This is a genomic window from Olsenella sp. HMSC062G07 (genome assembly GCF_001811895.1).
GTDB lineage: Bacteria > Actinomycetota > Coriobacteriia > Coriobacteriales > Atopobiaceae > Olsenella_F > Olsenella_F massiliensis.
Window position 1 is genome coordinate 1 of record NZ_KV806947.1, and the last position, 57,671, is coordinate 57,671.

Below are 57,671 nucleotides of genomic sequence, written 5' to 3' on the forward strand. Positions count from 1 at the left end.
ATCCCACGGGTTCGTACTGAATTGCAATGGTGCGGCGTACAGGATTCGAACCTGTGACGTTCTGATTCGTAGTCAGACCCTCTATCCAGCTGAGGTAACGCCGCGTGCAAGAAGTAGGATGCCATCCTGGAGGGAGGATGTCAAGCATAAACAAAAAATAAATGACCCACATCGACCCGCTCCCGTCACAGGGCGCCTGTGGTTGGTCGGGCGCGGCGCACAGCGCCCGCAAGACGGTTACCTTGCGGGCGCCTAAGCTGTCTGGCGGAGAGCTGGGGATTCGAACCCCAGATAGTCTTGAGGACTATACTCGCTTAGCAGGCGAGCACCTTCGGCCTCTCGGTCAGCTCTCCAACGTGATGCTTGTGCATGATACCCCACAACGAAGTGGGCCACAACACCCACATAGCAGCGGGGCAAAAAGTCCCTCAGGCCATCAGGGTCTCGCGCACCGTCACCTGGGGCGGGCAACGCCGCACGACATCCCAGTCAAAGCGACTCACGAGGTCGGCCGGCGCAAGCTCCTCGCCCGGCGAGGCCAGGCCGACAAGGGACGCCAGCGCGCCCGTGACGCGACGAGGGCTGACGCCCGCCGCGCGCAGCGAGTCCAGGCCCAGGGCGCGGTCTCGCTTGGAGAGCCTCCGACCGTCAGGGGCGACGAGCAGGGGCACGTGCGCGTAGCGCGGCGGCTCAAGCCCCAGAAGACGGGCTATGTACATCTGGCGAGCGGTTGATCCTAGCAGGTCATGCCCGCGCACGACCTCGCTGACGCCCATCAGGCCGTCATCCACCGTGACGGCCAGCTGATAGGCCACGACGCCGTCGCTGCGCCGCACGAGCACGTCGCCGCAGTCGCGGGAGAGCAGCTCATGGCGTGCGCCGCAGCAGAGGTCAATGAATTCGACCCTGTCGTCGGGGCTCCCCTCGTCAGGAACGCGCAGTCGCAGGGCAGGGGGCCTTTGTGCCTGCCTGCGCGCCACCTCCTGCGCGCTCAGGTGTCGGCAGGTTCCACGATAGACGTATGTGCCGTCGGAGGCGTGCGGCGCGCTTGCCGCATGGAGCTCGCTGCGGCTGCAGAAGCAGGGGTAGGTCAGGCCGTCCCTCTCGAGCCTGTCGAGGGCGTCTCGGTAGAGCTCGCCCCTCTCGCTCTGATAGAAGGGGCCCTCGTCCCAGCACAGCCCCAGCCAGTCAAGGTCGCGCATGAGGAGCTCGGCGGCGTCGGCCTGACGGGTGCGCGGGTCAAGGTCCTCGATGCGCAGGACGAGGGTGCCTCCCTGGGAGCGGACGGAAAGCCAGGACAGGAGCGCCACGAAGGCGTTTCCCAGATGCATCCTCCCCGAGGGGGTGGGGGCAAAGCGCCCTCGGCAGGGACCGCCCGCGGGCGCCTTGGCGTCGGCCGGGGCGCTCGTGCGCGGTGACCTTTTGCGTCTGCTCGCATCCATGCGTCCATGGTAGCGCGCCCCCGGCGACGCCCGTTGTGGCGCAAGATATGCAAATGACGCGCAAAATGCAGCATAATATTGGAAATTAATTTAAATATATACAGTAAACTATCAATTTACCTTTGGAAACGCGAAACGTGCCGTTTAGAGAATCCAATAAAATCACGAATACAAACGTCTACTTTGGCGCTACTGTCAATCCGTATCGATACCGTCTATGTGGCCCGGCCGGGGTCACGGCACATGAAGGAGCGCCCTATGTCAAAGCCCTATGGCAAGCCCAACCGCGTCGTCATCGCCCTGGGGGGCAACGCTCTCGGCAACACGCCCGAGGAGCAGATCGAGAAGGTCCGCGCGGCTGCCCCCACGCTGCTCCGCGTCATCGAGCAGGGCAACGAGATCATCATCACCCACGGCAACGGCCCCCAGGTCGGCATGATTCAGAACGCCTTCGCCGCCGCCCACAAGGACGAGCCCGGCAAGATCCCGGCCATGGACCTTCCCGAGTGCGGCGCCATGTCCCAGGGCTACATCGGCTATCACCTCCAGCAGGCAATCGGCGCTGCCATGCACAAGGAGTACAAGCGCTGGCACGTGGCGACCGTCGTGACGCAGATCGAGGTCGACCCCGACGACGAGGCGTTCAAGAGCCCCACCAAGCCCATCGGCGCCTTCATGTCACGCGAGGAGGCCGACGCCGAGCTCGCCAAGCACCCCGACTGGAGCGTCGTCGAGGACTCCGGTCGCGGTTGGAGGCGCGTCGTGGCCTCTCCCGAGCCCAAGAAGATCGTCGAGGCCACGAGCATCCTGAACCTCCTCGACAACGAGTTCATCGTCATCGCCTGCGGCGGCGGCGGCATCCCCGTCGTGCGCGACTACGCGGACAAGGGCGCCTATAAGGGCGTCGCCGCCGTCATCGACAAGGACATGGGCGGCGAGCTCCTCGCCGAGGACTGCTCCGCCGACACCCTCGTCCTGCTCACGGCCGTCGATCACGTAGCCGTCAACTTTGGCAAGCCCGACCAGAGGGACCTCGAGGACCTCACGGTCGAGGAGGCCAAGGCCTACGTCGCCGAGGGCCAGTTTGGCAAGGGGTCCATGGAGCCCAAGGTGAAGGCGGGCATCAAGTTCGCCGAGAGCCGCCCCGGCCGCGTCTGCATCATCGGCTCGCTTGAGAAGGCCGCGGAGGCCATGGCGGGCATCTCGGGCACGCGCATTCACGACTAGGCGTTTACACGCGCATGCGCGACTAGGCGTCTGCGCACAGGCATGGGGGACGTCCGCGCGGCGACTCGGACTGGGTCGTGCGGAGCGTCTCGGGGACGGGGCCCGCTAGGCGGGCCCCGTCTTGCGCCTGCGGTCCGTCCTTGAGCGGGCGTGTGGGGCGTGGCAGCTGCTACCATACGGTTCACGGACACCACGACCCCAGGAGGCCCGGATGGTCGATGACATGCAGACTGCCGCCTCGTTTGAGCTGGGCGAGCCCGCGCTCGTGTGCCGCTGGCGCCTTGCCGGCGGCCGCCTTCCGCTGGAGAACCGCCACCTGCGCGCCCTGCGCCGTCGAGAGGTCGGCGGCGAGCCCGTTGACGTCGCCCTCGTCGCCTGGGCCAAGCAGCATGTGGAATGGACGCTCCCCGCAGGCGCGGCGCGCCACCCGGACGGCGTGCTGATGCTCGTCGTTGACACGAACGGCCAGGCCGCCATGACCGTGGGCCCCTACGAGGGGCTCCCTGACGTGACGCTTCGCGCGCTCGGGCGCCGGGCGCGCCGCGCGGAGCTCGAGGGGGTCGAGACGGGCATCAGCCCCGAGAGCCTCTGGGTCGTCTTTGAGGGGACCCTGCTCTGGAACGTGGCGTCCGGCGCCATGCCCTCGGGCGCCACGTCCCTCGTCGAGGACCTGGCGCACTCGGTCGGGCTTGTCGTCCGTCGCCGCGAGGGCCTGCTCGCCGACCTCCATGACGGGGAGGTCGTGCCCTCGGAGGCCTTTCTCGTCTCGGACGAGCACGGCGTGGTCGTGGCGAGCGACTGCGCGGGGTCTGAGGGGCGACGCTTCAGGGAGGGTCTCGAAAGGCTGTGGGAGCAGACGCGCAAGGAGTGACGGCGCCGCGGCGCGCGGCGAGGGCGTCCGTCCGTGCGGCGACGGGAGGGGGCAGAGTCCCCCGCAGGTGCCCGCGGCCCCCTTCTCACACGCCCCGGAATCCCCGTCCCACGATCTCGGAGCTGTTGACCATGGTGAGAAACGCCTCGCGGTCGTAGTCCTGCAGGAAGAGCCGCAGCTTCGTCGCCTCGCGTCGCGTGAGCACCGTGACCACCACCTCGTAGCGTTGGCCCTTGAAGGCGCCGGTCTCGGTGCGCAGGGTCGCGGTGCGGTGCAGCCCGTGCACGATGAAGCGGACGAGCCTGCGGGGGTCCCTGCACAGGACGGTGCATACCTTACGCTGGTTGATGCTCTCGATGGCCTCGTCAATGAAGAGCGTCTTGCAGACGAGGCCCAGCACGCAGTACAGGCCGGTGCGCGGCCCATAGAGCCCAAACGCCGCGAGGACGATGAGGGCGTCCGACACCATGAGGGCCTTGCCGATCTCTAGCGACGTGTGACGCCTGAGAATCATGGCGAGGATGTCGGTCCCGCCCGTCGAGGCGCCTATGTTGAACACGATGGCGCTGCCTACGGCAGGAAGGAGCACGGCAAAGATCAGCTCGAGCATGGTGTCGCCGGTCAGGGGGGCCGCCAGGGGCAGGGCCCATTCCACGGCGGAGACGTAGGCCGAGAGGGCAAAGGACGAGAAGACGGTCCACCCCATGGTCGTGCGGTCGAGGAAGACGAGGCCCAAGAGGACGAGGCCGGCGTTGACGATCCACATGAACGACCCCACGTGCAGCGCCGGGAAGAGCGTCGAGAGGATGATCGAGATGCCCGAGGTGCCGCCGAGCGCAAAGTGGTTGGGCGCCTTGAACAGGGCGATACCGATCGCGGTGATGGCCAGCCCAAGGTTGATCTCGGCAAAGAACACGATGCCCCGGGGGCGCTCCCGTCGCTGCGACAGGCGCAGGGCCTCGGCTCGCTCTGCGGGTGTCGTCTCATTCTCCAGGCGTTCCACGAGGCAGTCCCTCTCTCTCATTGAAGGCGAACCCCCACCGCGGCAGGGGGCATCGCTCGTGACGTCACCATGCGACCATACAGGCTAGAATACAGAGGGCTGTCCCGCAACTTGTCAAGGGGTGTCACGGCGGGCGGTGGCGCTCGCCGGTCGCTTGTTCAACAAGGAGGTGGCAAGACGTGAATCGTTCCGTTGAAGCCAGACGGGAGGTGGGCTGCGCCCCTGACGCGGCCGCTGCCGACGCGCTCGCGCGCCACATGACGCGCATCGCCGCGATTGCGGCGCTCTACGCGGCGCTCACCCTGGTGTGCCTGCTCTTCTTGGGGGGGCTCGCCTGGGGTCCCGTGCAGTTTCGCCTCTCGGAGGCCGTCTGCGCCCTCGCCCTGCTCACGGCGGATGCCGTGCCGGGCCTGACGTTGGGCTGCGCCCTTGCCAACCTCATCAACATCGCGCTGTCGGGCACGGGCATGCTCGGCATGTTGGACGTGGTCTTTGGTTCGGCGGCAACCCTCGCAGGCGCCTGGGCGAGCTGGCGCCTGCGACGCAGGCCACGCCTCGCGCTGGCGGGCCCCGTCCTCGCCAACGCCCTTATCGTGCCGGCCTATCTGCCCCTGCTCCTTCAGGGCGTGGGCTTCTACACCATTCCCTTCACGTCCATCCCGCTCGACGGCAGCTACCCGCTGATGTACCTCTTTGGCCTTGTCGCCACGGGAATCGGCGAGGCCGTCGTGGTCTATGCCCTGGGACTGCCGCTCGCCCGCGCCCTGCGCGAGTCCCCGCTCTTTGCACGGCGACACGACGACGGTCACGGTGATGAGACGGGTGCGGCCGCGTGAACCCTGCGATCGTCATACCGTCGTACTGGACCGAGAGGGACGCCCCTCCCGTCATCGGGCAGGTGGTGTCATATGATCACGCCACGCCCATCGACAAGCCCCTGCCCGAGCTCGAGCTCTGCCTTGACTCGCTCGACGCGGTCCGCGGCGTCCTGCGCGTCATCGTCCTGCTCGTGTCCCCGCCTGAGTGCGCCGCGGCGGCCCGTGCCCGCGTCGAGGGCATCTGTCGCATGCATCCCGCGCTGAACCCGCTCATCGTCGGTCCCGACGAGGGCAAGGAGATTCTGCGCGTGGTGGCGCGCGCCGCGCCGCGCCTTTCGGGCGAGCCCGTCGCCCTCAGGGGATATGGCGCCATCAGGAACATGGGAATCGCGGCGTGCGCGGCACTCGGGCACGACGTCGCGGTGTTTTTGGATGACGACGAGGTGGCGGCAGACGAGAACTTCCTGATCGACGCGGTCCACGGTCTGGGCATGGAGACCCGCCAGAGGCTCTCCATCTATGCAAAGAGCGGCTTCTTCCTGCGCAAGGGCGAGTCGCCGTTCGCCCCGGTGGACACCGTCGCGTCCCGCACTCGCTTCTGGCCGAAGAACGCCGAGTTCAACCTGTGGATGCGCCGCGCGCTCACGGCCACGCGCATCTCTCGCTCAAACACGCTCTGCGGCAGCTGCTTCGCCCTGTCGGCGCAGGCGTTCGGGCGCGTTGCCTTTGACCCCTTCATCACGCGCGGCGAGGACCTCGACTACCTCCTCAACCTGCGTATGCGGGGCATGGACGTCTGGTTTGACAACGCCTGGCGCGTGCGCCACACGGCGGCGAGGCAGCCGTCCTGCGCGGCTTCCTTCCTGCAGGACGTCCATCGTTGGGAGTACGAGCTTGCCAAGCTCGCCGCGGGCAACGCCACCATCGGGTTGCGTCAGGTCCGCCCCGAGTCGCTCGAGCCCTATCCGTCGGCGTGGCTGTCGCCCACCGTGCAGAGGCGCATATTCCTCACGGCGCTGCTGAGGGTCGTGCGCGGCCCCGAACGTCGCGCTTACCTGGGCATCCTGCTCATGGGACAGCTGCGCGCCCGCCGTTGGGCGCGTCGCGCGGTCGAGCGCTACTTTGAGCTTCAGACCTATTGGCCGCGCATCGTGGCCGAGCTGTGGGACAATCGCCCCCTCGCGCTGCGGCTTCAGCGACTCGGCCAGCCCGCCGAGTCGCCCTTTGCCCCCTCGTTGACGGATGACGACGATGAGTAGCGTTCGCAGGTGGTCCGTCGCACAGGCCTCCCTCGCGCTCCTGGCGCTCCTGATGGTGGGAAGCGTCCTGCTGTTGGGGCTGTTGTCCTGGGGCATCATGACGGGCAGCATCCTTGCCACCGTCATGGCCGGCGCCGGGTTCGCCGCGATCATCGTCTTGGCCGGGGCGGCCTTCCTTGCCCCCGAGGACCTCAGGTCTCAGTCCGCCGAGCGGACCCTGGGCGTCGCCTCGGCCACCCTGCGCCACATGTCGGGCGGCCTCACCAAGGAAAACGCCGCCGCCGTGTGCCAGCTCCTCCTCTCCGAGACCAACGCCGCCGCCATCGCCCTGACCGACACCGAGCAGACGCTCGCCTACGTGGGCGACGGTGTCCTGGGGTATCAGAGCGACACGCCCAACTCGGCGGCGACGAGGGAGGTCTTGGTCTCAAAGCGGGTCCAGACCTTCTCGGACCTGGGGCAGTCGGAGTGGGTGGGCGTCGCGCCCGACGAGAGCGGACGGGGGCTTCCGGCGGGCATCTTTGCCCCTCTCACGGTGGCCGACCGAAGCGTGGGAACGCTGAAGCTCTTCTATCGGCGCGGCGGCGAGGTTGACCGCACGCAGCTCGCCATCGTGCGCGGCCTCGCCGAGCTGCTCTCCACCCAGCTTTCGACCCATGAGCTTGAGGTGCAGGCGGAGTTGACGGCGCGTGCCGAGGTCAAGGCCCTGCAGGCGCAGATCAACCCCCACTTCCTCTTCAACGCGCTCAACACGATGGCGGCGCTGACGCGCACCGATCCCGTGCGCGCCCGCGACCTCCTGCGCGAGTTCTCGGTGTACTACCGCCGCACGCTCGAGAGCTCGGAGGCGCCCTTCTCGCTGAGGGAGGAGCTCGCCCAGACGCGACGCTACCTCAAGATTGAGCGCGCGCGCTTTGGCGAGGAGCGCATCGTCGAGGCGGAGGTGGTGGAGCCCGGTCTCGAGCGCGTCCTGGTTCCGGGCTTCATCGTGCAGCCCCTCGTGGAGAACGCCGTCCGTCACGGGCTGCGCGACGAGGGCACCCTGCACATTGACGTGCAGGCGACCACCGACGGCGACGACGTCCTCATCGCCGTGGCCGACGACGGCGTCGGCATGAGCGAGGAGTCCGCCCGGCGGCTCCTCTCCGACGCGCCGCAGGACCGTGGGGCGCGCGGCCGCGGGAGGGGGGCGGGCATCGCCATTCGCAACGTCGCCGAGCGCATCGAGCGCCGCTACGGCACCGGATCGGGCGTCGAGGTCATGTCAAAGGTGGGCACGGGCACCGTCGTCACGCTCAGGCTGGTGGGGGCGGTTCCTGACGTGACCGAAGTCAAGGAGTAGAATAGATGGTCGTGGTCCGCCGGCCTGGCCCCAGGCACACGCGGCGTCCGGTCAGTGGTCTTCCGCCCAAGGCGGAGAAGGTTGGTGAAAACGGCATGTTGAACGCGCTAATCGTGGATGACGAGGCACCCGCCCGCTCCGAGCTGAGGTTCCTGCTCGAGGAGACGGGGCGCATCGGGCTCATCGAGGAGGCATCCAACGCCCGCGAGGCCGTCGAGACGCTGGTCCGCCACAAGGAGGGCGGCAGCGGGCACAAGGGGACCGACGTCCTGTTCCTGGACATCTCCATGCCCAAGACCTCGGGCATGCAGCTCGCCGAGGCGCTCCATCAGCTCAAGAATCCCCCCGCCGTCGTCTTCGTGACGGCCTATAGCGAGTACGCCCTCGACGCCTTCAACGTCGACGCGATCGACTACCTCATGAAGCCCGTCGAGACGGACCGCCTGCTTCATGCGCTTGACAAGGTCGAGGCGCGCAGCAAGCCCGTGCAGCCCGTTCGCACGTCGGTGGAGCGCATCCCCGTCGAGAAGGGTGGGCGCAAGGTGCTCGTGCCGGTTGACCAGATTCGCTACATCGAGGCGAAGGACGACTATTCCTGCATCTACACCGACGTCGACCGCTTCCTCTCCACGATCTCGCTCGCCAAGCTCGAGCAGAAGCTCACGCCGCACGGCTTCTTCCGCGTGCATCGGGGCTACATCGTCAACCTCGAGCACGTGGAGGACGTCGAGGTCATCTCCAGCGGCATCCTCCAGCTGGGCATCAAGGACGTCGCGGAAAAGAAGATCCCGGTCTCGCGCCGGCGCGTCGTCTCACTCAAGCGCGCCCTGGGCATCTGACGGGCCGCTCATGCGCTACGACGTCGTCTCGGACACCCACGGGTTCCTCTCCGACGAGCTGCTTTGCGCCCTTGAGGGGGCGGACGTCATCATCCATGCGGGCGACATCTGCTCGACGCACGACCTGCGGCGCCTGGAACGGATAGCCCCCGTCAAGCTGTGTCTGGGCAACAACGACTACGGGTATGACTTTGGCCCCTTCGTGACGTGCACCTGCCGCTTCTTCTCGGATGAGCTGCGTTGGCAGGTCAACCACTATCGCGAGCGTCTTGATCTGGACGTCTGCGACGTCGCCGTCTGCGGCCACACGCACAGGCCCCTTATCGAGACGGACCGTCGGACGGGCGTGCTGGTCATGAATCCTGGCAGCCCCACCTATCCGCGGGCCGTGGGGCCCAGCATGGGAAGGATCGTCGTCAAGGACCGCCGGATCGTCTCGGCCGACATCGTGCGGCTGGGGTAGGCTTGCACGAGGCGGCAGCAGCGCCACGACCACATGCGCCGGACGAGGCATCTCTGGGCGGGTGAGGACTGCGTCGGCTGCGGCTTGTGCGCAAGAACGTGCCCGGTCGAGGCCATGCGCATTGAGCGGGGCCGATCTCGGTGGGTCGCAGACTGCTGCGCCATGTGCCCGGTCTGCCTCCGTCGTTGCCCGACCCTCTCGATCCAACATGGATTGCACACCAAGGCGCATGGGCAAAACCGGCATCACACGCCCTGGCGAGGGGGGAGGCCCGAGTCGGTGGGGGTCTCGCCCATGAAGACGGGCACGAAGACCTTGGTATAGAGGCCCAGCCAGGCCAGCGACACGCAGAATCCGGCGATGACGTCCGTGGCGTAATGGACCCCCAGGTACACCCTGCTCAACCCTATCGCGACGACCACGAGCGAGAAGCCGAGGCAGCAGACCCACCTGACGACGCGATCCTTCTCGTAGTGCCAGACCATCCAGGCCAGCAGCCCGTAGAACGCCATGGCGACCATGGAATGTCCCGAGGGAAAGCTGTAGCCGGACTCGGCGATGAGCCTGAAGCCTTCGGGGCGCGGACGATGCACGATCTGCTTGAGCACCTGGTTGAGGGCGAGTACCAGCGTCAGGTTGACAGCGGCGCAGACGCCCGGGCGCCGTCCGGGGGCAAAGGCCTCCACGGCAAGGAGCAGCACCACCAGAACGACCGGAAGCGCCAGCTCCGAGATCGACTGCATGACGGGCGTGAGCCAGGCGCTCCTCATGCGAACGACCACCAGCTGATAGGCCATGGCGTCCAGGCGAATCGCCTCCCCCTCGAGGACCTCCTGGAGCAGCCCGACGAAGACGACGACGGCCACGAGGATGACGACGGTCCAGGCGTTGTGCCTGACGAGGCCGGCAAGGCTTCGGCCGGCGTGACGCATGTGCGAGGCGGTGCGTGAGTGATCCAATCCTGCTCCTTACGAAGGCGGGCGCATGAGGCGCCCAGGCCGGGCGGGCGCGCCCTGGGTGCGTCGGAACGCCGCGCCAGACGGGCGCGCCCCCAGCATAGCAAAGGGGACGCCCCGAAGGCCGTCCCCTGGGCGTGCGCACGACTCCCCGCGCGGGGCCATCATGAGGCCGCCGCCGCCCACCGCATGCGTCACGAGCCTGGCCGGCGCCTTTCCTAGATGTTGGCCTCGATCTCCTTGACGAGGTCCGCCTTGGGCATGTTGCCCACCATCACATGGACGGGCTTGCCGCCCTTGAACAGGATGAGCGTGGGAATCGACACGATCTGGAACTTCTGGGCGAGCTCCGACTCGTCATCGACGTTGCACTTGTAGACGGCGAGCTTGTCGGCCATCTGCTCGGCGACCTCCTCCACCACGGGGCCCAGGGCGCGGCAGGGGCCGCACCAGGAGGCCCAGAAGTCCACGAGCACGGGCTTGTCAGCCTGGACGACGAGTTGGTCAAAGTCAGAAGCGGTCAGTGCGTTTGCCATTGGTCTCTCCTCCTTGCGACGCCACAGGGTCCTGTGCGTCAGTTGCAGTTGCTGCGTATATACCCACAACGCGCGGGCACCTCAGCGGTAGAATCAAGAACGTGGCAGGGGAGTCGGCAGGATGGGAGCGACACATGGCGCCAAGCAGCCCTCAGGAGAGGCAGGCCTACGTCAACAAGGTCGCTGCGGAAGTCGCCGGCCTCGAGCGAGAGGGCGTCGTCCTCGCGGGCAACGCCTTCTCGGGCGCATGCCTGCTCAAAGGCTCCCTCTCGCCAGAGGAGCGAGCCGGCGGCCCCCTTCTGGGCGGGCCCGACGGGACGGCCCTGCGCGCCTCGCTCACCGCCCTGGGCTATGACCCCGCAAACTGGTGCGCCGCAGCGAGCTGCCGGCGCGACGGGACGCCCCTGGGGCCGGACGAGCTACGCCTGACGCTGGCCGTGCTTGACCCCGACACCCTCATCATCTGCGACGACGACGCCGCTGCGGCGGTGCGGGGGGCATACGGCGCGGAGCTTGCCGGGCAGGACGACCCTCACCAGGCACGTCTGGACCCCGGCTGGGTCGCTCACGTCCTGGGCGTGCGCGTCATGAGTCTTGGGGGCTTCGCGGAGGCCCTGGGAGACGACCGCGCCAAGCAGCGCATGTGGGCCTATCTCAAGCAGCTGCCCCCGTTGGGCGAGCCGTACTGATCTCGCCCGCAGGTCGGCGCCCCGGCGCCGCACCCGCGCCATAACGTCGCCCGCCGAACCCCGTCACGACGGCCGTGAGCGTTCCCGCTGCGCTACTATGTGGGTGTCAGGGCGCATCCGCCCGGGGGCGTGCGCCAGGTCCCAACTTGGAGGAGCAAACATGGAAGCTGTTCCCGCACCGATCGATGCGACGATGACGACGACGTGGGGCGAGCTCGAGCGTCACTACGCCAAGCAGGAGACCCAGTTCACGCTCAAGAAGGCGTTCGCCAACGACCCCCAGCGCGTCAGGAAGCTGAGCTTTGACGCGGCGGGGCTGCACATTGACCTCTCCAAGAACCTCGTGACCGACGAGACCATCGGACTTCTCGTGAACCTTGCCCGCGAGCTGGGCGTCGAGGAGCGTCGTGACGCCATGTACGCCGGCGCCCACATCAACACCACCGAGGACCGCGCCGTGCTGCACACGGCCCTGCGCCGTCCCGCCGCCGACGCCGGCACCCTGTTTGACGGCGACCAGGATTGCGTGAGGGACGTGCACGAGGTCCTCGCCCGCATGTACGCGTTTGCCGAGAAGGTGCGCTCGGGCGCGTGGACGGGCGTCACGGGCAAGAAGATACGGACGGTCGTGTCCATCGGCATCGGCGGCTCCGACCTTGGCCCGGTCATGGTCTACGAGGCGCTCAGGCCCCTCGCCGACGCCGGCATCACCGCCCGCTTCGTCTCGAACATAGATCCCAACGACATAGCCGAGAAGACGCGCGGCCTTGACCCCGAGACGACGCTGGTCATCGTCGTGTCAAAGACGTTCACCACCCTCGAGACGCTGACGAACGCCCGCACGGCGCGCACCTGGCTCCTCGAGGCGCTCCAGGAGCAGGGCGCCATCGACGGCAGCGACGCCCAGGCGGCCGACGCCATCAAGCGGCACTTTGCCGCTGTGTCGACCAACGCCGAGCTGGTCAAGGCGTTTGGCATCGACCCCCACAACATGTTCGGCTTCTGGAACTGGGTCGGCGGCCGCTACTCGGTTGACGCGGCCGTGGGCCTCTCGCTCATCATCGCCTTTGGCCCAAAGGTCTTTGCCGAGCTGCTCGAGGGCTTCCATGCCATGGACGTCTACTTTCGCGACACCCCGCTCGAGCAGAACGTCGTGGCGCTCATGGGCCTCGTCAACGTCTGGTACGTCAACTTCTACGGGGCCGAGAGCCATGCCGTCCTGCCGTACAACCAGTACCTGCATCGCTTCCCCGCCTACCTTCAGCAGCTGACGATGGAGTCAAACGGCAAGTCGACGCGCTGGGACGGGACCCCCGTCACCACGAAGACGGGCGAGATCTTCTGGGGCGAGGCCGGCACCAACGGCCAGCACTCGTTCTACCAGCTCATCCATCAGGGCACGCACCTCATCCCCGCGGACTTCATCGCCTTCGTCAACACGCCCCATCCCGCCAAGGACGGCGATCAGGATGTCCACGAGCTCTTCCTGGCCAACTTCCTGGCGCAGACCAAGGCGCTCGCCTTTGGCAAGACGGCCGACGAGGTCCGCGCGGAGGGCACGCAGGAGTGGATGGTTCCCGCGCGCGTGTTTGAGGGCAACCGCCCGACGACGTCCATCTTTGCCGACGAGCTCAACGCCCGCACCCTCGGGGCGCTCATCGCCCTCTACGAGCACGTCACCTTCGTCGAGGGGACGGTGTGGGGCGTCGACTCCTATGACCAGTGGGGCGTCGAGCTGGGCAAGCAGCTCGCCAAGCAGATCACGCCCGCCTTCCATGACGACGAGGTCCTCGCCACCCAGGACGAGAGCACCAAGGCGCTCATCGTGTACTATCGCGAGCACCGCCGCTAGGAAGTCCCGCCCGTTGTCCCGGCAGCACCCCCCGCCCCCCGCCCGACGTCGTCAGGTGGGGGGCGTCGCCATCTGGCGGGGGCCTCGACGCGCCGGCGCCGGCGCGTCTGCCGCCGGCACGCTCGCCCGCGCACCCTGACGGCTAGCAGTTTCCCACGAACACGCGCCTCAGCCACCGGCGGGCGACCCGTGCGAGGGCGCGGACCTCGTCTGTGGGGGTGGGCTCGCAATTCGTCATGCGCCAGCGCGGAAAGAAGCGCGACAGGTGATAGGGGATCTGGTCATCCAGGCTCGCGAGCCATCGGGCCATGGCCTCGATCTCGCGGGGGTCGTCGTTCTCGCCCGGGACCACCAGGGTCGTCACCTCAAGGTGGCAGTCGGGCGCGGCGGCGAGCCGCTCTATGGTCGCCCGCACGGCGTCCAGGCTCCCCGCGCCCCCATAGCGCTCGTACACGGTCGGCAAGAGGGACTTGAGGTCAATGTTGGCGGCGTCCACGAGGCCGTCGAGCCGACCCATGACCCAGGGGCTCGCGCAGCCGTTTGACACCAGGACGTTGGAGAGCCCCCGCTCGTGAGCGAGCCTCCCGACGTCGCGCACGAACTCCCATCCCACCAGCGGCTCGTTGTAGGTGTGGGCGACGCCCACGACGCGGCGGTCATGAAGGCGCTCCCGGCATGCGGCCCCGACCAGCTCGTCGGCGTCCAGGCCGTGCCAGCGGACGTCCTGCTCGCCCGCCTGCGAGATCTGCCAGTTCTGGCAGAAGGGACAGCGAAAGTTGCAGCCATAGCTGCCGTAGGACAGCAGCAACGATCTCGGCTTCCAGCAGGCGAGGGGCTTCTTCTCCACCGGGTCGAGGGCCAGCGAAGTGGCGCGCCCGTAGTTGGAAGCCACGACGGCGCCGTCCACGTTCTGACGGGCGCGACAGAAGCCGCGGCCTCCCGGGGCGATGCGGCAAAGGCGCGGGCAGCAGGCGCAGGTTCGCACCTCCCTCGCGTCGGCGTCATGGGCGTTCTCGCTCACCTATGGCGCACCACCTCAAAGCGCTGCAGGCGCCAGTCGTCCCGCTCAAGGTCGATGCCGCCCTTGCGCGCGGCGATCCTCACCTGCTCTCCCACGCCGTCCACGCCGTCAAGGTCGGGCAGAAGCAGGCCCCTGCGCCCGTCCTCGCAGCTCACGATGACACCGTAGCGACGCGCGTCCAGCTGGTCCATGTCGCTGACGGCCTCGGGCCTCTGGAGCACGTCAACGTCGTAGACGAGCTCGTCGAGCTCCTCGACGCGCACGGGCTCAAAGCGCGGATCGCGCGCGCAGGCGCTGACAGCGTTGGAGCAGATCTCGTCGGCGAGGGTGGGCTGTGTGGGGGCGATGGTCCCCATGCAGCCCCTCAGCTCCCCGTCGAGGGAGAGCGAGACAAAGCATCCCGCCCGCTCGCCGGAGATCTGCGGAAGAGGCGCCCCGCCGCCGTTCGCGCCGTCCTCGCACGTCAGGCGGCGTCCCTCGCGCACGTACGCCTCCACGGCGCGTCGGGCCAGGCGCACGTAGGGGTCCTCGGTGCCGCGGGCCTCCCGCAGGCGCTCGGCGCGCAGCGACTCGTAGCGGGGCAGGAGGGCGCAGCGCTCGTCCGAGCCCTCCGGGCCCGTCGGCTCCAGGAGCGCCACGCCGTATCCCACGCCAAAGGGCCCCTCGTAGCTCAGAAGCCGGGAGCGCCGGGGCGTTCGGTCGAGCGTCCCCGCCATGATCTGGAAGCTGCGCAGGCCGCACTCCGCCGCCCGCAGGGCCAGACGCCGGTCCATGGCGAGCAGGGGAAGGAGGTCGCCCGACGCAAAGGCGTCGCAGACCCTCCGGTCAAAGACGGGGCCCTCGGGGGCAAAGCCGTACGGCCCGTCAGGCGCCAGCTTGTGCGAGAGGTCGCCCGACGCGACCATCACCACGCCCCTGCCCAGTGCGGCGGCGACGCGCTGCACGAGCCGGCCCAAACGATAGTGCCCCTGGGGGGAGAGGCCCGAGAGGCCCATCCTGACGACGCGAACGTCCTCGTTGCGGCCGGCGTGACGGTAGGCCTCCTCGATGAAGTGCAGGGGGACCATCGTGGCATGGTCCAGCGACGGGTCCCTCTCGCCCGCGCCTCCCGCGTCGATGCCGTCCTTTCTGGCGGCCGCCGCCAGCGCCTGAGCGAACGGCTCGTCATAGCGCACGGAGTAGCGGGCCTCGGGAGCGCCAAACTCGGCGAAGCTTCCCCGCGCCCCCGTGCCGGGCGCAATGTGGACGTAGTCGCGATAGCACGGGGCGTGGGGAGACGAGATGACGATGGTCTGGGGGGCAAGCTCGACGATGCGCGCCGCGACCTCGCGGCAGGCGCTGACGGTGCGGCTGATGTCCCTCTCTCGCCCCCTTCCCACCTGGGGAACGATCAGCGGGGGATGAGGCACGGCGCAGGCTGCGAGGATGGCCATGACGCTCCCTTCGTCGGGACGATGGGCCTATGCCCAGGATATCTCACACCCCCGGCGACCTCGAGGTCGTTTCGAGGAGCCGCGGGCACGCTCCCGCCAAGGGCGGTGCGCGACCGTCAGGACGCCCGCGCGCGCATCCACTCGAACACCATCAGCTGCTGCAGGCCGCCCAGCTCGGGATGCCAGACGATGCCGTGGCGCTCCTCGGCCTTTCGAATCCAGGTGTCACGGGGAACGACCTCCTCGTGCCCCAGCCCGTACAGGCAGATGCAGTTGGCCACCTTGGGGCCGATGCCGTCCACCTCGCACAGGGCGCAAAAGTCGGCCTCATAGCCCTCCCTGCGCCCCAGGCGAAGGGAGAGCGCGGGCCAGCGGCGGCAGAGGTCCATGAGGTACGGCAGGCGGTATCCCAGGCCCAGGCCCGCCCCCTTGCCGCGCACGAGCAGGTCGAGGAGGGCCTCGGAGGAGGGGAGGGGCGAGAGCCCCGACCCACAGACGGCCGCGAGCGAGCGCCTGATGCGCGCTATGTTGTTGTTCTGGCTGATCACGAACGAGACGCAGGTCTCCCACGCGTCCTGGCGCAGCACCCGCAGGCCGCCGTACGTGCGCACGACGCGCGGCATGGGGTCGGGCAGGCGGGCCAGCTCCTCGAGGGCGTCCTCGTGGGCCGCGGCGTCATGCGGGCCCAGAACGAGGTAGTCGAGCCAGCGCCGCGCGTCGCCATGCGGCCCCAAGGGCGCCGCTGCGCCTTTGCCCTCGGCGCCTCGGACGACCCGGGCGTCCGGCGCCCCCAGGTCAACGAGGATCCTGTCGCCGTGCTGGAGCAGCGTGGCGCACCCTCCCAGGGCGGGCACGCGCCACGATCCGGCGCCGGGTCCGCCCCCGACCCGCGCGAGCTGCCGCCAGCGAAACGACTGGCCGCTGCGCGCGATGAGGTCAACGTCGTAGGTTCCTGGACAAAGCTCGATCAAGGGGGGCCTCTCTGACCGTCGGGGCGTCGTGGCTCATGGTGTCCGGTCGGCCAAAATGAGCGACCGGCCGCGTGCCTAAGCGTAGCGCACGCGCGCCGCAGGCGTCCCGCGAGGCCCAAGGCAAAGGGCGGGACTGTCGTCGTGCGCGGACGTCGCCTCCCCGCGCCCCGGCTTGCGCCGCGCGCGTCTGGTGGCCGTTTGGTGAGCCGACGTGACGCCCGTGGCGCGCCAAGGCGCGCTTTGCTACAGTGGGTTGGTCAGTGCGCCCGACGGGGGCGGACGACGCCACACCTCGAACCTGGTCAGGGCCGGAAGGCAGCAGCCATAAGGGGCCTCTGGCGGGCGTCCGTTCCCGTCGAGCGCACTGCGTGCATGTGCATACGCGCCGAGGCCGCCGCAGGCGCGGGGGCCACCCTCAGAAGGGGGCCCCAGCCTCATGGGACTCATCAGCTTTTTGGTCAACCTGCTCAAGGACCCGCGCGGCGCCATCGCCGGCGCCATCGCCGCCGGCCCGCTCGCGGCCTATGGTCTCGTCTTCCTCGTCATCTTCGTCGAGACGGGCGTCGTGTTCTTCCCGTTTTTGCCCGGCGACTCGCTGCTCTTTGCCGCCGGCTTCTTCGCGCATGGCGGGGGCTTTCACATAGGGGTCCTGCTCGGCGTGGCCTGGACGGCCGCCATCGTGGGCGACCAGTGCAACTTCATGATCGGCCACTTCTTTGGCACGCGCATCGTCGCGTCCGGCAGGGTCAAGGCCATGACGCCCGAGCGCATGGCAAAGTCCAAGGCCTTCCTGGACAAGTGGGGCCACCTTGCCATCTTCCTGGGCCGGTTCTTCCCCTTCATCCGCACGTTCGTCCCGTTCATCGCGGGCATGGGGGGCATGCACTGGCGCAACTTCGTCATCTTCAACGTGCTGGGCGGCATCACCTGGTCCACGCTCTTCACGCTTTTGGGCTACTTCTTTGGGGGCATCCCCTTCGTGCAGCGGCACTTCGAGTGGCTGATCGTCGGCATCGTGGCCGTCTCGCTCGTCCCCGCCGTGGCGGGGCTCGTTCGAGGCAGGATGCGCGCCGGCGCACGCGAGGCGCGCTAGTCAGGCTCCCTCAAAGCGGCGCGCCTGTGGTGACGCCTTACCGCCGCCGTGTTCCCTGACGCCCCGCGCCCCATCGCGCCCCCAGTCGCCCCAGCGCTCGAACCTGCCGGTCCCGGAAGGGCTCGCCGGCCCTAGACCTCGAACTTATCGACCGTGCCCGCGTTGTCCGCGCGCAGCTTGACGATCTCGTGGGGAATCTGGTCGAGCTCGTAGGGCGTCATCTGGTAGACCCAGTTGAGCCAGTTGCGGTACAGCAGGTTGGCATGGGCGCGCCAGGTGAAGACGGGCTGCCTCTCGGGATTATCGTCGGGAAAGTAGCTCTCGGGCACGCGGATGGGCAGGCCGCGCCTGAAGTCACGCCAGAACTCGTCTGCCAGCGTGTCGCGTCCGTACTCAAAGTGTCCCGTCACGTAGACCTCGTGAAAGTCGCGTGTGGCGATGAGGGCGGGGCCCGACGAGAAGCCCTCGCTGAGCACGTGGAGCTCGGGATGCTTGGCCAGCTCGCTCGTCTCTATGGCGGCGTGGCGCGAGTGCGGCATGTTGTGAACCTCGTCGAATCCGTTGGTGAGGAAGCTGTACTCGTCGCAGAGTCGCTGGGGAAAGACGCCAAAGAGCTTGGCGGGCAGAACCTTCTTGGGAATGTCATACAGGTGGTACAGGCCGGCCAGCGCCCCCCAGCACAGGTACATCGTGCTGAGGACGCGCCCCTGCGACCAGTCGATGATGTCGCAGAGCTCGTCCCAGTAGTCCACGTCCTCAAAGGCGAGCTGCTCCACGGGGGCGCCCGTGATGACCATGCCGTCGTAGTTCCTGTCGCGGAAGGCGTCAAAGTCGTCGTAGAACTTGACCAGGTGGTCCTTGGACACGTGCGTGCTCTCGTGCGAGGACACCCGCATGAAGTCGCAGTCGATCTGCAGGGGCGACTTTGAGATGAGGCGCAGGATCTGGGTCTCGGTCTCGATCTTCGTGGGCATCAGGTTGAGGATGACCACGCGCAGCGGACGGATCTGCTGGCTGCTCGCCGCCTCCTCCTCGAGGGCAAAGATGCGCTCCTGGCTCAGGGTCTTCTTGGCGGGCAGGCCGTCGGGGATGTTGATGGGCATGTGCGCTCCGTCTCGTGTGCGGGTGCCGGCGATGGCGACGGGCCCTTTGGTCCGGGCCGCGCCCTTGTAGGATAGCTCTCCGCGCGGCCTTGGGGCACCTCGAGCGCCGTCCCGGCGACGCCGGCGTCAAGGGCGCCCGGGCGACGCACGTGCGTCATGCCGTCTACCTGCAAAGGCAACCGCAGGTTGCCCGGGTGTCTCTGCATATTGCAGCCACAGGTTGGTGGAGGGTGCCCATGAGCTACCCTATCGTCGTGGGTGTCGGATGGCAGAAGAGTCAGGGTTCCTCAACAGAAAGGCAGACCCATGAGCTTTCGAGACAACCTCCAGCACCTGCGCGCAACGCGTAACATGACCCAGGAGCAGCTTGCCATGCTCGTTGGGGTGAGCCGCCAGTCCGTCACCAAGTGGGAGGCCGAGCGGGCCTATCCCGAGATGGACAAGCTTCTCAAGCTGTGCGACATCTTTGGCTGCACGATGGACGAGCTCGTGCAGGGAGACCTCACGGGGCGCGAGGCGGAGCCGTCGATGGTCATGCCCGAGGGCCCCGCCCAGGACGTCTTCGGCTACGACGAGCTCATGCGCTCGCACGCCTGGCGCCTTGCGTCGGGGGTGACTCTGATCATCGCGGGGGTGGCCTTCTCGGCCCTGTTGGGCGAGACCAACGGCACGGGCGTCGTGCTCGCTCTCGAGGGGGCGCGCGGCGAGGCGCTTGCGGGCGTCCCGGCCCTGCTGGGGGTGGCCGCAGGGTGCGCCCTCATCATCCCCGCGTCCATCACGCGCTCGGCCTTCGTCAAGGCCCATCCCTACCTCGACGACTTCTACGCAACGGAGGACCGCGCGGCGGCCAGCGCGCTGTTGGGCAAGGGCGTCGCCGCCGGCGTCTCGCTCATGATCCTGGGCTGCGTGGCCGCCTCCGCGCTGGGGGACCTGCCCGTCGCGGGGTTTTCGCTCCTGATGCCCACCGCGATCGGCGTGGGCCTGATCGTGTGGGTCGCGTCGCTGAGCGGGCGCGTCGACATCGCCTCCTATAACAAGGAGGTCCTGCATGACCTGCCCGACGATGAGATCGTGGCGACGCTCGGGCAAGAGCGGGGCCAAAGGGCCATCGTCACCAAGCGCCGCAGCAGGCGACTGGGCGCCCGCTGCGGCATCATCATGCTCGTCGCCACCATCGTGGGGCTGCTCCTGCTCTTCTCGGCTGAGGTCGGTGGCCCGTGGGCGTCGGCGGTCAAGCCCATCTTCTGGGTGCCCTGGCCCGTCGGGGGCATCGCCTGCGGCATCGTCTCCCTGTGGGAGCTTGCCTTTTCGCGCGAGGCGCGCGAGGGGTAGGCGCCACGTCAACAACCAGTCGACGCCATGGTCGTCCGTGACCGGAAGATCGTCGGGCGCCCGTGCGGCCATGTGCCGCGCGGGCATCCCTTATATTGAATGAGGCAATAAATCTCATGTAAAGAGACTTAGATAATGTATAGAATGATACTGCATGGGAACAAGAGAACCGTAAAGAGCGTTCATAGTGCCCCTCAGGCGTGGACATCGCCCGGCAGGCAGAGGAAAGGAACCGCATCATGAGTAAGATTCTCGGCATCGACCTGGGCACCACCAACTCCGCCATGGCGGTCCTGGAAGGCGGCGAGCCCACGATCATCGTCAACGCCGAGGGGGATCGCACCACCCCCTCCGTCGTCGGCTTCCGCACCGACGGCGACCGCATCGTGGGCAAGGCCGCCAAGAACCAGGCCGTCACCAACCCCAAGAACACCGTGTTCTCCATCAAGCGCTTCATGGGCCGTCGCTACGACGAGGTCAGCTCCGAGCTCAAGACCGTGCCCTACACGGTCAAGTCCGGCACCGGCAACCGCGCCGTTGTCGAGATCGAGGGCGAGGACTTCACGCCCGAGCAGGTCAGCGCCATGATCCTGGCAAAGATGAAGGCGGACGCCGAGAAGTACCTTGGCGAGACGGTCACCGACGCCGTCATCACCGTCCCCGCCTACTTCAACGACGCCCAGCGCCAGGCCACCAAGGACGCCGGCAAGATCGCCGGTCTCAACGTCCAGCGCATCGTCAACGAGCCCACGGCGGCGGCCCTCGCCTATGGTCTCGACAAGCAGAACCAGGAGCAGAAGGTCCTCGTCTTCGACCTGGGCGGCGGCACCTTCGACGTCTCGATCCTCGACCTCGCCGACGGCGTCGTCGAGGTGCTGGCCACTAACGGCGACAACCACCTGGGCGGCGACGACTGGGACCAGAAGGTCATCGACTGGATGGCCGACAAGTTCCAGGCCGAGAACGGCATCGACCTGCGCAAGGACCCCATGGCCCTGCAGCGCCTCAAGGAGGCCGCCGAGAACGCCAAGAAGGAGCTCTCCAGCGCCCAGCAGGCCGACATCAACCTGCCCTTCATCGCCATGGACGCCAACGGGCCCAAGAACCTCATGTACAGCCTGTCCCGCGCCGAGTTCGAACGCATCACGCGCGACCTGCTCGAGCGCTGCAAGGGCCCCGTCACCAACGCCCTGCGCGACGCGAGCCTCCAGCTCTCCCAGATCAACGAGGTCATCCTCGTCGGCGGCTCCAGCCGCATGCCGGCCGTCCAGGAGCTCGTCAAGCAGATGACGGGCAAGCAGCCCAACATGTCGGTCAACCCTGACGAGGTCGTCGCCGACGGCGCCGCCGTCCAGGGCGGCGTCCTCACGGGCGACGTCTCGGGCATCCTGCTTCTGGACGTCACGCCGCTCTCGCTCGGCGTCGAGACCATGGGCGGCGTCATGACCAAGATGATCGACCGCAACACCACGATCCCCACGAGCAAGACGGAGGTGTACTCCACCGCTGCCGACAACCAGACCTCCGTCGAGATCAACGTCCTGCAGGGCGAGCGCGAGATGGCGCGCGACAACAAGAGCCTGGGCAAGTTCAACCTCACCGGCATCCCCGCCGCCCGCCGCGGCGTGCCGCAGATCGAGGTCACCTTCGACATCGACGCCAACGGCATCGTCAAGGTCACGGCCAAGGACAAGGGCACGGGCAAGCAGCAGCAGATCACGATCTCGGGGTCCACGGCACTCTCGGACGACGAGGTCGATCGCATGGTCAAGGACGCCGAGTCCCACGCCGAGGAGGACAAGCGTCACAAGGACGAGATCGAGGTCCGCAACCAGACCGACTCCCTGTGCTATTCCACCGAGCAGACGCTCAAGGACCTGGGCGACAAGGCGCCCGCCGACGTCAAGTCCGAGGTGGAGGCTGCTGTGGAGCAGGCCAAGAAGGCCCTTGACGGCACCGACATCGAGGCCATCAAGGCCGCGGGAGAGAAGCTCCAGGAGGCCGGCCACAAGCTCGCCGAGATCGTCTATTCCGACACCAACGCCCAGGCGGGCGCCGCCGGCGCCCAGCCCACGGGCAACCCCGACGAGGTCGTTGACGCCGACTACGAGGTCGTGGACGACGACGCCAAGAACTAGCCGCGACGCGCGTGGCTGCCAGACGACATTCCAGACGCCAGGGCGCCCGGGCCAAGGCCCGGGCAGCCCGGCATGAAGGTCCCGAGGAGGGTGACGTGAAGGTGCCTATCAGCGAGGTGGACGACAGCAGGGACGCCGCTTTCGCATCCGGTCCCGACGCAGCGCCGGCACGGGCGGCGGACGTCCGTGGCGATGACGTGTCGGCCCAGGTGCCCGCCGCCGACGACGCGGACGAGCGAGCGCGCGTCGAGGCCGCCATACGTGCCGGCGAGCAGGCTGCCGAGGAGGAGCTCAAGGTCGATGCCGACCGCATCGCCCAGGAGCGCGACGAGCTGCGACAGAGGCTCGCGCAGGCCGACGACGAGGCGGCGGCGGCACGCAGGCGGGCCGACGATGCCGCCGAGCGTCTGGTTCGCCTCCAGGCGGACTGGGACAACTTCCGGCGTCGCACGGCCCAGGAGCGCCTTGCCGAGAAGAGCCGCGCCGCCGAGAAGCTGGTCCTGAGCCTGCTGCCCGTTCTGGACGACATGGAGCGCGCCTGCGAGCACGCCGAGCAGAACCACGCGGACGACGCCGCGGTCCTGCAGTTCGTCGAGGGCGTCGAGGCCATCCATGACAAGATGTACGCCGCGCTCAACAAGGAGGGCGTCGAGGTCATCGACCCCGTGGGCGAACCCTTTGACCCGACGATGCATCAGGCCATCGGGCGCGAGGAGGACGCGAGCGTCTTTGACGACACCGTCTCGCGCGTCTTCCGGCGCGGCTATCGCATGGGTGGCAAGGTCATCCGCAGCGCTATGGTCACCGTCAGCTTTGGCGGGGGCGTACGGCCCGTGGATGACGCGCGCGAGGGCGACGCCGGCGTCGCCGGCGGCGAAGGGAAGGCTGCGGGCGAGACGACCTAGGCCTCTGCCGCGGTTGCGCACGAAATCACAGCGAAAGGAGGCGTTCGCCTCATGGCAGGGACAAGAAGCTACTATGACGTGCTCGGCGTGAAGCGTGACGCCACTGCCGACGAGATCAAGCGCTCGTTTCGCAAGCTTGCCGCCAAGTATCACCCTGACGCGGGCGGCGACGAGACAAAGTTCAAGGAGCTCAGCGAGGCCTACACCACGCTCTCGGACCCCGAGAAGCGCAAGGAGTACGACCAACTGCTCATGTTTGGCGGCATCCCCGGCCCCGACTTCGGCGGCTCCGGCGGGCGTGGCGCGCGGGGCTACACCTACACCACCACCGCCGGCGGGGCCGACTGGTCCGAGATCTTTGACAACATCCGCAATGGCGACGGCGCCTTTGGCGGCTTTGACTTCTCGTCCATCTTTGGTGGGCAGGCAGGCGGCGCCGGGAGGGCCGGTCGTCCCGTCAAGGGCTCGGACCTCTCCATGACCATCGAGGTGAGCGCCGACGAGGCGTTCAAGGGCACGATGCGCAAGGTGAGCTACACCATCCCCTCGACGGGGGAGCGCCAGTCCATCAACGTCAAGGTGCCTGCCGGCGCCGTGGACGGGGGCAAGCTCCGCTATCGGGGGCGCGGCGAGTACGGCGCGAGCGGTGGCGCGCGGGGCGACCTCGTGGTCCTCACGCGTGTCGCCGAGCATCCCATCTTCAAGCGCGACGGCGCCGACGTGAGGATGGAGCTGCCCGTCAGCGTGTACGAGGCGGCCCTGGGGGCCAGCGTCAAGGTGCCTACGCCCGAGGGGATGGAAGTGCTTCTCAAGGTGCCGGCAGGCACCCAAGACGGCAAGACCTTCCGCTTTCGCGGCATGGGCGCCGCGGACGTCAAGCACAAGGGAAGCAAGGGTGCGCTGTACGTGACCGTCAAGGTTCGGGTCCCCACACGGCTCTCGTCCAAGGAGCGCGAGGCGCTTGAGGCGCTGCGGGCGGCCGACGAGCGGGCCTACAGGAAGGACGTGGAGAGCTATGGCTTGTAGGGACGAGGCGGAGCAGCCCATGGGCGGGCGCGCCGACAGGGACAAGCCCCTCTACATGATCAGCGTCGCTGCCGAGCTCACGGGCATGCACCCCCAGACCCTGCGGGTGTACGAGCAGAAGGGCCTCGTGAACCCGGGTCGGTCGCGCGGCAACACGCGCCTCTACTCCCATCACGACATAGAGCGGCTCAACCTCATCAGCAAGCTCACGGACGAGGGCATCAACCTTGCCGGCGTCGTGCGCATCCTGGACATGCGCGAGCGGGCCGAGGAGCGCAATCGTCAGATCGACGAGCTGCGCGCTCGCGTGCGGGAGCTTGAGGACGACATCCACGAGCTGCGCACGCGCGAGCGGATCACGGCCCTGGCCCGCTACGACGGCTCGGACCCCGAGCAGGTCATGCGCGGGCTGCTCATGCAGGGCAAGGGCGACGAGGTCCGCTAGCCGCCGGCAGCGTCGGCGTCGGTGGCCCGTGCCCTGATGGCGCCCGGCCCCTGCCCCATGCCAGTGCCCGGCGTCTCCGTCGCGCCCCATGCGTCAGCGCCGCTGTTTTCTTGTATGGGACAAGTCATATTATCTACTATAAACACACTTAGATTTTGAATATCCTCCTTCGATCTGGGAAAACTAAGTTCTGAAAGGGACAGTGGGGCCTGGACCACGACATGCGTCAAGGACGCGCTTCCAGGCAGCTACGGGAGGTTGAGGACTTATGAGGTTTGACAAGTGGGCGGTCACGGCCCAAGAGGCGCTGCAGGCGTCGCTCAGCGTCGCGGCGGACGCCGAGGCAGGGCAGGTAAAGCCCATACACCTGCTCAAGGCGCTGCTGTCGTCGGGCGAGCGGAACCTGCGCGCCGTGATCGAACGCGCGGGGGCGGACCCCGCCCAGGTCGAGGCACAAGCGGACGACGTCATCGCCAAGGCGCCGCGCGTCACGGGCGACATGAGCCAGATGAGCATCTCGCAGGAGCTGGCCGCCGTGGGAGACGAGGCGGAGCGCCTGGCGAGCAAGCTCGGCGACAGCTACGTCACGAGCGAGCACCTGCTGTGCGCCCTCGCCGACGAGCGGGGCGAGGCGGGCGCGGCGCTCAAGGCCGCCGGCGTCACCGGCAAGCGCGTCCAGGGGGCGTTCAGCGACCTCAGGGGTGACGAGCGCGTCACCGCGCAGGATACCAAGACGCAGTTCGAGGCCCTGGAGCAGTACGGCAGAAACGTCACGGACCTCGCTCGGCAGGGCAAGCTCGACCCGGTCATCGGGCGCGTGGAGGAGATCCGCCGCACCATCCAGGTCCTCAGCCGCCGCACCAAGAACAACCCCGTGCTCATCGGCGAGCCGGGCGTGGGCAAGACCGCCATCGTCGAAGGCCTCGCGGAGCGCATCGTCGCGGGCGACGTGCCCTCGACCATCAAGGACAAGGACCTCGTGGAGCTCGACATGTCGGCGCTCGTCGCGGGCGCCAAGTATCGAGGCGAGTTTGAGGACCGCCTCAAGTCGGTCCTCAAGGAGGTCGAGAAGGCCAACGGTCGCATCATCCTCTTCATCGACGAGCTGCACACCATCGTGGGCGCCGGCGCCACGGAGGGGTCCATGGACGCGGGCAACATCCTCAAGCCGGCCCTAGCTCGCGGCGAGCTGCATGCCATCGGCGCCACCACCCTTGACGAGTACCGCAAGTACATCGAGAAGGACCAGGCCCTGGCCCGCCGCTTCCAGACCGTCCTGGTGAGCGAGCCCACGGTGGAGGATACCGTATCCATCCTGCGCGGCCTCAAGGAGCGTTACGAGCAGCATCATCGCGTGCGCATCACGGACGCAGCGCTGGTGAGCGCCGCGGACCTCTCCAACCGCTACATCAGCGAGCGCTTCTTGCCCGACAAGGCCATCGACCTCGTGGACGAGGCCGCCTCGCGCCTGCGCATGGAGCTTGACTCCATGCCCGCCGAGATTGACGCCGTGGACCGTCAGCTCACCCAGATGCAGATCGAGGAGCAGGCCCTCCTCAAGGAGGAGGACGCCGCCTCTCGCGAGCGGCTTGACGACCTGCGCAAGGACATCGCCGTCACGCGCGAGCAGCTCGACGGCATGAAGGCGAGCTGGCAGAACGAGAAGCAGGCCGTCGATCGCGTCCAGGACCTCAAGGGGCAGATCGAGGGGGCCAAGGGCGAGGTCGACCGCGCCATACGCGACGGCAACCTGGCTCGTGCCTCCGAGCTGCGCTATGCCACGATTCCCGCGCTGCAGCGCCAGTACGACGAGGCGGAGCGTGTCCTGGCAGCCAAGCACGACGAGGGGGCCATCCTCAAGGAGGAGGTCACCTCCGAGGAGATCGCCGAGGTCGTCTCGGCCTGGACGGGCGTGCCCGTGTCAAAGATGATGCAGGGCGAGATGGAGAAGCTCAAGAGCCTCGAGGAGCATCTGCACAGGCGCGTCATCGGCCAGAACGAGGCCGTCGCCGCCGTGGCGGCCGCGGTGCGGCGCAGCCGCGCGGGGCTGTCGGACCCCAATCGCCCCATCGGCAGCTTCTTCTTCCTGGGACCCACGGGCGTCGGCAAGACCGAGCTCGCCAAGGCTCTCGCGGAGTGCCTGTTTGACGACGAGAAGGCGCTCGTGCGCATTGACATGTCCGAGTACATGGAGAAGTTCTCCGTGCAGCGCCTCATCGGCGCGCCTCCCGGATACGTCGGCTACGACGAAGGCGGCCAGCTCACCGAGGCCGTGCGTCGCAGGCCGTACTCCGTCATCCTCCTGGACGAGATGGAGAAGGCGCATCCCGACGTCTTCAACGTGCTGTTGCAGGTGCTGGACGACGGGCGCCTCACGGACGGCCAGGGGAGGGTCGTGAGCTTCAAGAACACGATCATCATCATGACCAGCAACGTGGGCTCCCAGTTCATCGCCGGCGTAAACGCCGCGAGCGACCCGGACCAGGTGCAGCGTCAGGTCAATGACGCGCTGCGTCAGACCTTCAAGCCCGAGTTCCTCAACCGCATCGACGACGTCGTCGTGTTTCACGCGCTGGGCCTCGAGGACATCGAGCGCATCGTTGACATACAGCTCAAGGACGTGCGCAGCCGCCTTGCCAAGGAGCGCATCACGCTCGAGTTGTCCGACCTGGCCGCCCAGTCCCTGGCCTTTGACGGTCTTGACCCGGTGTACGGGGCGCGTCCGCTCAAGCGCCTCATCCAGCGCCAGGTGGTGGACAACGTGGCCGGGCTCATCATCGACGGCAAGCTCCACGAGGGGGACACCGTCCGGGTTGACGTGGGCACGGGCGGGCTGGTGGCCACGCGGGTGGACGTCGAGGGAGGCGCCGCTGGCGCCGCTACCGACGACGACCTCGATGACCAGCCCGTCGAGGCGGACAGCATCGAATAGGACCTTTCCCTCCGGGGCGGGCGCGCCCGAACCAGAAGGTCGCCTGCAGAAGTCGGGCGGTCGGGGCATCGGTCCCGGCCGCCCGTCACGCTCGCCGTCGCGCGCTCGCCGCCGGCCGTCCGGTCATGTCATGCTACGCTGTGAGCGACCGCGTCCCGCGTTCTCGGGACGCGTGCAGGCGACGACGCAACGTGCGGGCGACGGCCCGGCTCGGCGGTTGGGTAAGGGAGGTTCCAGTGCCACGAGAGCGGTCAGGGCCTCCCGGTCGCAGGGGGGTCACGGAGCGGTGGGGCACGGCCCGCACGGTCCTTGCCGTCCTGCTCGCGAGCACCTTTCTCTGCGGCGCCGTCGTCCTGGCAACCTACGGGCTCGAGCTCTGGGGCGGCAGGACCGTTCCCGACGTGGCGTTCAAAAACCACGACGCCGCCGTGGCGGCGCTTGCGGCAAAGGGCTTCGCGGTGCGCGAGGAGGACGTGCCGGTGGATGACGGCGTAGGAAAGGCCGTCGGCACCGACCCATCGGCCGGCACTCGCCTCGCCGCGGGCAGCGAGGTCCTTCTGCGCGTGGGTGTCGCCCGCATCATGCCCGACGTCCAGGGGGTGCCGCAGGACGAGGCGCGCCGTGCGCTTTGCGACCTGGGGGCGCAGGACGTTCGCCTGAGCTACCGGGCTTCGGACGCGCCTCCCGGAACCGTCATCTCGACGGAGCCCGCGGCGGGCGCAAGCTTCAGGTCCACCGACGCCGTCACTCTGACGGTGGCGCAGGCGCTCACCGTTCCGTACGTCGTCGGCAAGACCGAGCGGGAGGCCCGCTTGCAGCTTGAGTCCGTCGGCCTGTCGCCGCAGGTTCGCTATGTCACGTCGGCCGACAAGGATCAGGGGACCGTCCTGTCCTGCGACCCCGCCCCCGGCTCCGCGCTCGCCGCGGGCACGACCGTCGCGCTGGTCGTCTCGGCTCACTCGCCCACCGACTACCACCACCTGACGGAGTACTTTGCGTATAACCCGCGCATCCTGTCGGGATATCTCTCTGACCAGGGCTTTTCGCTCAAGAGCAACTACGTTGCCGGCGACGGGACGCTCCAGGCGCTCTTTGAGTCCGACGGCAAGGGCACGCTCGTGCTGGGCAGCCGTCCCTACTCGCACACCTTTGCCGTGGGACGAGGCAAGGCCGCCGGCGACCTGCTGAGTCAGGGAACGCCGTTTGACGGAATCCGCCTTGACCTGCCCTCCTCTGAGCTGCCCAAGGGCGCGTCCGACCTCTCTGAGGCGGCCGTCTCGGCCGTCATGGACCTTTGCGGCCTCACGGGACGCCTTCAGACCGTCAACCAGGACACGGTCGCGAGGCCCGAGGGCCCTCAGGCGGAGCCCGCGTCGTTTGTCTGCGCCTATGGCACAATGGGCGACACGTGCTGGACGGTGCTCATCGCAAACGAGCAGGGAGGAACGCGCGCCACGGTGACGGCGGCTCGCACGTCGCTCTACGAGGGCGTCAACCTGAGGCCGTTTGGTGGCAGCGTCTGCTCCTTCGTCGCCTACAGTGACGCGTGCGCCACCTGAGTCACATGAGGAGCCACGATGGAGGGGGTGCGCCCATGGGACTGACAGGAAGCGCTCCGGGCGCAGACTCCCGGGACCGTCGCGCCGTCGCGACGGAAAAGGTCGTCAGGCGCGATGCGCCGGCACCTCGTGGGCCAACGGGGCCGGGGCATGACGGCGGGGCGCGTCCCAAGGAGGACGGTTCCCCGTTCCTGCGCCCGGAGGGGGAGGACGATGACGGCTACGATCCCTTCTCGGACCGCCCGCCGCGTGAGGAGCCTCTGTTTGAGCGAGATCCCTGGGCGTGAAAAATGCGCTGGCGCCGCCGGGCATTGCGAAGGACGCCCGGCCGCCGCGTCGCGCTAGCCCCGCGCGTCAGGAGGGGTCCGCAGGCAGATTGCCTACATGATCGAGCGCACGAGCGCCCCGATGACGAGGGCGGCGAGCGCCAGAAACACGATGAGGGCGACAAACGACTTGATCGACTTGCGCCGACGCGCCTGCTCCTGCGAGACGAAGATGGAGCGCCTGCCCTTGGGTATCTCAAGATACTGGCCATAGCGGCTGCCCCTGACCTGGCCCATGCCGCTACGCGTCCTGCGGTAGGCGCCGCCCGTGAAGGCGCCGGCGCGCATGCCGCCGCGAACGGCCACGTTGGAATCGTGCGCGTACTGGCCTGCCGAGGCGCCATCCTCGGCAAGGTCGTCGATGGCATCCTGCGTCAGGCGCGCCGCGCGCTGGCGCACGAAGCCGGGCTGGACCCTGGACGGTCTGCCCACGCGGTCGTGGGAAGGCCGCGCGTCGCGCGGGGACGCACCCTGGCGCGCCGCGTCATCAAGGTGCGGTTCGGCAGCGTCCCCCGCGTCAGCGACGTGGCCGAAAGCCTCCGCCCGCGCGTCGGTCTTGGAGGCGGGCCTCACGGGGGAATGACGGCACCTGGGCTGGTCTGGCGCGCATGACGCCCCGGCACCCGTCTTGGGGTCGATGTCGTCGTACCTGTCCTCGTCCATGAGCACCTCCGGAGTCGCGGCGGGCCTCCCCCCGCCGCGCGCCACGCCTGGGTCGCGGGCGCACCTAGCAGGCGCGCCTGTCATCTGCACCTATCATAGAGCAGTCGCGTCGGGCGACATAGCCCCGGATGCCGGCGAGCCCATGAGAATCACGGACAAGCCATCGTCCTTGCGCGTCCCGCCCCGTGGCCCTGTGCGCATCTTCAGGAAGCGTCACGGTTCGTCTCGTCCCACGCAATATCTTATATACAGTGACTTAGATTTCATGAGTAACTAATAGTGATAAAACCTTTGCACCAACGTATAAATTTATCGTATGGGGGAACAATAGACATGTGCGACAAGGCGTTCGTCTAAAGAACGCCGCATAGGCAGAAAGGATGGTCATCATGTCTGGATTGATTCCGTACGATCGCTACGACAGGGCTTTGCGCAGGGCGTTCGATCCGTTTGACTCGTTCTTCTCGACGCCGCTCGCAGCGCTTTCGACCGACGACAGCTTCAAGATGAACGTCGAGGACGCGGGCGACGCCTACGTTGTGAGCGCCGAGCTGCCGGGCGTCAAGCGCGAGGAGATTGACGTCGAGCTCAACGAGGGTCGCCTGTCGATCTCGGTCGAAAAGAAGGAGACCGAGGAGGAAAAGGGCAAGAACTACCTGCACAAGGAGACGACGGAGTGGCGCGCCAGCAGGGGCGTGTACCTCAAGGACGCCGCGACGACCGGCCTGACGGCCAAGTTTGAGAACGGCGTGCTGAACGTCAACATTCCCAAGCAGGAGGAGAAGGCCAACGTCACCAAGGTCACCATCGACTAGCCGGGTCACTGCCGGCTGCCGTGCGACCTTACCGGACGGCGAGCGACAACATGCGCCCAAGGCGCCCGACCGCACTGATGCGGCCGGGCGCCTTGCCGTGTCAAGACGTCGCTTTGTGCCTCGCCTGCCGAACCGCCGTCCCCGCCGCTCTGGCGTCGCGTCAGGCGGCGGCGCCAGCCGTGTGTGCCGATGGCGTGCAGCGACGCTCCCTACCACACCACCAGCGGCTCGTCCTGGCCGGCAACGCAGATGGTGAGGCTTCCATCCCGGCCGCGTGCCTCGGCCAGGGAGCCTGCCGAGACCTCCTGCGGACCAAGCGGCTGCGCCCCCAGCGCCTCGGAAAGCTCGCGAATGCAGGCGCCGGGCGTGTTGTTCTTCTGGGACAGGTGAAGCGCCACGACCGTCTCGGTGCCCTCGCCGACGAGCTGGGGAAGGGCAGCCGCGCACTGCGCGTTGGAAAGGTGGCCCGTCTCGCCTCCCACCCGGCTCTTGAGGAAGGAGGGATACGGTCCGTGCGCCAGCATCGACGTGTCATGGTTGGCCTCGATGCCCAGGATGCGACAACCGCGCAGGGCGCCGAGCGCCTCCGCCGTCAAAAAGCCGGTGTCCGTGCACCAGCCCAGGGCGTCTTGGGGCTCGTCCCCCTCGTTTGCCACCGAGAGCCTCAGGCCAACGGGGTCGGACACGTCGTGGGAGGTGGGAAAGAGCTCCACGCGCATGCCGCAGACCTCAAAGGCCTCGTCATGCCTCACCAGTGAGAAGGGCACGTCAAGCAGGCGTCGGCTCGCCGCCGCGGTGCCGGCGGTGGTGATGAGCTCGCAGGACAGGTTGCGGCGGACCACGCCCAGGCCCGAACAGTGGTCGCCGTGCTCGTGGGTGAGGATGGCTGCCGTCACCTTGCGCAGCTCGACGCCCGCGCTCTCGGCGCGCCGCGTGAGCTCGCGCCACGACAGCCCGCAGTCGATGAGCAGCGACCCCCGCGGCCCCTCGACGACGGCGGCGTTGCCCTTGGACCCGCTGGCAAGGACGCTGAGATGAAGCGTGGGCGTCACGGTGTTCCCCTCGTCTTGCGCGGGACGTGCGTCCCAGCGCAAATCTGATAACTGGTCTACTCTAGACCACGGACAAAAACCGCGCGCAGGCGCGCGCCTGCCCTGCGCCTCGTCGTCGCGGGACGCCTTCACGAAGGGAAGTTAACATGAGAGCCTATGAGCGTCTTCTGAGGTATGCGGTCGTGCGCACGCCGAGCGACGCGGACAGGGACACGACTCCCACCACCGCCTGCCAGTTTGATCTTGCCAAGCTCCTGGTCGAGGAGCTCGGCGAGCTGGGGGTGCGGGACGTGACGCTGAGCGACGAGTGCTTCGTGTACGCCAAGATCCCCGCCACGCCCGGTCTTGAGGACAGTCCCAAGCTGGGGCTCATCGCGCACATGGACACGGTGTCGCAGTTCTGCGACCACGACATCGTGCCCGTGCTGCACGAGGGTTATGATGGCGGCGACCTCGTTTTAGGCGCTAGCGGCCGCACCCTGACCGTCAAGGATTTTCCCCACCTGCCCACGCTGGCGGGGCGCACCCTCATCACCACGGATGGCACCACGATTCTGGGCGCGGACGACAAGGCGGGCATCGCCGAGATCATGACCGTGCTCGAGACCCTGCGCGACGAGGGGGTCACCCACGGCCCGCTGCGCGTGGCCTTCACGCCGGACGAGGAGACGGGCACGGGTGCCTCCCACTTTGACCTCGCCGCCTTTGACGCCGACGTGGCCTACACGCTCGACGGCGACGTCGAGGGCCAGATTCAGTACCAGAACTTCAACGCCTGTCGTGCAGAGTTCGTGGTCACGGGCGTGAGCGTGCACCCCGGCGCCGCCAAGGACGTCATGGTCAATGCCGCGATCCTCGCCTGCCACATCAACGCGAGCCTCCCCGCGTTCGAGACGCCGCGCCACACGAGCGGCTACGAGGGCTTCTATCACCTGCTGTCCATCGAGGGCGACGAGGCGACGGCCAAGGTCGAGTACATCGTGCGCGACCACGACGCGGCCTCCTTCGCAGCTCGCAAGGCGACGCTGCGACACGTCGCGGACGTCATGAACGAGCGCTGGGGAGAGGGCACCGTACGCCTTGACATCGATGACGAGTATCAGAACATGGAGTCGGTCATCGCCGAGCGCATGTACATGATCGACGTCGCCAAGGAGGCAGCAGAGCGGGCGGGCGTCAGACCGGACGTCTCGCCCATTCGTGGCGGCACCGACGGCAGCCAGCTGTCGTTCCGGGGGCTGCCCTGTCCCAACCTGGGTACGGGCGGACACGGCTTTCACGGCCCCTACGAGCACATCACCGTGGAGGGCATGGACCTGGCCGCCAAGATGGCCCTTGAGCTCGTCAAGCTCTATGGCACGAGGGGCAGTCGCCCATGACCAGCGTCATGCGCAGGTTCGCCTCGGGCGAGCGCCGCTTTGACCGGCCCTCCCCCAAAGGCGACGAGGAGACCCGCGCCCCTGTGGTGCTCATGGTCTCGGGAGGCGCCGACTCGACGGCGCTACTGCTGTTGGCCGTCGGCTCAAGCCTGGACATTGACGACGGCAGGGGGTGCGTGCGCGTCGCTCGCGAACGCCTGCACGTGCTTCACGTGAATCATGGCCTGCGCGGCGCCGACGCCGACGAGGACGAGGCGTTCGTCCGGAGGCTTGCGGCATCCTGCGGTATTCCCTGCACGGTGCGGCGCGCGGACGTCAGCTCCCTGGCCCGGAGCGCCTCATACGCCGGGTCCAACGTGGAGAACGTCGGGAGGAAGCTGCGCTATGCCGCCGCCAACGAGCTTGCCAACGAGCTTTCCGCGACGTTTGGCACGCCCCGGTCGGCGGCGCGAATCCTGACCGCCCACACGGCCGACGACAGGGCGGAGACCTTCCTCATGAATGCGGTGAGGGGGGCGGGGGCGGCGGGCCTCTCGTCCATCCCCCGACGTCGCAACCGCGTCGTCCGCCCCCTGCTCGATCGCACGCATCAGGAGCTCTGCGACTTTCTGCGCATGCGCGGCGCCACCTGGCGCGAGGACGCCAGCAATGCCGACACGCGCTACCTGCGCTCGTTCGTGAGGCACCGCCTGCTCCCTTTGATGCGCGAGCGCAACCCACGCGTGGTGTCGAGCCTCTCAACCACCTGCGACATCCTCTCGGAGGAGGATGCCTATCTGTCCGGCGTGGCGGCCCGCGCCCTGCGGAGCCTGACGAGAAGGGACGAGGGCGGCGTCGTCGCCCTGGACGCCCGCAAGCTTGCCGCCCTGGACCTGGCCGTGGCGCGACGCGCGGTGCGCGCGGCCATGCTGCGGGCCTCCTGTGACGCGCGACTCGAGGCGCGTCACGTTGACGCGGTGCTGTCCCTTGTCGCCGCAGGTCATGGCTCGCTCTCAACGCCCATGGGCTGCGACGCGCGCGTCGAGTACGGGATGCTGTTCCTGAGGGCCCCGGGAGCCTCGCGGCAGGGCGAGCCCCTGTGGCTGAGGGTGCCGGGCGCGCGGACGCTCGCCGACGGCAGGGTCCTGAGGGCGCGTTTGCTCCCGCTTACGGACGCGCGCGACCCCGTCGCGGTCGCACGGGCGCACGGGATGGAATGGCAAGGCATGTCGGTGCTGCTCGACGCCGACGCCTGCGGTCTCAGCCAGCGTCAGGACTCGCGCCTGTGGGTGGACGCCGCGGCGCCCGGGGACGTCCTCTGCCCGCTGGGCATGCACGGTCAGTCAAAGAAGCTCTCGGACCTGCTCAACGAGGCGCACATACCTGCGGCGGACCGCGCCGGCGTGCCCATCGTGCGCGTCGCGCCCAACAGGGAGATAGTGTGGGTGGCGGGCATTCGCGCCGACGAGCGCTTCCGCTGCACGTCAGACACAAAACTGCTGCTAGTATTAAGCATTGTCCGGCAAGGGTAGGTCCCTTGCCGCCCGGCGTCTCATGAAGGGGGATCATGACATGGAGAGCCTGCATCCCGACGTGCAGAAGCTCCTTTTGAGCGAGGACGACATCGAGCGCATCGTCGAGCGCCTGGGAGACGAGATATCGCGTGACTACGCGGGCAAGAACCCGCTGATCGTGGCCGTGCTGCGGGGCGCCTTCGTCTTCACGGCCGACCTCATCCGCTCCGTCACGGTGCCCTGCGCGGTGGACTTCATGGCCGTGAGCAGCTACGGTGACGGCATCAAGAGCTCGGGCGTGGTGCGCATCGTCAAGGACCTGGACACCAAGATCGAGGGGCGTCACGTGATCATCGCGGAGGACATCCTTGACTCCGGCCTCACGCTGAGCTACCTCATAGACCTTCTCAGGGCCCGCCATCCCGCCTCGGTCGAGGTCGCCACCTTCGCGGTGAAGGACATCGAGGGCAAGACCCCCGCCATCGAGCCGCGCTATGTGGGCACGCACGTTCCCAACGAGTTCATCGTGGGCTACGGCCTCGACTTTGCCGAGAGGTACCGCAACCTTCCCTACGTTGGCGTCCTCAAGCCCGAGGCGTACGCCTAAGATTCCGCCCCGAATCCGCCCCGTCCTGCGGGGGGCGCACGACAGCAAGGAGCACCGTCGGTGTCAGATACGAAGCGCGACAGCAAGTTCCAGCCGGACGGCCGCAGCCGCAACGCAGACGGACCCTCCGGCCCTCCTCGTCCGGGGTCCGGCGGCGGTCCTTCCGGCCCGGGCCTTGGCGGCCCGGGGGGAAGGAAGCTCCCTCTCTGGGGCATCATCCTGGGCATCGCCCTCTCCCTCTACTTGGTGTGGCCTGCGGGTCGGATGCTCATGGACCCCTCCGCCACCGCAGACGACCTTGCCACCAACGACTTCGTCGTCGCGGTCAAGGACGGGCGCGTGAGCGACGTCACGTACAAGACGGACGACGCCAGCCTGAGCGGCAGCTACTGGAAGAGTGCCGACGACAAGGGCGACAAGAGCAAGCTGTCTGGCTTTACGAGCACGTATGTGGGAAGCGACAGCCTTCAGGAGCTCATGGCGGAACACCCCGAAACCACCTTCAAGATCGTGGTCCCGGACGGGCTCTTGAAGATGGTCGTCGAGTCGCTCGTGCCGACGCTGCTCATCCTGGGAGCGTTCATATATTTCATGCGCCAGACCCAGGCGCAGAACGGCAGGGCCATGAACTTTGGCCGTGCCAATAAGGCGCGCACCAACGAGCAGACCCGTCCCAAGGTCAAGTTTGACGACGTCGCGGGTGTGGACGAGGCCGTCGAGGAGCTCAAGGAGGTGCGTGACTTCCTCATGGACCCCGAGCGCTACCAGAGGATGGGCGCAAAGATCCCGCGTGGCGTGCTGCTCGTGGGTCCGCCGGGCACCGGCAAGACCCTGCTTGCCAAGGCGGTCGCCGGCGAGGCGAGCGTCCCGTTCTTCTCGATATCGGGCTCCGACTTCGTGGAGATGTTCGTGGGCGTGGGCGCCAGCCGCGTGCGCGACCTCTTCAAGCAGGCCAAGGAGTCATCCCCGTCCATCATCTTCATCGACGAGATCGATGCCGTCGGGCGGCAGAGGGGCGCCGGTCTCGGCGGCGGTCACGACGAGCGCGAGCAGACGCTTAACCAGCTGCTGGTCGAGATGGACGGCTTTGACGAGAATTCGGCGGTCATCCTCATCGCGGCCACCAACCGTCCCGACATCCTTGACCCCGCGCTGCTGCGTCCCGGGCGCTTTGACCGGCAGATCACCGTGGATCGGCCCGACGTCAAGGGGCGGCAGAAGATACTCACGGTCCACGCCAAGACCAAGCCGCTTGACGCGACGGTCAAGCTGGACCGCATCGCCAAGCTGACCCCGGGATTCACAGGCGCCGAGCTTGCCAACCTCATGAACGAGGCCGCGCTTCTCGCCGCCCGCCGCCGCCGGGACAAGATCTCCATGGCGGAGGTCGAGGAGGCCATGGAGCGCGTCATCGCCGGGCCCGAGAAGAAGGGCCGCGTGATGACCGAGGAGGAGCGCCGCGTCATCGCCTTTCACGAGAGCGGCCACGCCCTGGTTGGTCATATCCTCGAGAACAGCGACCCCGTGCACAAGATCTCGATCATCAGCCGCGGTCGCGCCCTGGGCTACACGTTGCAGCTGCCCGAGGAGGACCACTTCCTCGAGACCCGTGACGGCATGCTCGACCAGATAGCCGTCCTGCTGGGAGGACGGACCGCAGAGGAGCTCTTCTGCGACGACATCACCACGGGGGCCAGCAACGACTTGGAGCGCGCCACCAAGCTCGCCCGCGAGATGGTCACTCGCTACGGCATGAGCGAGGAGCTGGGCACCCAGGTGTTCGGCGAGGCGCAGCACGAGGTGTTCCTGGGCCGCGACTACGCCAACCATAACGACTATGCCGCTGAGACGGCAAAGCGCATTGACGACGAGGTGGAGCGCATCATGCGCGAGGCGCATGACCGCGCCCGCACCGTGCTCGAGGCGCGTCGCGACCAGATGCACACCATGGCGCAGGTCCTGCTCGCCCGCGAGACCGTCGATGGCGACGTCGTCGACGCGCTCCTCAATGACGACTGGGACGAGTACGTGCGTCAGCACCCCGAGGCGCGCGCAGAGGCTGACGCCCCGGCCGGCGCGACCTCGCCGGGCGACCTCGTCGAGGAGGCGGCGCTCGAGGCGTCGGCTCAGGCGTACGCCCAGCGCATGATGGGGTTCAAGGCGGACGAGCCGTCCGCGACGTCTCAGGGTCAGGATGAGGGGCAGGGCAAGGAACAGGATGAGGGGCAGGCGACGTCTGACGTCCCTGCCACGGCGAAGGGAGATGGGCGGGATGCCCATGAATAGCCAGAGCTACGAGCTGGGAGTCGCCACGTCGTCCATCCGCGAGATCGCCGCCTATGCCGCGGCGCGCAAGGCGCAGATAGGCCCCCAGAACGTGTTTGACTTCTCGCTGGGCAATCCCTCGGTGCCCGCGCCGTCCGAGGTCCGCGCGTCCATCGAGCGGTCATTGGCGCTGGATGCCACGGCGCTCCACGGCTACACGCCCGCCGCCGGTCTCCCGGAGGTCCGCAAGGCGGTCGCCGCGTCGCTCAACCGGCGCTTCATGACAAGCTATGACGCTGGCGACGTCTATCTGACCTGCGGGGCGGCCGCGTCGATCGCCATAGTCCTCAACGCCCTCGTGAGCCCGGGTGACGAGGTCATCGTCATCGCCCCGTACTTTCCGGAGTACCGCGTGTGGATAGAGGCCGCCGGTGCCCGCTGCGTGGAGGTCAGGGCCGACGAGCGCACGTTCCAGCTGGACGTCGACGCCGTGGCGCACGCCGTCACCGAGCATACGCGGGCGGTGCTCATCAACTCGCCCAACAACCCCGTCGGCACGATCTATCCCCGCGAGGACCTGGAGCGTCTCGGTCGCGTGCTGGATGAGCGTGGCAGGGAGCTTGGCGGCCAGATCCACCTGATCGCAGACGAGCCCTACCGCGAGATCAGCTATGGCGCCGAGGTGCCCTGGGTGCCCGACGCATATGGGCGCACGGTCGTCTGCTACTCGTACTCAAAGAGCCTGAGCCTGGCAGGCGAGCGCATCGGCTGGGTCTTGATCCCCAAGACCAATCCCGAGCACGACGAGCTGGTGCCCGCGGTGGCGGGGTCGGGCCGCAAGCTGGGATTTGTGTGCGCCCCGGCGCTGTTCCAGCGCGTGGTGGCGGACTGCGTGGACGTCCCCAGCGACGTGGCCGCCTACGCCAGGAACCGCGCCGCCCTCACGGAGGGCCTGTCTCAAGCCGGTTACACGTATGTCGAGCCGCAGGGCGCCTTCTACCTGTGGGTCAAGGCCCTGGAGCCTGACGCCAAGGCGTTCTTCCGGCAGGCGCGGGAGCTCGAGCTTCTGCCCGTGCCGTCCGACAGCTTCGGCTGTCCCGGATGGGTGCGGGTGGGCTACTGCGTGAGCCACGAGACAATCGTCAACTCGATTCCCGCCTGGGAGCGGCTGGCCCAGCGTTACGGGCGACGTCATGGATAGTAAGCCCACCTGCGCAGACTGCCTGTTCATGCAGAGAAGGACGGGGCTTCTTCGGACGCGCCTTGCCTGCTTTGGGCCGCAGGGGCGCAGGGGGCAGGTCAAGCCGGGGGATCCTGCCTGCGAGGGCTTCGTCCTGACGCAGCGGGCAAGCTTCGGGCTTGGCGCCCTCAGGCGCGGGCCTGCCGGCGGCGGGCATCCGACCAGGGCAGCCTCCCAGAGGCGGGCCGCACAAGCCACGGCCGGCCCGGGAGAGGGCCAGGAGCTGCGCATCGCCTGCGACGTCCACACCCACACGGTCTTCTCTCGCCATGCCTACGGCACCATCGAGGAGAACGTGCGCGCCGCGTCAGAGCGAGGTATCGAGCTGCTGGGGTCGACAGATCATTTTTCGCCCATGACCTCGACGCTCTTTGGCGCCGACGTTCGCCCCGACGACCTGGGAGACGTCGTCTCCAGGGACTATCAGCACTACCTCAACTATGCCTGCTGGCCCAAGGAGTGGCACGGCGTGCGCGTCCTGCGTGGCTGCGAGGCGGACATCGTGGACCTTGAGGGGCGCCTCTTTGGCTGGGACGTGCCCGTGGCGCGACGCATCGACGGCAAGCGCCTGCGGCGGGCCGTCACGCTCAAGGAGCGCGTCTTTGACGCGTGCGACTACGCGATTGCCTCCGTCCACGATGACGACTTTGCGGAGGGAGCCACGCCCGCCCAGGTCACGGCCATGTACGTCAGGGCCCTGGAGGACCCCAAGGTCCTCATCCTGGGGCACGTGGGCAGGTCGGGCCTTGACTTTGACCTCGACGCCGTGCTCACGGCCGCCCGCGACCTGGGCAAGATGGTCGAGATAAACGAGAGCACCTTTCGGCAGCGCCCGGAGGCGACGCCGCGCTGCCGGGCGATTGCCCAGCGTGCGGCCGAACTGGGCTGTCTGCTCTCGACGGGCACGGACGCCCACATAAGCCCCCGCATAGGGCGGCTGGACAAGACGCGCGCCCTCTTGGAGGACGTGGGCTTTCCCCAGGAGCTCCTGGCGACGACGGACGCCGCCAGCTTCCTGGGAGCCCTACGCCGCGCCCTGCCCGAAAGCTCCGCCTGACGCCTGCCAACGCCTGGGTCCGGCCTGACGCTTGCCGACGACTCCTGATGTTCCCTGACGCCTCCTGGCGCGCGGGAATCTCCTGGCGCGCGGGAACCTCCGGTGTCGGGAGGCTCGCGTCATCGAGCTCGCCTCACAGCCTGATGCGCAGCGACACGGGGCAGTGGTCGCTGCCAAAGACGTCGTCCAGGATGGAGGCGCCCTCGATGCGCCCCGCCGCGTCGTCGCTCACCAAGAAGTAGTCGATGCGCCAGCCCACGTTGCGCTCGCGGGCGCGCATGCGGTAGCTCCACCAGCTGTAGGCGTCCGTGCGGTCGGGGTAGAGCATGCGGAAGCTGTCCGTGAAGCCGGCGTCCAGGAGCCTGCCAAAGCTACCGCGCTCCTCGTCCGAGAAGCCGGCGTTCTGATGGTTGGTGTCGGGGTTTTTCAGGTCGATCTCCTCATGGGCGACGTTAAAGTCCCCGCAGGTGACCACGGGCTTCTGCTGGGCGAGCCCCACCAAGAAGTCCCGATAGCGCTCGTCCCACACCATGCGCTCGTCCAGGCGGGCGAGGCCGTTCTTTGAGTTGGGGGTGTAGACGTTGACGAACCAGTAGCTGGCGAACTCCAGGGCGCACACCCTACCCTCGTCGTCTGCCACCGGAGACCCAATCTTGCGGATGACCTGGAGGGGCTCCTCCTTGCTGAAGACGGCCGTGCCTGAGTAGCCCTTGCGCTCGGCGTAGTTCCACGTCTGGTGGTAGCCGGGAATGTCGAGGTCCACCTGGCCCTCCTGGAGCTTGGTCTCCTGAATGGCGAAGACGTCGGCATCACAGGACGAGAACACCTCGGCAAAGCTGGGGTCCTTCTTGATGACGGCGCGAAGTCCGTTGACGTTCCAGGAGACGAGGGTCTTGACGGGAGTATCTGCAGTTGCAGTGACGCTATCGAGAGGCACGTGGTTCTCCTTTGCTTGTGAGCTGGCGCTGCATCGTGCGGCGCACGTGGCTAGGGTACCCCAGCGACGGTGGACCGTGAAGGTGGACTGTGAGGCTCTCGATTTCCTCCTGTTTGAACCTAACGAGGCACTTTCTTCGCGTCTGGCGAAAAAAGAGGTGCAGGTTGGCAGACTGGGTATTGAAAAACCCTTCTTATGAGTTCAGCCTGAAGTAAGCTTTCTTATTGGTACTGGCAACACAGATTCACGTCATAAACGCGGAGAGAATCATGACTATACGTGGTCGCCTTGTCCAGAGAGCCGCCCGGCGCGGAGCAGTCCTGCTGTCTCGGCAGATTCTTGCGGTGGTCCTGTCGCTTGCCATGATCCAGTGGCCCACGACGTATGCGCTGGCACGACCTGCGGCCGCTACCGAAGTGGCTATTTCGACCGAGGTGGCCGCAGGGGAAGCTGCTCCGTCCACGGACACCGCTGCCGACTCTGCGGATACGGAGAACTCTGCTGCGGCTCAGGACGAGACGCCCGTCCATACCTGGAAGTTCGACCTCGCGGGTGGCAAGCTCGCCGACAGCGTGGGGGCGACAGATCCCACAAAGATCGATGACGTCACGATCTCGGGCGACGACGAGGCGACGCTCCTGGACACGGGGATCGCAGCTGACGTGAGCAATGTCAAGGACGTCTTTGCGACCGGCGAGCTCGTCCGTGACGGTTATGTCTTCAGGGGCTGGGCCTACGACACCAAGACGACCGCCTCGGACGGCCTCCCCCAGACCATCATCCCCGCTGGCGCCAAGGTAAGCGGGCTCGTCTTCAGCTATGACGAGGACAAGGACGGCACGACGGAGACGACCGTGGTGCCCGACAAGTTCGTCGATCCTCAGGAGGGGGCGCCTGAGGGCTCGGGCGTCGCCACGCTCCATGCTGTCTGGGAGAAGGTTGCCGAGACTGCAGCATCTGCCCAAGACACTGGTGCGGCGAAGTCGGAGGCCGAGCCTGCCACAAGCGCGGAAGACCAAAGCTCCGCCGAGGCTTCCGCGGCGACGACCTCCGAGGGCGGGGAAGCAGACACGCAGACTGACTCTTCCAAGCAGGAAGAGGAGGCTGCCACACCCTCCGATGCCGCAACGAACGCAGCGACGCTCTCAGAGGACGTGATTGCCTCGAGCCCCACCGCCCGCGAGGCCCTGCGCGAGGGCACAGCGAACGCTGGCGCTGACGTCAAGGACATCGACCAGGGCGCCGGGGACGACCTCAAGGCGGAGGTCACGACGAACGACACCCCGGCCGCCGCTCCCGTGCAGCGATTCTTCTCGACCCTCGCATCAGCGGCATCGGGAGCCATCGGTGGGGACGTCACCTCCGCTGATGGCACGACCATCAACTCGTTTGAGGTTAAGTGGGTAACACCCGACTCGCATAACAATGATGATAAGATTTCCGAGAATCTTGTATTCGCCCCTTATAGCAACGCATCGATTAACCTCAGGGGAAAGGTGAGTTTCTCGCTCTCGGGTGAGCATGACTACCAACCCGGGGATATCTCCTTCACCCTTCCCGGCCACATCTTTACTGACCGTAGCGACAAACCCTATGGAAGCCTCTCGCTTCCTTTGGCAGAGGCGCCCAGCACGAAGACGAACTTCAACTGGAGCTATGACTCCGGCACTGACACCTACACGATCACCAACACGGGAACGATGAGCGCCGCCTCAAGCGTGGAAATCGAGTTTGGTATCACGGATGTCACCCCCTCGGAGGTTGTGGACAGTAAGACGTTTGGCACCATCAACTCAACACTCTTTGTGACGACAAATGCTGGTTCCGGGCTTCATGCTACTGCCGGGGGCCTCACAGCCCAGGTGAACACCCAAGAGGTTCTGGGCCGAGCCTCAAAGATTTACCAAAGCTATGAGAGCACGGATGACCTCTCGAGGATTCCCGACGAGGTCAAGGAAAAGTATCCCGACGAAAAGAAGTTCCTACTGGTCACCTACTACACCTATGCCTACCACTCCGGATGCACGTACTACACGCTCACATGGAAGGACACGCCGACAGACTCGTTTGGGGGAACACCCATAGAGAACGGTGATGGTATCGACCTACAAGACTCGTATCGTCCGGATGGCAATAGCAACTATCACTACGTCACAATCGCATACCCGTTCTCTCAGTTCGAGGCAGAAAAGCACTATACCCTCACCAACAGTGTCGAATGGACGCTCACGCAAACCGACCCCAACGCTGACGGCACGTACGCATCATCTGTCCAGCAAGCGACAGCGACATGCAACTTCTACTATTCGAAGCCGACAGTAAAGCATCCTGGTGGGCGCTTTGATGCCGACAAAGTGGGCGAGTTTGGAAACAAGCAGCCCGACTGGTCTCTCGGAGACTCCTATCCAACTGCCCTCAACAGCCTCTCCGCAGGTAAGGACGTATCCGACATCTCGTACAAGTCGAGCATGATTGGCTACGTCCTCCCGTATCTTCAGACGGAGGGTACCGAGGGAACTAAGGTATCCGACTTCGAATCTTCAAAGTCGGTCCACATGCAGATAGAAGACGGAAAGCTCGACTTTGCTGATACGAAATATGGCTCGGGCACACTTTCCCCGGGAGTTGACTATGAGTTTACGGCGCTCGGGCTCGATGCGCCCAAACTGCTCGCTGCCGTGGAGTATGACGCAACTCTTCTGGATGCCAGCAAGGCTGTTACTGTCGATGGACGGGCGGTTTACGACGAGGGTGGGAGGCAAATTCATGGTGGTAGCTATGGCATTGGATACACTGACGATGCCGACCTAACGCACTCCCCCGACTTTGTCGTCCAGGCTCAAGTTGGAGGAGCGTGGAAAGACGTAGCAGCAGTCTCGTGGAAAACTGGGTCAGTCTTCTACGCTGACGGGTCTGCCCAGTCGTTTACTCCCCGTTCTGGTGTCACGGTGAGCCTCCCCGCTGGCACCACCTCGTGGCGGTATGGAGCCGATGTCAACATCGCAGGAATTCGCGAGGCTGTAGTCCATCCCAAGGTGAAGTTGCACCCCACTTCTGAAGTTCGCCGGCTTGCCCAAGACCAGATTGCAGACAGCACGTCTCCCGCAGCATTCCTGCGCAACACCCAGTCCGCCACAGCGACGCAGGGAGACGAGATTCTCTTCCAGCAGGAGGATGCCGGTGCAGACGAACTTCGCGGTTATGATGTGAAGATTGCCGCGGTGCCCTCAAAGGACGCCATGACCGACCCCAATAGCGATGTGAATTACGAGGACAGCAACGTCACGCTCCACTACTCCGCAAAGGTCGAGCTTCAGAGCGACATCGCGGACAAGGACGCATATGAGTCTGCCGTCGCCAATGGAGACATCAGCTCGCAGACCTCGGGGGTCTGGTATGACCTGCTTCCAAAGGGGGTCGTACCCAACCTCTCGACCATCGACGTCACTCGCCGCGAAGTCCGGGGAAGTGAGGTAAGCTCTGCCGACGGCGTGAAAAGCGTGCGAACGATCGACAACTACAAGGGTACCGGACGCACTCTTCTCGTGGTAGGGGTGTCCCTCGTTCCCACCGCCCAAGCTTATCTGCCGGGCAACTCCTACACGTATATGTACGAGGACGTCCCTCAGATTCGCTTTGATGCCACCTACTCCTTCAATGACAGCAGCGACTGGGGCACCGACCTGCACAATGTCATCGCCTTCGAGGGCGGATCATCGGAGCTCGCTCAACGTGAGGGGTACCAAGGAGAGCCCGACAGCCCCGATGGCAAGAACACCGTTACTGATGCGGCGACAACATTTGTCGACGAAGCTGAGCGCTCTGCCATGACTGATCTCGACCCTGCGAGTTCGGCGCAGAACGTGGTGTACGCAGGAGCCAGCACGAGCATTCAGAAGCTCAATTACTACACGTTCTCCCTGTCAAAGCAGGTTGATGTCAATAACGAGGGCTCTTGGGGAACGGGAGTAGGAACTGCTGACCAACCAAACGCGAACGCAAAGAACGCCTGGGCGGGCGGCCCCTACTCGTATCGCCTCGCCATGGTCTCGGGGGAGAACTCATCCACCAGTAACATGGTCATCTACGACGAGCTTGAAAACTACGTCCCCACAGAGGACAAGCCCGACGTAAATGGAAAGCGCTGGCGAGGAGCCCTCGTCTCGGTGGATGTCTCCCAGCTGAGGGCAAAGGGCGTCGACGCCAAGGTCTATTACTCCTCAAAGCCAGACATCGACCTTGCCAACGATGGCGCGACCGGATCAAGCGGAGAAGTGACAAAGAATGCCGACTCCGACCTCGCCAATACCTCGGTTTGGTCGCTTATCCCTCCCGATGACCTTTCTCGGGTGACCGCCATTGCGGTGGATGCAAGCACTGCTACCGATGGGTCACCTTTCGTGCTCGCCTCGTATGACACGGCAACGGTACGCGTCAACATGGTGGCGCCATCTGGCGAAGATGCGGCAGCACTCATTGACGAAGATGCTCATGCGTACAACAGCGCCTACATGAGCGCCACGGGCACTAACTCAGCGACGGGAGCATAGACACCCTCATTCATTCGCAAGGACTACACCAAGGTCGGACTTTCCGCCTATTCCATCCAGGCGACGAAGCTGTGGGTGGACAATGGTAACAGCGACGGATACCGACCCGACTCGCTGGCAGTCGACCTGCTGGCTAATGGCGAGACAACGGACAGATCACTCACGCTCGACGAGGCCAATGGCTGGGCTGGGTCGTTTGAGAACATCCCCTACCTCGATTCGGACGGCAAAAGAATCGACTACACACTTAAGGAACGAAGCGTTTCCTCCGTGGGGGACCTTTCCAAGTACCACGGGACCATTTCGTGGACCTCTGACAAGACACAGGTGTATCTCACGAATGTCCACGAACCAGAGACCGTTTCAATTCATGGCCACAAGGTGTGGAACAACGATCCCGAAAACGCCTATCACTCCTATGTGGATATGTGCCTGTTGGCCGACGGTAAGACACGGCTGGACGATGGGACATACCTGCCCGCCAAGACCGTATATGAGGGAGAAGACGGGAGCTGGTCGTTCTCCTTCGACAATATGCCCAAGTACCACGATGGAGGGGTGCCCTATGAGTACTCCCTGCAAGAGCAGCGGGGAGACCAGAACTATTCCCCCAGCATCTCGGGGGACGTTTCGACAGGCTTCACGGTCACCAACACGTATCATCCCTTCGGAGATCTGGTAATCTCGAAGGCAGTCACGGGCGGTACTGAGGAGACAAAAGGTCAGCGTTTTACCTTTGACGTGCAGCTTTGGAATCAGGATGGCTCACCGCTCAGGGGGACGACCACCTGGCAGCGATCCGACGGTTCTACCGGCAGCATCACTGATGGGGTGGGGGTGGTTGACCTTGCAGATGGCGAAGCGATAACGCTCAAGGACATCCCTGCTTACGCAACGTACTCGGTCACCGAGAGACAAACCTCGGGTTACCATGCGAGCTCCTCTATGCTGCAGGGCTACATTTCCGCGAACCGCCAGTCGGACGCTGCATTTTCCAACGAGTATTCCACGCTCGGGAGGGCAAGCATCGGGGCAAGGAAGGTGCTTGACGGTCGAACGTTGATAAACCACCAGTTCCGCTTCCTGCTCCTCGACGGGGACGGAGAGGTCGTGTCCGTTGGGTCCAACGACGCATCTGGAGCCGTCACCTTTGGGTCCTTGCGGTATTCAGCTGCCGATGATGGCAAGACCTTCTCGTACACGATGCGCGAGGAAGACGCAGGGATGCCCGGGTACACCTATGACTCGAGAGAGTACAAGGTGGAGGTCACGCCGCACGACATGGGTGACGGCACAATGGAGGTCGAGGTCCGCTACCTTGACGGCAACGGATCACGGCTCGACCCCCAGGACGTCTCGTTTGGCAATTCATACACAGCGACAGGGTCCACGCATCTCACGGCCTACAAGGTCCTCAAGGACGGCAGGCTCGAGCGGGGGGCGTTTAGCTTTGAGCTCCATGGCGTGGACACAGCACCCCTGCCAGAGGTGACTTCTGCAACGAACGCAGTTGACGGAACCGTGAACTGGGGCGACATCACCTACTCCCAGAAGGACATCGGGAAGACCTATACCTACTGGGCTGACGAGATGGCGGGGACCGACGAGTCGGTGGCATACTCTGCCGAGCGGAGGGCGTGGAGCGTCTCGGTCTTTGACAACGGGGACGGCACACTCTCCTTTGCTACAAAAAACATTTCTACCGACGGTCTCTTTGATGCCGACGGCAACGTTGTGCCTGGTTGGGATGCTTCTAAGGCAAGCGCGACCGACCAGCTGCCCGTGATCACCAACCAGAGTAAGTCTGGCGAGCTTGACATCTCAAAGATTCTCACCGACGACGAGGAAACCCAGGGCCAGAAGGACCGCAGCTTTACCTTCAAGGTGACCCTTACGGGGCCGAGCGTAACGAGTGACACGGTAAAGAGCTATCAAGTTACGAATGGCGTCGAGACCTTTGGTACGCGTAACTCACAGGCAGGATCGAGCTCTGATAAGCCAGATCAGAGCTCCAAGAGTGCGGACATGGCGCCCGCTCCCGCGAAGTCCCTACTCCAGACTCTGTCCGATGCCTGGGGTGGACTTGTGGGAAGCGTCGCATCGCTGTTCGTGCCCACACCGGCCCTTGCAAACACCACTGATGACTCTGGCGTGACTGTCTGGAAGACGTGGGGAACAGCCCGATGGGGCATCGATGGTGACGGCACGCTTTGGCTTGAGCCGGAGAGCGGAAGTGCCAGCGACACGGGGTATTTGGGGAAGATTCCTGCCTATTCCTTTGAGGTTTGGGACGACCACAACGCTGATGTCAAGGAGATAATGACAAAAGGCAGGGTCGTGCTTCCGGTCGAGTCGAACCATCTGTTTTATAACTTCGTAAACTGCACGTATGCCGACGTTTCGGGACTCGATCCTTCAAGGTCAAAGGACATTCAGAGCATGTTCTATGGCTGCAAAAAGCTGAAGACGATCGTGGGCATCAGCGACTGGGATACTCGCACGGTCCTGTATCCGTACCAAATTTTTGAAGGATGCGAATCTTTGACCGAAATTGACCTCTCTGGGTGGGACCTCCACAACGCCTGGCAAGGCGATGACTTCTTCGCCGGGTGCAAATCTCTCCGAAAGATAACCCTCGGACCCCAGTTCCGAAGCAGCAAGAGGGGGATGCCAGACATTCCCGCGTATCACACTGCCGATCCCTACGATGGCAAATGGATGCTTGAGGGAAAGGGCATCGTGCTTTCCGCAGCGGACCTCAGAGATACGTACAGCCCGGAGCTTGCTGGGACTTGGGTTTGGGCGATAGTGACATATCCGCTGAAGTTCGATGCCAACGGTGGGACAGGGGCCATGCAAGACCAGACCCTCGCAAAAGGAGAGAAAACCCCCATCCCAGCAAACTCCTTCACACGTTTTGGCTACACCTTTGCCGGCTGGAACACCAAGCCCGACGGGACGGGTGATGCCTACGCTGACCAGGCTCAGATAGCCATCCGCCAGGACACGACCCTCTACGCCCAGTGGACAAAGGCAGATAACACCGTGACCATGGAGGACAACGGCTTCACTGTCACCCTCAAGGGTGGCGAGACCGCCAAGATCGACGCCCTTCCCTCCGGCACTGCCTACCAGGTGTACGAGGAGACTCCCTCGGGCTGGGTCCTCGTCTCCTCCTCCAATGCCTCCGGCTCCATCGAGCCCCTCAAGACGTCCACGGCAACGTTCACGAACAAGTACGAGCAGGGCAAGGTTTCGGCAAACATCGTTGCCCACAAGACGCTGGACGGGCTCCCGGTGGACGAGGGCGCCTTCTCGTTCACGCTCACGGGCAAGGATGCGGCGCCCATGCCGACAGATGCCCAGGGCGAGGTCAAGACCCTGGCCAATGCGGCGGGCGGCGGAATAGACTTTGGCTCCATCGTCTTTGATAAGGCGGGCACCTATTCCTACCAGCTCGCCGAGGTGGCGGGGACCGACGAGTCCTTCACGTACGACACGCATGTGGAGGACGTCACTGTGACGGTCACCGATGACGGGCAGGGCAACCTCTCTGCCGCTGTCGCCTACTCTGGTGGCAAGGCGTCCGGCCCCACCTTTGCCAACGCCACCAAGCCCGGTAGCCTGACCGTCTCGAAGACCGTGTCTGCGGGCAAGCCCGACCAGGAGTTCACCTTTGACGTGACGCTAACCAACCCCAAGAACTCTGCAGAGCCCGAGGTGAGGACCCTCACGGTCAAGGGCGGTGAGTCCGCCACGATAGATTCGCTTCCTGCGGGGACGAGCTACTCGGTGGTCGAGCGCCCAAGTTCGGGCTGGACCCAGACCGCGTCCGAGGGGGCAACGGGAACAATTTCCGCAAACGTCGCCTCGACGGCGAGCTTCACCAACAGCTACGCCGCCAGCGGCAGCCAGGACATCGTGATTCACAAGGAGCTTGTCGAGGCAACGGGCGCGACCCACCCCATCGAGGGCGGACGCTTCACCTTCACAATTGAGGGCATTGACGGCGCCCCGCTCCCCGCGACGACGGTGGCGAGCAACGAGCCCTCTCCGAGTGCCCAAGGTCAGGGTGGCGATAGTGCTGCCGTTGACTTCGGTTCCGTCACTTTCCAGAAAGAGGACATGTACACCTATAGGATTCGCGAGGCAGCGGGCTCCGACGAGGGCATCCGATACTCCGACGAGGTCATCACACTCACCGTCAAGACCAAGGACAACGGAGACGGCACGCTTTCGTGCACACCGAGCTACAGCGGGGCAAGTGGCGAGGGCGACGACACCATCACAAACAGCCTTGTCTCCAAGCCGCCTGCGCCCACTCCCCCCGAGCCCAACGGTGCCGAGCCCGAGCTGCTTTCCCAGACGGGAGACAGCGATCCATTCGGGGGACTTACGACACCTGTCCTGGGGATTGCCGGTTGCGCGCTTGCCGTGGCAGGATATCGGCGACGCCGCAGGGAGGGCGGATCGAGAGGGGACGCATAACCCTCAGGCAGTGAGGAATGTAGGCAAAACACAAGGCGGACGCCCGGAAGGACGTCCGCCTTTCTCGTGCGGAGCGAGGTTCTTTGTTGCCCTGCGGTGCTAGGGGCGTCGGGAATCCCCTCAGTCCTCCGTCTTTTCGTTACCCGTGCTGATGGTAATGTAGCCGTCGTCGCCGTCCGCGTCCCGAACGCGCTGACGCATGAGCTCGGGGTCGGGTTGCGGGCCCCCGTCCTCGGACCCAAACAAAAAGCGGCGCCAGCGCGGCAGGTCGCGCAGGGCCTGATGACGCCCCTGGTCATAGGCGTCGCGCAGGAGCGCGGGGTCGAGCGTCTCGCTCTCCACGGGCATGACGTCGGGATACGCCATGAGGCAGCGTCCCTCCTCGGCGAGGCGCTCCGCGCGGTCCAGCTCCTCGTTGTAGCGTTCCCAGCGCGTGAGCAGCGCGTTTCTCAGATACGGGTAGTCGCGCGAGACGAGTTCGTATGCCTTGCGCTCGCGCGCGGTGGGCGGCTGCTCGCGATAGCCCTTGGGGCGCGTCGTCACAAGGAAAAAGCGCTCAAAACCCTTCTCCTCCGCTAGATGGAGCGAGATGCCCGCGCCCTTGCCCAGCCCACCGTCGAGCAGGGCGGCGTCTCCTGCGGCAGGAGACCTCATGGTGCCAGGGCGGGTGGAGCCGGCACGTATGAGGTCGAGCAGCGCCTGGGCGTTGGGCATGTCTTTCTTGCCAAAGGCGAGAGTCCTTCCCGTGTCGCGCTCAAAGGCCTGAATGCGCACGTCGGCAGGGTTGTTCGTAAAGGCGTCCCAATCAAAGGGAAGGCCGTCGTCCTCCATGCAGCCCTCAAAGGGCGAATCGGCGGCAAAGGGACTGACGGCCAAGGGACTGGCAACAAAGGGGCTGGCGGCAAAGGGGCCCGACCCGTGCAGCAGGGAGGGCAGAGCGCCCAGCGGTAGGCCTGCGGACCTGGCGTCAACAAAGGTGGAGCGCGTGCGCCTCAGATCGCGCGAAACGTAGTTGACGGCATGACTCGCCCCCGCGGCAACACCGCATACGAGGGAAAAGCGTATCTCGTGCTCAAGAAGGACGCGGACAAAGCCTGCCGTGTAGGCTCCGCGACGCCCGCCTCCCTCAAAGATGAGGGCGCAGCCAGGGACGTTGGGCGTAGGCGGTGGCGTTGTCCTTTCCATGGCGAGCCTCCTCTGGACGGGAATATGTTCGCCTTGTACCCAATTGCATCAGGCCGCCGACCCGGCAAGGCTCATGCGCGACAATGCTCCACAAGCGCTACGATGGGAGCCAACGCAACGCCGTCACGGTGCCATGGCGCAACGGCGCGGTGGTGCCATGGTGCCACCGTAATGCGACGCCGCGGCTCGTGCGACTCACGAGCAGACCACGGGAGAGGGGCGGACCTATGGGCAGGACCATCACCGACGCGGCGGAGGCGGCCCAGGAGCTACGCCGCAGGATAGACGTCGCCGGCTCCGTCGTGTTCTTTGGTGGGGCGGGCGTCTCGACGGCCAGCGGCATCCCTGACTTCCGTAGCCCCAGCGGCCTCTATCACCAGCACTTCTCCAGCGACTATGCGCCCGAGGAGCTTTTGAGCCACCATTTTTACGTGGCGCACACCAAGGAGTTCTTTGACTTTTACCGCACGATGATGTGCGCGCCCGAGGCTCGGCCCAACCAGGCGCACCTCAAGCTTGCGCAGCTGGAGGCCGAGGGCAAGCTCACGGCCGTCATCACGCAGAACATCGACGGCCTCCACCAGGCCGCCGGCTCCAAAAACGTCATCGAGCTGCACGGCTCGACGCACCGCAATCGCTGCCAGCGCTGCGGGGCGCTGTACTCGCAGGAGTGGGTGCTCGCAACCGAGGGCGTTCCCCACTGCGACCGCTGTGGGGGCGTGGTGAAGCCCGATGTCGTGCTGTATGAGGAGGCGCTCGACGAGGGCGCCATCTATGCCGCCGTGCGCGCCATCGCGAGCTGCGACATGCTCATCATTGGCGGGACGTCGCTCGTGGTGTATCCGGCGGCGGGCCTCGTCAACGAGTTCAGGGGCAATGACCTCGTCATCTGCAACAAGGGAACGACGCCTCAGGACGCCCGCGCCGACCTCGTCTGCGACTGCGACATAGCCCAGGCCTTTGCGTGGTAGAGAGGCCGAGAGGGGCGACGTCCGCCCCTTGGGGGCGCCTCTCGCGGTTCCATCGTCACGGGAGGGCGTCCGCACGCCGTAGGATGGTCGTGTGGCGTGTGCCCGCCGGCTTGCGGGCCACACCCAAGCAGGTACAATCTACAGGAACCATGCGCGTTCCGACCCGCCTCAGCTCCATGGGCATGCGGGGCGTGCGCAGCCGTTTTCCGGGAGGTTTGGCACCCATGCTTCGAGAGGACTACGCTACCTGGCGCTGCGGTCGGCACGAGCTGTCACTGACGCGTCCCCGCGTCATGGGCGTCCTCAACGTCACGCCCGACTCCTTCTCGGACGGCGGACAGAACGCTGACGCGCGGGCTGCCATAGACCGGGCGCTTCAGATGCTCGACGAGGGCGCCGACATCATCGACGTGGGAGGCGAGTCCACCCGCCCGGGTCACACGCCCGTGGACCCCGAGGAGGAGGGCAACCGTATCGTCCCCGTGGTCAGGGGCATCCTCGCCGCGGCGCCTTCGGCGATCGTCTCCATTGACACCCGTCACGCCGCCGTCGCAAAGATCGCCGTGCGCCTGGGCGCCTCCATCGTCAATGACGTCTCGGGCTTCACGGACCCCGCAATGGTGGAGGTTGCCGCCGAGTCGCGCTGCGGCTGCATCGTCATGCACTGGAACAGGCTCAGCGGCGTGAGCACGCGCCGCTCCGTCACGCTCGACTCACCGCGCCTGCTCTCGCGCCGGCCGGCCCAGCCGCGCGTGGTTCCCACGAGCACCCGTCGCTTCACGCTGCCCGAGGAAGCGCCCATCATGCGCGAGATCATGGGCTTTCTGGGCGATCAGGCCCGCACGCTCATGCGAGCGGACGTGAGCCACGACCGCATCTGCATCGATCCCGGGCCCGGGTTTGACAAGACGGCCGACGAGGACGTTGTCGTGCAGCGAGCCACGCACAAGCTTGTCTCCATGGGCTATCCCGTGGTCACGGCCGTCTCGCGCAAGCGCTTCGTGGGGGCCGTGTCGGGTGTGGCGGATGCCGCCCGGCGTGATGCCGCCACCATTGGCATGGTCCTCTCGGCCATCGAGGCGGGTTCGCGCATCGTGCGCGTTCACGACGTCGCCTCCACGACCCAGGCCGTCAACGGCTACTGGTCGGTTGCCAAGCCCGACGCGCGCCAGGGCTTCGTGTCCCTGGGGTCAAACGTGGGCGACCGTGTTGACAACCTCACGCGCGCGGTGAAGCTCATCAACAAGATTCCGCTCACCCGCGTCGTCCTGGTGAGCCGTGCGTACGAGACCGAGCCCGCCTATGGCATCGACACACCCGTGGCCAACGCCGTGGCCGAGATTCGCACCGAGCTTCATCCCCTCGTGCTCCTTGATGCCCTGATGGGTGTCGAGGAGGAGCTCCAGCGCGTCCGCGATCCGCGTCAGGCGGGGCATGGCCCGCGCACCATCGACTGCGACCTCGCATTCGTCGAGGGCGAGCGGCATGCCGGGCCCAAGCTCACGCTTCCCCACCCGCACCTGGGCGAGAGGGACTACGTCCTGGTGCCCATGGAGGACCTCATGCACGATCCCGTGCGCTTTCTCATGCATGCCGGCGTGCCCGTCTTCGCGCCGGAGGAGCGGGTGGGGCACGTCCTTTCCGAGCTGGGGGAGCTCGACTGGCAGGAGGCATGATGCCGCCGTCCACGCCGGCGGCGCGGCCGTCGAACCCAGCGGCGCCGGCACCGTCCCCAACGCCGCCTCCGACGTCCCCAGCGTCCCCAACGTCCCCAACTGCAGACGCAGCGGAGCCGTGCTGGTCTTTGACGTTGCATCCCAAGCTTCCCCTGCATTACGTGCATGGCGTTCCCTGGTGCGTTGCCCTCGGCGTCGTCGACTATCTGCGCGACGCCGGCCTTGAGCGGGCGGGCGTCTTTTGGCCCCACGACATCGACCGTGGCGACGGCGAGCTCCTGACGATGACCGTCTCCGGCGGCGCGGACGAGGAGGGCATGTATGTGACGCTGCGGGTGCAAGGCGAGGCGCCGGGCATGGACGTCGGTGCCCTGGATGCCGCCGTGCGGCGTCGCGTGGACGCCTGGGAGCGCGCCGTCAGCGAGGGGCGCTGCGCGGCGGGGCCCCTCGCCTCGTTTCTGTCCGAGCTCTTTGACCGCATGACGCTCATGGGGGCAGACGTTGACGTGCTCTATCCCAACGGAAGGCCGTTTGACCGGGGCTCGCTTGCCGGCCTGGACGTTTGGGGTCGGGCCACCGTCAGGTGCGCCGACGGCTCGGAACTGCAGATCGCGCCTGAGCAGGCGCGCCTTCGCAGGGCTCGTTAGGGCCGCCCGCCAATGCGCCGTCCGCGATCGCCGCACTCTGGCACCTGCGGAGCGACGCCCGCCATTATCTGAGACGCGACGCTTTTCGTCACCTAGCGGTCGCGCTGCGAGGCCCGACGCTTCTGGTTGCGGTGCGCCCAGATGCGATAGATGCCCCGCACGGTGAGGTCGCAGTCGATGGCGTCAAACATGTCCGTGACGCCGGAAATCTCGTGAGCGAGTCCGCCCGTGCCCACGACGGTCACCTTGCCAAGCTGAGGATCCTCCGCCCCCAGCTCGTCGATGATGCGCCTGACCAGGCCCTCGGCCTGGGCGGCGGCGCCAATCACGAGGCCCGACTGCACGGCCGTCTCGGTGCTGTCGCCCAGGGCGTGCGCCGGCGCCACCATGTTGACGCTCGAGAGCCGCGCCGCCTGGGAAAAGAGCGCGCTTGCCGATAGCAGCAGGCCCGGCATGATGGCACCGCCCCTGAACGCGCCCTTGCGATCCACCACGTCTATGTTGGTGGCCGTGCCAAAGTCCACCACGATGACCGGCGCCCCGTAGCTGTCGCGCGCGGCGACGGCGTTGGCGATGCGGTCGGCGCCCACCTGGCGGCGGTCGGGCATGTCGATGGCGATGCCGCAGTCGCGCGTGGCGTCAACGACCAGGACGTCCTCCTGCTTGAGGATGTGACCCAGCATGTACTGCCACTCGCGGGTCAGGATGGGCACGACGCTCGCCAGCGCCACGCGGGTGACGTCACCCAGGCGCAGGCCAAGCATCAGGAAGTAGCCAAAGAGCCGTTCATGCAGCTCGTCCGCCGTGTCCGTCTTGTCGGACGCCATGCGCCACTGGCGACGACAGAAGCCCGTCTCGTCAAAGAGTCCGAGGGTGGTCTGAGTGTTGCCAATGTCGACGGTCAGAAGCACGGAAGGTCTCCAAGTCTGGGAGGGCGCGCCATGTGCGCCGGGTGCCTGCATGGTCTCTCCATAGTATGCAAGATCGCGCAGGCGATGGGGAAGAAGTGCGGACAATCTGCTACACTGCATAGGCTCACTGTCTCGCATGCTGTCGAGACACCCCCTTGCCTGGTCGGAAACCAGGCCAACCAAAGGAGTGCCAGAACATGAAGCAAGGAATCCATCCCAAGTACATGGAGTGCACCGTTCGCTGCACCTGCGGCAACACCTGGGTCACCCGCGCCACCAAGAGCGAGATGACCGTTGACCTCTGCGACAAGTGCCACCCGTTCTATACTGGCCAGCAGAAGCTCGTCGACACCGGCGGACGCGTCCAGCGCTTCTCCAGCAAGTTTGGCGGTGCAGCCGCCGCCCAGCTCAAGAAGGCCGAGGAGGCCAAGGCCGCAAAGGCCGCGAAGGCCGCCGAGGAGGCAGCTGCCAAGAAGGCCGCCAAGGAGGCCAAGGCTGCCGAGAAGGCCAAGCGCGCCGCCGAGTTTGCGAAGAAGGCCGAGGCCGAGGCTGCCAAGCAGGCCAAGGAGGCCGAGGCTCAGGCGCAGGCTGCCGCCGAGACCGTCGAGGCCGCGCAGGCTTCCGCGGATGTCGCGCCGGCTTCCGCCGAGGAGGCTGCCGAGTAGGTGGCTGGCTAGGGCTCCTCTCGCCAACTCACGTCAAGGCACGAACACGAGGCGCTCGCTGAGACGGGCGCCTCGTTTTTGCTTGAATGTCGTGTCGGACCGAAGCGTGGGGCATCTCGCGATGGGGTGCCTCGCGCCGAAATACCTCGCGCCGAAGCGTCGCGTGATAAGGTGCCTCGCGCCGAAGCGCCGCACGATAAGACGCCTCGTGCTGAAGCGCCTTGCACCGAAGCGCCGCGTGATAAGGCACCTCGCGCCGAAGCGCCTTGCACCGAAGCGCCGCACGATAAGGCGCCTCGCAGCGCTAATCTTGCTTTTTGACTCAGAATTCGGCCTCTTTTGGGCAAAAAGTGAGTCAAACGACAAGATGAGCGGGAGGGGCGCGGGCATGGTCACTGTTCGGGAGCCAGGGTCCCGAGCCAGAGTCCCGAGCCAGAGCCCCAAGTCAGGGTCCCGAGGTAAAGCCTCGGGCCAGGGTCCCGTGGCAAGCCGAGACAGCGTCTGGCCAGGCGTGCGTCGCAAGCAGCCGTTTTTGGTCTATGCTCATCTCAGCACTCAGCAATGTCTTATGGCGAGCGCTGGATGCGGCGACGCCAGAGCAGGGAGAAACTGAGCAAGGGAGAGACAATGGCGACAGCTTCGGAGACGATGCCCACCTTGGCGGACGTCTTGATCATAGGGGCGGGGCCGGCGGGCATCTTTTGCGCCCTCGGCCTGGTGCGCGGCGGCTTTTCCGGCTCCATCGTCATGGCGGAGAAGGGGCTTCCGGTCGAGCGGCGCAGCTGCCCCAAGAAGAAGGTCGGGCGCTGCGTCGGGTGCTCGCCCTGCCGCATCACGACGGGCTTTTCGGGCGCCGGGGCCTTCTCGGACGGCAAGCTCTCGCTGAGCCACGAGGTGGGCGGTGACCTGCCGCAGCTCATCGGGCCTTCTTGCGCTCAGGCCACCATCGATCGTGTTGACCAGATGTACCTGGATTTTGGGGCGGACCCCCATGTTGAGGGCCTGGGGCATCGCGCCGAGGTGGCGCAGATTCGCCGTCGTGCCATCAAGGCGGGGCTCAAGCTCGTTGACTGCCCCATCCGCCATCTGGGCACGGAGAAGGCCCAAGAGATCTACCTGCGCATTGAGCGGGCGCTGCTTGACGCCGGCGTGCGCATGCTCTTTCAGACGGAGTGCACGGAGGTGTGCGTGGAGGACGGTCGTTGCGTGGGCGCCGTCCTCAAGGGGCCTGACGGGCAGGAGCAACGCGTCGCCGCCGGCAGGACCATCGTCGCCACGGGACGTCGCGGCGCCAGCTGGTTTGACGACATGTGCGAGAGGCACGGCATCGACCACTCGTCCGGTCCCGTTGACCTGGGCGTGCGCGTGGAGGTGCGCAACGAGATCATGCAGGAGGTCAACGACGTCCTCTACGAGAGTAAGCTCGTGGGCTATCCCGGGCCCTTCCGCAACAAGGTTCGCACCTTCTGCCAGAATCCCGGGGGCTTCG

The 57,671-nt window shown here is 66.3% G+C and carries 45 protein-coding genes, 2 tRNA genes and 1 other RNA gene (1 of these 48 running past the window's edge); 33 read left to right on the forward strand and 15 right to left on the reverse strand.

Annotated features, from left to right (window positions below):
- Positions 1-27: 27 nt before the first annotated feature.
- From HMPREF2826_RS02890 to gluQRS, 3 genes are all read right to left on the reverse strand, one after another.
- A tRNA-Arg gene (locus tag HMPREF2826_RS02890) sits at positions 28-104 on the reverse strand.
- A 158-nt stretch (positions 105-262) separates the two neighbouring features.
- Positions 263-353 (reverse strand) — tRNA-Ser (locus tag HMPREF2826_RS02895).
- A gap of 75 nt (positions 354-428) precedes the next feature.
- The gene (gene gluQRS, locus HMPREF2826_RS02900; protein ID WP_070639064.1) at positions 429-1,442 is read right to left on the reverse strand and encodes a tRNA glutamyl-Q(34) synthetase GluQRS; all 1,014 of its coding nucleotides are present in this window, start codon (positions 1,440-1,442) and stop codon (positions 429-431) included.
- A 258-nt stretch (positions 1,443-1,700) separates the two neighbouring features.
- Here gluQRS and arcC point away from each other — a divergent pair, with 258 nt between their 5' ends.
- Entirely contained in the window at positions 1,701-2,669 is a 969-nt protein-coding gene (gene arcC / locus HMPREF2826_RS02905) for a carbamate kinase (protein WP_070639066.1), read from the forward strand.
- 211 nt (positions 2,670-2,880) lie between these two features.
- Positions 2,881-3,540, forward strand: a complete 660-nt coding sequence (locus HMPREF2826_RS02910) for a hypothetical protein (protein ID WP_070639068.1) — start codon at positions 2,881-2,883, stop codon at positions 3,538-3,540.
- An 85-nt stretch (positions 3,541-3,625) separates the two neighbouring features.
- Here HMPREF2826_RS02910 and HMPREF2826_RS02915 read toward each other — a convergent pair whose 3' ends face one another.
- Complete coding sequence (locus HMPREF2826_RS02915; RefSeq protein WP_083307208.1) at positions 3,626-4,564, reverse strand: YitT family protein; 939 nt, start codon at positions 4,562-4,564, stop codon at positions 3,626-3,628.
- A gap of 236 nt (positions 4,565-4,800) precedes the next feature.
- On the opposite strand from HMPREF2826_RS02915, the gene HMPREF2826_RS02920 reads away from it, so the two are divergent.
- From HMPREF2826_RS02920 to HMPREF2826_RS09770, 6 genes are all read left to right on the forward strand, one after another.
- Complete coding sequence (locus HMPREF2826_RS02920) at positions 4,801-5,379, forward strand: QueT transporter family protein (protein WP_070639145.1); 579 nt, start codon at positions 4,801-4,803, stop codon at positions 5,377-5,379.
- A complete protein-coding gene (locus HMPREF2826_RS02925; protein ID WP_070639070.1) occupies positions 5,376-6,620 on the forward strand; it encodes a glycosyltransferase in 1,245 nt (414 codons plus the stop codon). Before HMPREF2826_RS02920 ends, HMPREF2826_RS02925 begins: the two co-directional genes overlap by 4 nt.
- Complete coding sequence (locus HMPREF2826_RS02930) at positions 6,613-7,962, forward strand: GAF domain-containing sensor histidine kinase (RefSeq protein ID WP_148138315.1); 1,350 nt, start codon at positions 6,613-6,615, stop codon at positions 7,960-7,962. The genes HMPREF2826_RS02925 and HMPREF2826_RS02930 overlap by 8 nt, the downstream gene beginning before the upstream one ends.
- A gap of 95 nt (positions 7,963-8,057) precedes the next feature.
- Positions 8,058-8,801 (forward strand): LytR/AlgR family response regulator transcription factor, encoded by a 744-nt coding sequence (locus HMPREF2826_RS02935; protein WP_070639147.1) that lies wholly within the window; start codon positions 8,058-8,060, stop codon positions 8,799-8,801.
- A 10-nt stretch (positions 8,802-8,811) separates the two neighbouring features.
- Entirely contained in the window at positions 8,812-9,264 is a 453-nt protein-coding gene (locus HMPREF2826_RS02940) for a metallophosphoesterase family protein (protein WP_070639074.1), read from the forward strand.
- Positions 9,265-9,297: 33 nt separating this feature from the next.
- Positions 9,298-9,588: a 4Fe-4S binding protein gene (locus tag HMPREF2826_RS09770; RefSeq protein WP_083307209.1), complete on the forward strand. Its 291-nt coding sequence runs from the start codon at positions 9,298-9,300 to the stop codon at positions 9,586-9,588.
- On the opposite strand, the gene HMPREF2826_RS02945 is transcribed toward HMPREF2826_RS09770, so the two are convergent.
- Together HMPREF2826_RS02945 and trxA are read right to left on the reverse strand one after the other, a co-directional pair.
- Positions 9,510-10,223 (reverse strand): phosphatase PAP2 family protein, encoded by a 714-nt coding sequence (locus HMPREF2826_RS02945; RefSeq protein ID WP_246824670.1) that lies wholly within the window; start codon positions 10,221-10,223, stop codon positions 9,510-9,512. The two genes, HMPREF2826_RS09770 and HMPREF2826_RS02945, sit on opposite strands and share 79 nt — an antisense overlap.
- Positions 10,224-10,438: 215 nt before the next feature.
- Complete coding sequence (trxA, locus tag HMPREF2826_RS02950) at positions 10,439-10,756, reverse strand: thioredoxin (protein ID WP_070639077.1); 318 nt, start codon at positions 10,754-10,756, stop codon at positions 10,439-10,441.
- 134 nt (positions 10,757-10,890) lie between these two features.
- On the opposite strand from trxA, the gene HMPREF2826_RS02955 reads away from it, so the two are divergent.
- A complete protein-coding gene (locus tag HMPREF2826_RS02955) occupies positions 10,891-11,445 on the forward strand; it encodes a hypothetical protein (RefSeq protein ID WP_058270858.1) in 555 nt (184 codons plus the stop codon).
- 160 nt (positions 11,446-11,605) lie between these two features.
- Positions 11,606-13,297: a glucose-6-phosphate isomerase gene (gene pgi, locus HMPREF2826_RS02960; protein WP_070639079.1), complete on the forward strand. Its 1,692-nt coding sequence runs from the start codon at positions 11,606-11,608 to the stop codon at positions 13,295-13,297.
- A 142-nt stretch (positions 13,298-13,439) separates the two neighbouring features.
- On the opposite strand, the gene amrS is transcribed toward pgi, so the two are convergent.
- The 3 genes from amrS to HMPREF2826_RS09235 form a co-directional block, all read right to left on the reverse strand.
- Positions 13,440-14,318 carry an AmmeMemoRadiSam system radical SAM enzyme gene (gene amrS / locus HMPREF2826_RS02965; RefSeq protein ID WP_210388956.1) on the reverse strand — a complete coding sequence of 293 codons (879 nt, stop codon included), beginning with the start codon at positions 14,316-14,318 and terminating at the stop codon, positions 13,440-13,442.
- Positions 14,315-15,751: an AmmeMemoRadiSam system protein A gene (gene amrA / locus HMPREF2826_RS02970; protein WP_070639081.1), complete on the reverse strand. Its 1,437-nt coding sequence runs from the start codon at positions 15,749-15,751 to the stop codon at positions 14,315-14,317. Before amrA ends, amrS begins: the two co-directional genes overlap by 4 nt.
- A 116-nt stretch (positions 15,752-15,867) precedes the next feature.
- Complete coding sequence (locus HMPREF2826_RS09235; protein ID WP_070639083.1) at positions 15,868-16,722, reverse strand: N-glycosylase/DNA lyase; 855 nt, start codon at positions 16,720-16,722, stop codon at positions 15,868-15,870.
- A gap of 267 nt (positions 16,723-16,989) precedes the next feature.
- Here HMPREF2826_RS09235 and ffs point away from each other — a divergent pair.
- Together ffs and HMPREF2826_RS02985 are read left to right on the forward strand one after the other, a co-directional pair.
- An RNA gene (gene ffs / locus HMPREF2826_RS02980) (signal recognition particle sRNA small type) lies at positions 16,990-17,083 on the forward strand.
- Between the two features lie 75 nt (positions 17,084-17,158).
- Positions 17,159-17,815 carry a DedA family protein gene (locus tag HMPREF2826_RS02985; protein ID WP_070639085.1) on the forward strand — a complete coding sequence of 219 codons (657 nt, stop codon included), beginning with the start codon at positions 17,159-17,161 and terminating at the stop codon, positions 17,813-17,815.
- A 131-nt stretch (positions 17,816-17,946) separates the two neighbouring features.
- Here HMPREF2826_RS02985 and metA read toward each other — a convergent pair whose 3' ends face one another.
- Positions 17,947-18,918: a homoserine O-succinyltransferase gene (gene metA, locus HMPREF2826_RS02990; RefSeq protein ID WP_070639087.1), complete on the reverse strand. Its 972-nt coding sequence runs from the start codon at positions 18,916-18,918 to the stop codon at positions 17,947-17,949.
- Positions 18,919-19,224: 306 nt separating this feature from the next.
- Between metA and HMPREF2826_RS02995 the strand changes: the two genes are divergently transcribed.
- The 7 genes from HMPREF2826_RS02995 (at position 19,225) to HMPREF2826_RS03025 (ending at position 29,255) form a co-directional block, all read left to right on the forward strand.
- Positions 19,225-20,250 carry a helix-turn-helix transcriptional regulator gene (locus tag HMPREF2826_RS02995; RefSeq protein WP_070639089.1) on the forward strand — a complete coding sequence of 342 codons (1,026 nt, stop codon included), beginning with the start codon at positions 19,225-19,227 and terminating at the stop codon, positions 20,248-20,250.
- A gap of 239 nt (positions 20,251-20,489) precedes the next feature.
- On the forward strand, positions 20,490-22,388 hold the full coding sequence (dnaK, locus tag HMPREF2826_RS03000; RefSeq protein WP_070639091.1) for a molecular chaperone DnaK: 1,899 nt from the start codon (positions 20,490-20,492) through the stop codon (positions 22,386-22,388).
- Positions 22,389-22,483: 95 nt separating this feature from the next.
- A complete protein-coding gene (locus HMPREF2826_RS03005; RefSeq protein WP_083307213.1) occupies positions 22,484-23,293 on the forward strand; it encodes a nucleotide exchange factor GrpE in 810 nt (269 codons plus the stop codon).
- A gap of 51 nt (positions 23,294-23,344) precedes the next feature.
- Positions 23,345-24,319 carry a DnaJ C-terminal domain-containing protein gene (locus HMPREF2826_RS03010; protein ID WP_070639095.1) on the forward strand — a complete coding sequence of 325 codons (975 nt, stop codon included), beginning with the start codon at positions 23,345-23,347 and terminating at the stop codon, positions 24,317-24,319.
- Positions 24,309-24,764 carry a heat shock protein transcriptional repressor HspR gene (locus tag HMPREF2826_RS03015; protein ID WP_246824671.1) on the forward strand — a complete coding sequence of 152 codons (456 nt, stop codon included), beginning with the start codon at positions 24,309-24,311 and terminating at the stop codon, positions 24,762-24,764. The genes HMPREF2826_RS03010 and HMPREF2826_RS03015 overlap by 11 nt, the downstream gene beginning before the upstream one ends.
- A 268-nt stretch (positions 24,765-25,032) precedes the next feature.
- Complete coding sequence (gene clpB / locus HMPREF2826_RS03020; RefSeq protein ID WP_083307214.1) at positions 25,033-27,696, forward strand: ATP-dependent chaperone ClpB; 2,664 nt, start codon at positions 25,033-25,035, stop codon at positions 27,694-27,696.
- A gap of 236 nt (positions 27,697-27,932) precedes the next feature.
- Positions 27,933-29,255 (forward strand): PASTA domain-containing protein, encoded by a 1,323-nt coding sequence (locus tag HMPREF2826_RS03025; protein ID WP_070639097.1) that lies wholly within the window; start codon positions 27,933-27,935, stop codon positions 29,253-29,255.
- Between the two features lie 380 nt (positions 29,256-29,635).
- Here HMPREF2826_RS03025 and HMPREF2826_RS03030 read toward each other — a convergent pair whose 3' ends face one another.
- The gene (locus HMPREF2826_RS03030) at positions 29,636-30,244 is read right to left on the reverse strand and encodes a hypothetical protein (RefSeq protein WP_070639099.1); all 609 of its coding nucleotides are present in this window, start codon (positions 30,242-30,244) and stop codon (positions 29,636-29,638) included.
- Positions 30,245-30,633: 389 nt separating this feature from the next.
- Here HMPREF2826_RS03030 and HMPREF2826_RS03035 point away from each other — a divergent pair, with 389 nt between their 5' ends.
- Positions 30,634-31,059, forward strand: a complete 426-nt coding sequence (locus HMPREF2826_RS03035) for an Hsp20/alpha crystallin family protein (protein WP_070639151.1) — start codon at positions 30,634-30,636, stop codon at positions 31,057-31,059.
- 209 nt (positions 31,060-31,268) lie between these two features.
- Here the strand turns inward: HMPREF2826_RS03035 and HMPREF2826_RS03040 are convergent, their stop codons facing one another.
- Positions 31,269-32,111, reverse strand: coding sequence for an MBL fold metallo-hydrolase (locus HMPREF2826_RS03040; protein ID WP_070639101.1), 843 nt, complete (start codon positions 32,109-32,111; stop codon positions 31,269-31,271).
- A 146-nt stretch (positions 32,112-32,257) separates the two neighbouring features.
- On the opposite strand from HMPREF2826_RS03040, the gene pepT reads away from it, so the two are divergent.
- The 6 genes from pepT to HMPREF2826_RS03070 are packed head-to-tail and all read left to right on the forward strand — an operon-like array spanning position 32,258 to position 40,152.
- Positions 32,258-33,490: a peptidase T gene (pepT, locus tag HMPREF2826_RS03045; RefSeq protein ID WP_070639103.1), complete on the forward strand. Its 1,233-nt coding sequence runs from the start codon at positions 32,258-32,260 to the stop codon at positions 33,488-33,490.
- Positions 33,487-35,001 carry a tRNA lysidine(34) synthetase TilS gene (gene tilS, locus HMPREF2826_RS03050; RefSeq protein WP_210388957.1) on the forward strand — a complete coding sequence of 505 codons (1,515 nt, stop codon included), beginning with the start codon at positions 33,487-33,489 and terminating at the stop codon, positions 34,999-35,001. Before pepT ends, tilS begins: the two co-directional genes overlap by 4 nt.
- Positions 35,002-35,041: 40 nt before the next feature.
- Positions 35,042-35,590: a hypoxanthine phosphoribosyltransferase gene (gene hpt / locus HMPREF2826_RS03055; RefSeq protein ID WP_070639105.1), complete on the forward strand. Its 549-nt coding sequence runs from the start codon at positions 35,042-35,044 to the stop codon at positions 35,588-35,590.
- A gap of 60 nt (positions 35,591-35,650) precedes the next feature.
- The gene (gene ftsH / locus HMPREF2826_RS03060) at positions 35,651-37,876 is read left to right on the forward strand and encodes an ATP-dependent zinc metalloprotease FtsH (protein ID WP_246824672.1); all 2,226 of its coding nucleotides are present in this window, start codon (positions 35,651-35,653) and stop codon (positions 37,874-37,876) included.
- Positions 37,863-39,056 (forward strand): pyridoxal phosphate-dependent aminotransferase, encoded by a 1,194-nt coding sequence (locus HMPREF2826_RS03065; protein WP_083307217.1) that lies wholly within the window; start codon positions 37,863-37,865, stop codon positions 39,054-39,056. Before ftsH ends, HMPREF2826_RS03065 begins: the two co-directional genes overlap by 14 nt.
- Complete coding sequence (locus tag HMPREF2826_RS03070) at positions 39,049-40,152, forward strand: phosphatase (protein WP_246824673.1); 1,104 nt, start codon at positions 39,049-39,051, stop codon at positions 40,150-40,152. Before HMPREF2826_RS03065 ends, HMPREF2826_RS03070 begins: the two co-directional genes overlap by 8 nt.
- A 133-nt stretch (positions 40,153-40,285) precedes the next feature.
- Here HMPREF2826_RS03070 and HMPREF2826_RS03075 read toward each other — a convergent pair whose 3' ends face one another.
- Positions 40,286-41,089, reverse strand: coding sequence for an exodeoxyribonuclease III (locus HMPREF2826_RS03075; protein ID WP_070639107.1), 804 nt, complete (start codon positions 41,087-41,089; stop codon positions 40,286-40,288).
- A 269-nt stretch (positions 41,090-41,358) separates the two neighbouring features.
- Between HMPREF2826_RS03075 and HMPREF2826_RS03080 the strand changes: the two genes are divergently transcribed.
- Together HMPREF2826_RS03080 and HMPREF2826_RS03085 are read left to right on the forward strand one after the other, a co-directional pair.
- Positions 41,359-45,639, forward strand: a complete 4,281-nt coding sequence (locus HMPREF2826_RS03080; RefSeq protein WP_070639109.1) for a hypothetical protein — start codon at positions 41,359-41,361, stop codon at positions 45,637-45,639.
- A gap of 54 nt (positions 45,640-45,693) precedes the next feature.
- Positions 45,694-50,127 carry a Spy0128 family protein gene (locus tag HMPREF2826_RS03085; protein WP_256388668.1) on the forward strand — a complete coding sequence of 1,478 codons (4,434 nt, stop codon included), beginning with the start codon at positions 45,694-45,696 and terminating at the stop codon, positions 50,125-50,127.
- A gap of 120 nt (positions 50,128-50,247) precedes the next feature.
- Here HMPREF2826_RS03085 and HMPREF2826_RS03090 read toward each other — a convergent pair whose 3' ends face one another.
- A complete protein-coding gene (locus HMPREF2826_RS03090; protein ID WP_070639113.1) occupies positions 50,248-51,312 on the reverse strand; it encodes a patatin-like phospholipase family protein in 1,065 nt (354 codons plus the stop codon).
- Between the two features lie 227 nt (positions 51,313-51,539).
- On the opposite strand from HMPREF2826_RS03090, the gene HMPREF2826_RS03095 reads away from it, so the two are divergent.
- From HMPREF2826_RS03095 to HMPREF2826_RS03105, 3 genes are all read left to right on the forward strand, one after another.
- Positions 51,540-52,283 (forward strand): NAD-dependent protein deacylase, encoded by a 744-nt coding sequence (locus tag HMPREF2826_RS03095; RefSeq protein WP_070639115.1) that lies wholly within the window; start codon positions 51,540-51,542, stop codon positions 52,281-52,283.
- Positions 52,284-52,507: 224 nt separating this feature from the next.
- Positions 52,508-53,959 carry a dihydropteroate synthase gene (gene folP / locus HMPREF2826_RS03100; RefSeq protein ID WP_070639160.1) on the forward strand — a complete coding sequence of 484 codons (1,452 nt, stop codon included), beginning with the start codon at positions 52,508-52,510 and terminating at the stop codon, positions 53,957-53,959.
- A gap of 128 nt (positions 53,960-54,087) precedes the next feature.
- Complete coding sequence (locus HMPREF2826_RS03105) at positions 54,088-54,606, forward strand: hypothetical protein (RefSeq protein WP_070639117.1); 519 nt, start codon at positions 54,088-54,090, stop codon at positions 54,604-54,606.
- Positions 54,607-54,698: 92 nt separating this feature from the next.
- Here the strand turns inward: HMPREF2826_RS03105 and HMPREF2826_RS03110 are convergent, their stop codons facing one another.
- Positions 54,699-55,517, reverse strand: a complete 819-nt coding sequence (locus HMPREF2826_RS03110) for a type III pantothenate kinase (protein WP_070639118.1) — start codon at positions 55,515-55,517, stop codon at positions 54,699-54,701.
- A 197-nt stretch (positions 55,518-55,714) separates the two neighbouring features.
- Here HMPREF2826_RS03110 and rpmE point away from each other — a divergent pair, with 197 nt between their 5' ends.
- Together rpmE and HMPREF2826_RS03120 are read left to right on the forward strand one after the other, a co-directional pair.
- A complete protein-coding gene (rpmE, locus tag HMPREF2826_RS03115; RefSeq protein WP_070639119.1) occupies positions 55,715-56,182 on the forward strand; it encodes a 50S ribosomal protein L31 in 468 nt (155 codons plus the stop codon).
- 627 nt (positions 56,183-56,809) lie between these two features.
- Positions 56,810-57,671, forward strand: partial view of an NAD(P)/FAD-dependent oxidoreductase gene (locus HMPREF2826_RS03120; RefSeq protein ID WP_210388958.1) — the 5' portion only. Its footprint extends 563 nt past the window's final position; only the first 862 of its 1,425 coding nucleotides appear in the window; it begins with the start codon at positions 56,810-56,812; its stop codon lies off the right edge, out of view.

Bases quoted from the DNA above. Each gene is read 5' to 3' on its own strand.
- HMPREF2826_RS02920 (WP_070639145.1), top strand. From the start codon at position 4,801: ATGACGCGCATCGCCGCGATTGCGGCGCTCTACGCGGCGCTCACCCTG.
- amrA (WP_070639081.1), bottom strand. From the start codon at position 15,751: ATGGCCATCCTCGCAGCCTGCGCCGTGCCTCATCCCCCGCTGATCGTT.
- clpB (WP_083307214.1), top strand. From the start codon at position 25,033: ATGAGGTTTGACAAGTGGGCGGTCACGGCCCAAGAGGCGCTGCAGGCG.
- trxA (WP_070639077.1), bottom strand. From the start codon at position 10,756: ATGGCAAACGCACTGACCGCTTCTGACTTTGACCAACTCGTCGTCCAG.
- HMPREF2826_RS02930 (WP_148138315.1), top strand. From the start codon at position 6,613: ATGAGTAGCGTTCGCAGGTGGTCCGTCGCACAGGCCTCCCTCGCGCTC.
- pgi (WP_070639079.1), top strand. From the start codon at position 11,606: ATGGAAGCTGTTCCCGCACCGATCGATGCGACGATGACGACGACGTGG.
- HMPREF2826_RS02910 (WP_070639068.1), top strand. From the start codon at position 2,881: ATGGTCGATGACATGCAGACTGCCGCCTCGTTTGAGCTGGGCGAGCCC.
- HMPREF2826_RS02955 (WP_058270858.1), top strand. From the start codon at position 10,891: ATGGCGCCAAGCAGCCCTCAGGAGAGGCAGGCCTACGTCAACAAGGTC.
- gluQRS (WP_070639064.1), bottom strand. From the start codon at position 1,442: ATGGATGCGAGCAGACGCAAAAGGTCACCGCGCACGAGCGCCCCGGCC.
- HMPREF2826_RS03070 (WP_246824673.1), top strand. From the start codon at position 39,049: ATGGATAGTAAGCCCACCTGCGCAGACTGCCTGTTCATGCAGAGAAGG.
- HMPREF2826_RS03015 (WP_246824671.1), top strand. From the start codon at position 24,309: ATGGCTTGTAGGGACGAGGCGGAGCAGCCCATGGGCGGGCGCGCCGAC.
- HMPREF2826_RS03095 (WP_070639115.1), top strand. From the start codon at position 51,540: ATGGGCAGGACCATCACCGACGCGGCGGAGGCGGCCCAGGAGCTACGC.
- HMPREF2826_RS03090 (WP_070639113.1), bottom strand. From the start codon at position 51,312: ATGGAAAGGACAACGCCACCGCCTACGCCCAACGTCCCTGGCTGCGCC.
- HMPREF2826_RS03010 (WP_070639095.1), top strand. From the start codon at position 23,345: ATGGCAGGGACAAGAAGCTACTATGACGTGCTCGGCGTGAAGCGTGAC.
- HMPREF2826_RS03035 (WP_070639151.1), top strand. From the start codon at position 30,634: ATGTCTGGATTGATTCCGTACGATCGCTACGACAGGGCTTTGCGCAGG.
- dnaK (WP_070639091.1), top strand. From the start codon at position 20,490: ATGAGTAAGATTCTCGGCATCGACCTGGGCACCACCAACTCCGCCATG.
- folP (WP_070639160.1), top strand. From the start codon at position 52,508: ATGCTTCGAGAGGACTACGCTACCTGGCGCTGCGGTCGGCACGAGCTG.
- HMPREF2826_RS03030 (WP_070639099.1), bottom strand. From the start codon at position 30,244: ATGGACGAGGACAGGTACGACGACATCGACCCCAAGACGGGTGCCGGG.
- HMPREF2826_RS02935 (WP_070639147.1), top strand. From the start codon at position 8,058: ATGTTGAACGCGCTAATCGTGGATGACGAGGCACCCGCCCGCTCCGAG.
- HMPREF2826_RS02915 (WP_083307208.1), bottom strand. From the start codon at position 4,564: ATGAGAGAGAGGGACTGCCTCGTGGAACGCCTGGAGAATGAGACGACA.
- HMPREF2826_RS09770 (WP_083307209.1), top strand. From the start codon at position 9,298: ATGCGCCGGACGAGGCATCTCTGGGCGGGTGAGGACTGCGTCGGCTGC.
- arcC (WP_070639066.1), top strand. From the start codon at position 1,701: ATGTCAAAGCCCTATGGCAAGCCCAACCGCGTCGTCATCGCCCTGGGG.
- rpmE (WP_070639119.1), top strand. From the start codon at position 55,715: ATGAAGCAAGGAATCCATCCCAAGTACATGGAGTGCACCGTTCGCTGC.
- HMPREF2826_RS02940 (WP_070639074.1), top strand. From the start codon at position 8,812: ATGCGCTACGACGTCGTCTCGGACACCCACGGGTTCCTCTCCGACGAG.
- pepT (WP_070639103.1), top strand. From the start codon at position 32,258: ATGAGAGCCTATGAGCGTCTTCTGAGGTATGCGGTCGTGCGCACGCCG.
- hpt (WP_070639105.1), top strand. From the start codon at position 35,042: ATGGAGAGCCTGCATCCCGACGTGCAGAAGCTCCTTTTGAGCGAGGAC.
- tilS (WP_210388957.1), top strand. From the start codon at position 33,487: ATGACCAGCGTCATGCGCAGGTTCGCCTCGGGCGAGCGCCGCTTTGAC.
- HMPREF2826_RS03065 (WP_083307217.1), top strand. From the start codon at position 37,863: ATGCCCATGAATAGCCAGAGCTACGAGCTGGGAGTCGCCACGTCGTCC.
- HMPREF2826_RS02995 (WP_070639089.1), top strand. From the start codon at position 19,225: ATGAGCTTTCGAGACAACCTCCAGCACCTGCGCGCAACGCGTAACATG.
- HMPREF2826_RS02985 (WP_070639085.1), top strand. From the start codon at position 17,159: ATGGGACTCATCAGCTTTTTGGTCAACCTGCTCAAGGACCCGCGCGGC.
- HMPREF2826_RS03080 (WP_070639109.1), top strand. From the start codon at position 41,359: ATGACTATACGTGGTCGCCTTGTCCAGAGAGCCGCCCGGCGCGGAGCA.
- metA (WP_070639087.1), bottom strand. From the start codon at position 18,918: ATGCCCATCAACATCCCCGACGGCCTGCCCGCCAAGAAGACCCTGAGC.